This window comes from Reticulibacter mediterranei (assembly GCF_016587455.1).
In genome coordinates, this window is the sequence record NZ_BNJK01000001.1 from 803,418 (window position 1) to 861,088 (window position 57,671).

49 protein-coding genes (1 of these 49 only partly in view) are annotated in these 57,671 nt (G+C 50.7%); 18 read left to right on the forward strand and 31 right to left on the reverse strand.

What is annotated here, in order from left to right; all coding sequences use genetic code 11:
• Positions 1–1,327 carry the 5' portion of a carboxylesterase/lipase family protein gene (locus K3T83_RS03655; protein ID WP_220201620.1) on the reverse strand. It extends 146 nt beyond the left edge of the window, so only the first 1,327 of its 1,473 coding nucleotides appear in the window; its start codon is at positions 1,325–1,327; the stop codon falls past the left edge of the window.
• Between the two features lie 112 nt (positions 1,328–1,439).
• Between K3T83_RS03655 and K3T83_RS03660 the strand changes: the two genes are divergently transcribed.
• Complete coding sequence (locus K3T83_RS03660) at positions 1,440–2,081, forward strand: CGNR zinc finger domain-containing protein (protein ID WP_220201621.1); 642 nt, start codon at positions 1,440–1,442, stop codon at positions 2,079–2,081.
• Between the two features lie 72 nt (positions 2,082–2,153).
• Here K3T83_RS03660 and K3T83_RS03665 read toward each other — a convergent pair whose 3' ends face one another.
• From K3T83_RS03665 to K3T83_RS03685, 5 genes are all read right to left on the reverse strand, one after another.
• Positions 2,154–2,720 carry a P-loop nucleotide/nucleoside kinase family protein gene (locus K3T83_RS03665; protein ID WP_220201622.1) on the reverse strand — a complete coding sequence of 189 codons (567 nt, stop codon included), beginning with the start codon at positions 2,718–2,720 and terminating at the stop codon, positions 2,154–2,156.
• 308 nt (positions 2,721–3,028) lie between these two features.
• Positions 3,029–5,461: an aerobic carbon-monoxide dehydrogenase large subunit gene (cutA, locus tag K3T83_RS03670; protein WP_220201623.1), complete on the reverse strand. Its 2,433-nt coding sequence runs from the start codon at positions 5,459–5,461 to the stop codon at positions 3,029–3,031.
• Positions 5,461–5,970, reverse strand: coding sequence for a (2Fe-2S)-binding protein (locus K3T83_RS03675; RefSeq protein ID WP_220201624.1), 510 nt, complete (start codon positions 5,968–5,970; stop codon positions 5,461–5,463). The genes cutA and K3T83_RS03675 overlap by 1 nt, the downstream gene beginning before the upstream one ends.
• A gap of 13 nt (positions 5,971–5,983) precedes the next feature.
• Positions 5,984–6,859 carry an FAD binding domain-containing protein gene (locus K3T83_RS03680; protein ID WP_220201625.1) on the reverse strand — a complete coding sequence of 292 codons (876 nt, stop codon included), beginning with the start codon at positions 6,857–6,859 and terminating at the stop codon, positions 5,984–5,986.
• A gap of 14 nt (positions 6,860–6,873) precedes the next feature.
• A complete protein-coding gene (locus tag K3T83_RS03685; RefSeq protein ID WP_236064808.1) occupies positions 6,874–8,184 on the reverse strand; it encodes an amidase in 1,311 nt (436 codons plus the stop codon).
• Between the two features lie 237 nt (positions 8,185–8,421).
• Between K3T83_RS03685 and K3T83_RS03690 the strand changes: the two genes are divergently transcribed.
• Complete coding sequence (locus tag K3T83_RS03690) at positions 8,422–9,228, forward strand: cyclase family protein (protein WP_220201626.1); 807 nt, start codon at positions 8,422–8,424, stop codon at positions 9,226–9,228.
• Between the two features lie 14 nt (positions 9,229–9,242).
• Here K3T83_RS03690 and K3T83_RS03695 read toward each other — a convergent pair whose 3' ends face one another.
• Positions 9,243–11,405 (reverse strand): protein kinase domain-containing protein, encoded by a 2,163-nt coding sequence (locus K3T83_RS03695; RefSeq protein WP_220201627.1) that lies wholly within the window; start codon positions 11,403–11,405, stop codon positions 9,243–9,245.
• A gap of 276 nt (positions 11,406–11,681) precedes the next feature.
• Entirely contained in the window at positions 11,682–12,185 is a 504-nt protein-coding gene (locus K3T83_RS03700; RefSeq protein WP_220201628.1) for a GNAT family N-acetyltransferase, read from the reverse strand.
• 97 nt (positions 12,186–12,282) lie between these two features.
• On the opposite strand from K3T83_RS03700, the gene K3T83_RS03705 reads away from it, so the two are divergent.
• Both K3T83_RS03705 and K3T83_RS03710 read left to right on the forward strand, forming a co-directional pair.
• Entirely contained in the window at positions 12,283–12,702 is a 420-nt protein-coding gene (locus K3T83_RS03705) for a winged helix-turn-helix transcriptional regulator (protein WP_220201629.1), read from the forward strand.
• Between the two features lie 109 nt (positions 12,703–12,811).
• The gene (locus tag K3T83_RS03710; RefSeq protein WP_220201630.1) at positions 12,812–13,576 is read left to right on the forward strand and encodes an HAD-IIA family hydrolase; all 765 of its coding nucleotides are present in this window, start codon (positions 12,812–12,814) and stop codon (positions 13,574–13,576) included.
• A 54-nt stretch (positions 13,577–13,630) separates the two neighbouring features.
• Here K3T83_RS03710 and pcaB read toward each other — a convergent pair whose 3' ends face one another.
• The 6 genes from pcaB to K3T83_RS03740 all read right to left on the reverse strand — a co-directional run bounded on the left by pcaB (position 13,631) and on the right by K3T83_RS03740 (position 19,514).
• Positions 13,631–14,947, reverse strand: coding sequence for a 3-carboxy-cis,cis-muconate cycloisomerase (gene pcaB / locus K3T83_RS03715; RefSeq protein WP_373324451.1), 1,317 nt, complete (start codon positions 14,945–14,947; stop codon positions 13,631–13,633).
• Positions 14,948–14,984: 37 nt separating this feature from the next.
• Positions 14,985–16,184, reverse strand: a complete 1,200-nt coding sequence (locus K3T83_RS03720) for an RNA-guided endonuclease InsQ/TnpB family protein (RefSeq protein ID WP_220201632.1) — start codon at positions 16,182–16,184, stop codon at positions 14,985–14,987.
• A gap of 247 nt (positions 16,185–16,431) precedes the next feature.
• The gene (gene pcaG, locus K3T83_RS03725) at positions 16,432–17,013 is read right to left on the reverse strand and encodes a protocatechuate 3,4-dioxygenase subunit alpha (protein WP_220201633.1); all 582 of its coding nucleotides are present in this window, start codon (positions 17,011–17,013) and stop codon (positions 16,432–16,434) included.
• A complete protein-coding gene (gene pcaH / locus K3T83_RS03730; protein WP_220201634.1) occupies positions 17,013–17,738 on the reverse strand; it encodes a protocatechuate 3,4-dioxygenase subunit beta in 726 nt (241 codons plus the stop codon). Before pcaH ends, pcaG begins: the two co-directional genes overlap by 1 nt.
• Positions 17,735–18,157, reverse strand: coding sequence for a 4-carboxymuconolactone decarboxylase (gene pcaC / locus K3T83_RS03735; RefSeq protein ID WP_220201635.1), 423 nt, complete (start codon positions 18,155–18,157; stop codon positions 17,735–17,737). The genes pcaH and pcaC overlap by 4 nt, the downstream gene beginning before the upstream one ends.
• Before the next feature lie 397 nt (positions 18,158–18,554).
• The gene (locus K3T83_RS03740; protein ID WP_220201636.1) at positions 18,555–19,514 is read right to left on the reverse strand and encodes a ketopantoate reductase family protein; all 960 of its coding nucleotides are present in this window, start codon (positions 19,512–19,514) and stop codon (positions 18,555–18,557) included.
• 160 nt (positions 19,515–19,674) lie between these two features.
• Here K3T83_RS03740 and K3T83_RS03745 point away from each other — a divergent pair, with 160 nt between their 5' ends.
• Both K3T83_RS03745 and K3T83_RS03750 read left to right on the forward strand, forming a co-directional pair.
• Complete coding sequence (locus K3T83_RS03745; RefSeq protein ID WP_220201637.1) at positions 19,675–20,262, forward strand: TetR/AcrR family transcriptional regulator; 588 nt, start codon at positions 19,675–19,677, stop codon at positions 20,260–20,262.
• The gene (locus tag K3T83_RS03750) at positions 20,225–20,590 is read left to right on the forward strand and encodes a glycoside hydrolase (protein WP_220201638.1); all 366 of its coding nucleotides are present in this window, start codon (positions 20,225–20,227) and stop codon (positions 20,588–20,590) included. The genes K3T83_RS03745 and K3T83_RS03750 overlap by 38 nt, the downstream gene beginning before the upstream one ends.
• Positions 20,591–20,677: 87 nt before the next feature.
• Here the strand turns inward: K3T83_RS03750 and K3T83_RS03755 are convergent, their stop codons facing one another.
• On the reverse strand, positions 20,678–21,667 hold the full coding sequence (locus tag K3T83_RS03755) for a LacI family DNA-binding transcriptional regulator (RefSeq protein ID WP_220201639.1): 990 nt from the start codon (positions 21,665–21,667) through the stop codon (positions 20,678–20,680).
• Positions 21,668–22,095: 428 nt separating this feature from the next.
• On the opposite strand from K3T83_RS03755, the gene K3T83_RS03760 reads away from it, so the two are divergent.
• The 6 genes from K3T83_RS03760 to K3T83_RS03785 all read left to right on the forward strand — a co-directional run bounded on the left by K3T83_RS03760 (position 22,096) and on the right by K3T83_RS03785 (position 29,713).
• A complete protein-coding gene (locus K3T83_RS03760; protein WP_220201640.1) occupies positions 22,096–23,403 on the forward strand; it encodes an ABC transporter substrate-binding protein in 1,308 nt (435 codons plus the stop codon).
• A 166-nt stretch (positions 23,404–23,569) separates the two neighbouring features.
• Positions 23,570–24,523, forward strand: a complete 954-nt coding sequence (locus K3T83_RS03765) for a carbohydrate ABC transporter permease (protein WP_236064809.1) — start codon at positions 23,570–23,572, stop codon at positions 24,521–24,523.
• The gene (locus K3T83_RS03770) at positions 24,523–25,362 is read left to right on the forward strand and encodes a carbohydrate ABC transporter permease (RefSeq protein ID WP_220201641.1); all 840 of its coding nucleotides are present in this window, start codon (positions 24,523–24,525) and stop codon (positions 25,360–25,362) included. Before K3T83_RS03765 ends, K3T83_RS03770 begins: the two co-directional genes overlap by 1 nt.
• 28 nt (positions 25,363–25,390) lie before the next feature.
• Positions 25,391–27,793 carry an alpha-xylosidase gene (gene yicI, locus K3T83_RS03775; RefSeq protein ID WP_220201642.1) on the forward strand — a complete coding sequence of 801 codons (2,403 nt, stop codon included), beginning with the start codon at positions 25,391–25,393 and terminating at the stop codon, positions 27,791–27,793.
• 121 nt (positions 27,794–27,914) lie between these two features.
• On the forward strand, positions 27,915–28,274 hold the full coding sequence (locus K3T83_RS03780; RefSeq protein ID WP_220201643.1) for a hypothetical protein: 360 nt from the start codon (positions 27,915–27,917) through the stop codon (positions 28,272–28,274).
• Positions 28,275–28,468: 194 nt separating this feature from the next.
• Positions 28,469–29,713 (forward strand): TQO small subunit DoxD, encoded by a 1,245-nt coding sequence (locus K3T83_RS03785; RefSeq protein WP_220201644.1) that lies wholly within the window; start codon positions 28,469–28,471, stop codon positions 29,711–29,713.
• A 9-nt stretch (positions 29,714–29,722) separates the two neighbouring features.
• On the opposite strand, the gene K3T83_RS03790 is transcribed toward K3T83_RS03785, so the two are convergent.
• The 5 genes from K3T83_RS03790 to K3T83_RS03810 form a co-directional block, all read right to left on the reverse strand.
• Positions 29,723–30,589, reverse strand: coding sequence for an aldo/keto reductase (locus K3T83_RS03790; protein WP_220201645.1), 867 nt, complete (start codon positions 30,587–30,589; stop codon positions 29,723–29,725).
• A 326-nt stretch (positions 30,590–30,915) separates the two neighbouring features.
• Positions 30,916–31,944, reverse strand: coding sequence for an ABC transporter permease (locus K3T83_RS03795; protein ID WP_220201646.1), 1,029 nt, complete (start codon positions 31,942–31,944; stop codon positions 30,916–30,918).
• 17 nt (positions 31,945–31,961) lie between these two features.
• Positions 31,962–33,485 (reverse strand): sugar ABC transporter ATP-binding protein, encoded by a 1,524-nt coding sequence (locus K3T83_RS03800; RefSeq protein ID WP_220201647.1) that lies wholly within the window; start codon positions 33,483–33,485, stop codon positions 31,962–31,964.
• 1 nt (position 33,486) lies between these two features.
• Positions 33,487–34,527, reverse strand: a complete 1,041-nt coding sequence (locus K3T83_RS03805; RefSeq protein WP_220201648.1) for an ABC transporter substrate-binding protein — start codon at positions 34,525–34,527, stop codon at positions 33,487–33,489.
• A gap of 175 nt (positions 34,528–34,702) precedes the next feature.
• Positions 34,703–35,737: a carbohydrate kinase family protein gene (locus tag K3T83_RS03810; RefSeq protein WP_220201649.1), complete on the reverse strand. Its 1,035-nt coding sequence runs from the start codon at positions 35,735–35,737 to the stop codon at positions 34,703–34,705.
• 618 nt (positions 35,738–36,355) lie between these two features.
• Here K3T83_RS03810 and ppsA point away from each other — a divergent pair.
• The gene (gene ppsA, locus K3T83_RS03815) at positions 36,356–38,971 is read left to right on the forward strand and encodes a phosphoenolpyruvate synthase (protein WP_220201650.1); all 2,616 of its coding nucleotides are present in this window, start codon (positions 36,356–36,358) and stop codon (positions 38,969–38,971) included.
• A gap of 225 nt (positions 38,972–39,196) precedes the next feature.
• Here the strand turns inward: ppsA and K3T83_RS03820 are convergent, their stop codons facing one another.
• The 4 genes from K3T83_RS03820 to K3T83_RS03835 all read right to left on the reverse strand — a co-directional run bounded on the left by K3T83_RS03820 (position 39,197) and on the right by K3T83_RS03835 (position 42,690).
• Positions 39,197–39,526: a protease inhibitor I42 family protein gene (locus K3T83_RS03820; protein WP_220201651.1), complete on the reverse strand. Its 330-nt coding sequence runs from the start codon at positions 39,524–39,526 to the stop codon at positions 39,197–39,199.
• A complete protein-coding gene (locus K3T83_RS03825) occupies positions 39,508–40,269 on the reverse strand; it encodes a C1 family peptidase (RefSeq protein ID WP_220201652.1) in 762 nt (253 codons plus the stop codon). Before K3T83_RS03825 ends, K3T83_RS03820 begins: the two co-directional genes overlap by 19 nt.
• A gap of 205 nt (positions 40,270–40,474) precedes the next feature.
• Positions 40,475–41,008 carry a hypothetical protein gene (locus K3T83_RS03830; RefSeq protein ID WP_220201653.1) on the reverse strand — a complete coding sequence of 178 codons (534 nt, stop codon included), beginning with the start codon at positions 41,006–41,008 and terminating at the stop codon, positions 40,475–40,477.
• Positions 41,009–41,889: 881 nt separating this feature from the next.
• Complete coding sequence (locus tag K3T83_RS03835) at positions 41,890–42,690, reverse strand: DUF899 family protein (protein WP_220201654.1); 801 nt, start codon at positions 42,688–42,690, stop codon at positions 41,890–41,892.
• A gap of 429 nt (positions 42,691–43,119) precedes the next feature.
• Here K3T83_RS03835 and K3T83_RS03840 point away from each other — a divergent pair, with 429 nt between their 5' ends.
• A complete protein-coding gene (locus tag K3T83_RS03840; protein ID WP_220201655.1) occupies positions 43,120–44,208 on the forward strand; it encodes a DUF4419 domain-containing protein in 1,089 nt (362 codons plus the stop codon).
• A gap of 965 nt (positions 44,209–45,173) precedes the next feature.
• On the opposite strand, the gene K3T83_RS03845 is transcribed toward K3T83_RS03840, so the two are convergent.
• Positions 45,174–46,589, reverse strand: a complete 1,416-nt coding sequence (locus tag K3T83_RS03845; protein ID WP_220201656.1) for a hypothetical protein — start codon at positions 46,587–46,589, stop codon at positions 45,174–45,176.
• A gap of 66 nt (positions 46,590–46,655) precedes the next feature.
• Here K3T83_RS03845 and K3T83_RS03850 point away from each other — a divergent pair, with 66 nt between their 5' ends.
• Positions 46,656–47,687 carry a hypothetical protein gene (locus tag K3T83_RS03850; RefSeq protein WP_220201657.1) on the forward strand — a complete coding sequence of 344 codons (1,032 nt, stop codon included), beginning with the start codon at positions 46,656–46,658 and terminating at the stop codon, positions 47,685–47,687.
• Between the two features lie 217 nt (positions 47,688–47,904).
• On the opposite strand, the gene K3T83_RS03855 is transcribed toward K3T83_RS03850, so the two are convergent.
• From K3T83_RS03855 to K3T83_RS58615, 3 genes are all read right to left on the reverse strand, one after another.
• On the reverse strand, positions 47,905–48,255 hold the full coding sequence (locus K3T83_RS03855; RefSeq protein WP_220201658.1) for a site-specific integrase: 351 nt from the start codon (positions 48,253–48,255) through the stop codon (positions 47,905–47,907).
• Between the two features lie 349 nt (positions 48,256–48,604).
• The gene (locus tag K3T83_RS03860) at positions 48,605–49,624 is read right to left on the reverse strand and encodes an IS701 family transposase (protein WP_444544560.1); all 1,020 of its coding nucleotides are present in this window, start codon (positions 49,622–49,624) and stop codon (positions 48,605–48,607) included.
• Positions 49,557–49,835: a hypothetical protein gene (locus K3T83_RS58615; protein ID WP_444544561.1), complete on the reverse strand. Its 279-nt coding sequence runs from the start codon at positions 49,833–49,835 to the stop codon at positions 49,557–49,559. The genes K3T83_RS03860 and K3T83_RS58615 overlap by 68 nt, the downstream gene beginning before the upstream one ends.
• A gap of 916 nt (positions 49,836–50,751) precedes the next feature.
• Between K3T83_RS58615 and K3T83_RS03865 the strand changes: the two genes are divergently transcribed.
• A complete protein-coding gene (locus K3T83_RS03865) occupies positions 50,752–51,453 on the forward strand; it encodes a glycine/sarcosine/betaine reductase selenoprotein B family protein (RefSeq protein WP_220201660.1) in 702 nt (233 codons plus the stop codon).
• Between the two features lie 63 nt (positions 51,454–51,516).
• Here the strand turns inward: K3T83_RS03865 and K3T83_RS03870 are convergent, their stop codons facing one another.
• Positions 51,517–52,002: a peroxiredoxin gene (locus K3T83_RS03870; protein ID WP_220201661.1), complete on the reverse strand. Its 486-nt coding sequence runs from the start codon at positions 52,000–52,002 to the stop codon at positions 51,517–51,519.
• A 244-nt stretch (positions 52,003–52,246) separates the two neighbouring features.
• Between K3T83_RS03870 and K3T83_RS03875 the strand changes: the two genes are divergently transcribed.
• Positions 52,247–53,668: a glycosyltransferase family protein gene (locus K3T83_RS03875; RefSeq protein WP_220201662.1), complete on the forward strand. Its 1,422-nt coding sequence runs from the start codon at positions 52,247–52,249 to the stop codon at positions 53,666–53,668.
• Here K3T83_RS03875 and K3T83_RS03880 read toward each other — a convergent pair.
• Positions 53,636–54,469, reverse strand: a complete 834-nt coding sequence (locus K3T83_RS03880; protein ID WP_220201663.1) for a carbon-nitrogen hydrolase family protein — start codon at positions 54,467–54,469, stop codon at positions 53,636–53,638. The genes K3T83_RS03875 and K3T83_RS03880 overlap by 33 nt on opposite strands.
• Before the next feature lie 107 nt (positions 54,470–54,576).
• Positions 54,577–55,614 (reverse strand): NAD-dependent epimerase/dehydratase family protein, encoded by a 1,038-nt coding sequence (locus K3T83_RS03885; protein WP_220201664.1) that lies wholly within the window; start codon positions 55,612–55,614, stop codon positions 54,577–54,579.
• A 233-nt stretch (positions 55,615–55,847) separates the two neighbouring features.
• Here K3T83_RS03885 and K3T83_RS03890 point away from each other — a divergent pair, with 233 nt between their 5' ends.
• A complete protein-coding gene (locus K3T83_RS03890) occupies positions 55,848–57,608 on the forward strand; it encodes an aldehyde dehydrogenase family protein (RefSeq protein WP_220201665.1) in 1,761 nt (586 codons plus the stop codon).
• Positions 57,609–57,671: the final 63 nt, after the last annotated feature.

Sequence of the window (57,671 nt, forward strand, 5' to 3'; positions counted from 1 at the left end):
CACGAACCGCCCCCGAAAGAGCCGCGAACATGTCTGGGTCTGTTCCCTGTAACATAGGCGCGTCATGCCAGTCGTCGAGATTGCCAAAAACAAATGGCAGTTCCAGACAATGACATGCCTGAAGAGGTGATGTGGGCGGCGACCAATCGAACTGGTAGACAAAGGAGCGAGCACCGGCACCGGAGGCGGCCTCGGCGAATCGCAACGATGGGAAAAGAAAGGTTGTATCCGTTACCAGATCGCTCAACAATGCCGTTAATGAGGCACCAGGCCGCCGGTATCGATAGTGTTCCAGAGCATTGGTGCTTCCTGCAAGTGCGGCAAAGCGTTCGGCAATGAGTGTTTCATCAACTCCACTAGAGAAGAACGCATGGGCTTCCTCTCTGGTCGTGCCAATGATCAGATCGATACCAGCCACACCAGCCCCAGCCGCAGCAGCTTCGAGAAAGCGCTCTGGTGCTGAGATTTCATCGATCACAGGCATGAAAGGCGGGGCAATCTGAGCAAAGTGTGTCGTACGACGGGCAAGTTCGCCCATAGCTTCGATCAGGCGCGTGGGAGTTTCGGCTTTCAGCCGAACAGCAACCTCTTCCGTCTGTCCACGCTCAATCTGTAACAGATCCAGAAAGCGGTTCCCATACTCCAGTGCAGCCGCTTCAGAGAAAGGGGGAAGGCCAGCAGGAGCACTCTGAAGAATGGCTCGTTGGAACAGATTGCGCGTGTCGGGCCATGCGAGCAGGCACATGATCATATGCGCCCCAGCAGATTGTCCGGCAACGGTCACACGATTGGGATCTCCACCAAAGCTGCGAATGTGTTGCTGAACCCATTGGAGCGCCGCGATCACATCAAGCAGACCAGATTTCCCGTCGCTGATCTCTGGTTGATAGAGAAAACCGAGCGGGCCTAAGCGATAATTGACCCCCACAACCACCATATCGCCTTCACGGGAAAGGCGTGTGCCGTCATACCAATCCAGTGATCCTGCTCCACTGAGGTAGCCCCCGCCATGCAACCAGACAAGGACGGGGCGAGATCTGGTATCAAGGGCTGGTGTCGAAATAGTCAACATCAGACAATCTTCGCTTTGCGGACGAGTGAGATCTCCCATCACGTTGCGCAGGCGCGAAGGTGGTTGAGGGGGAATTGGTCCATGCTGGCTCGCGTCGCGCAGACCCGTCCAGGCTGAGAGGGGATACGGCGGTGCAAAACGCCGTTCCCCGAGAGGTGGTTCGGCATATGGGACTCCACGAAACTGGAGTCCCCCAGCATGATGCACACCAAGCAGATCGCCAAGTGCTGTCCTTGCTATGGGTGAAATGGTCATGTTTTCTCCGATCTCGCTCTGTGAACAAGAAGACGTGTGTTCGCCAGACTTTCACATAGCTATGTGATATGCTAAAATGATTTTACATGTAACAATCATAACGAGGAAAGAGGTGACATGTCAAGTGGATTTTACTAATTACACATCGCTTTCTGTCCGCTTTGCGGTTGATCTGGTCAATACCTTGCATCCAGTGACGAATCATGATGCCCTGACAACGAAAGAGGATCTGTTGAGCTTCCTGACAGCACACGAGGAAGTGGTTACGATGAGCGCGCAAGAAGCCCAGGTAGACACGCAAGCCGTGACAAATCTCTATCATGAAGCCGTCCACAGATGGCAGATTACAGAGGATGATGTTGCCCAAGTTCGAGCGGTGCGCGGACCTCTACGGACCGTGTTTGAGCGAGCGGCATCAGATCAACAGGGCATCGCCGCGCTGCTTAATGAACAATTGCGACTCTATGGGGCCACACCGCGCATTAGCTGGCATCATGGCCCTCTCCATCTACATTTTGAGTCGGTCGCAGACGGGGTTGCTCATTGGCTCGCTGTTACAGCCTTGATGGGGCTGGTTGTGGTGCTTTGTGATTATGGAGCGGACCGCTTTGGCATTTGTGCGAGCGAATCCTGTCGTTCCGCTTTCATTGATACCTCAAAGAACACACGCAAACGCTATTGCTCTCTGGCGTGCGCGCACCGGGAAAGCGTTGCGGCGTTTCGGGCGCGGCAGCGTTCCAGTTTAGAAACGTGAGTGGAGTTGTGACTATTCCTTCTGGGATGGTCGAAGCCTTTCACTCGCTTTGCATGGTAGCATTCCACATGCTTATGCATATTCATTGGGGAACGACGGCCAACGCGAGGCCGCCCAGGTAGACCAGGACTCATATCCAGGAGGGGCATCTTCTAGAATGGTATCATTCAGCTCGGCTTCATCCGGTTCGTTTTCGTGAAAGAACACACGCCATTTCGTCAGTTCTTCTTCGCTCATCAGCCATGTCTGGTCCGGCGTCTCTGCAAAGCGGTTTTGGACGCGCTTCCGTTGCGTTTCTGGGTCAATAGGCAAATAAATCACCTGGCTTTTCGCTCCTATTTGCTTGGCGATCCATCTCAGAGATGATCGTTCGTCTTTGCTCCAAAATCCGAAATCCAGGATGACATTGGTATGAAGCTGAAGAGCACGCAGAGCTATCCAGATCAGACGACCTTCCAGGATATCTCGTGTTGCCGGATCGTTTCTTCCAAATAACGACTTCATCCACTCATCAGGGGTCAACCGCAAGGCAGAGGCTTCCACTTCTAATTGCCTGGCTTTTGTGGTCTTGCCAGCCCCTGGAAGCCCTACTATGAGATACAATAGTGCAGGTTCTTTCATCCTTGCATTATGGCACATTGAGAGGCCGTGATGGCAAGTCTATCCGCTCGATTTAGAAATCGCTCTAAAAAAAGCAAAATCCACTCAGACTCAGAAACTGGTTGTGAACCATATGTTGCCGGTTGCCCATTTGGAAAAGACCTCTGTGATCCTGTACGTATCAATTCAATGGTGTTCTCATCGATAGAACTTCCATCCAGACTATGAGCTGCTTGAGAAACATCTACAAATCAAAACAGCCTATGAACTATAATATGCTTCATAAGTATATCAGCATATTATGGACAAAAAATGTCAGGATATGAGTAAAATTTCATGGAGTCTTGTTACTTATCATCAGGTTGAATTTGCTGAGATACTGCCCTTTCCAGTGATTGGACCTCTTGCAGCATTTCATAGAGTTTGCATGGATGCAGTGGCATCTCACGGATGCGCAGGCCAGATGGCGCAAGGGCATCCTCGACAGCCGATGCAAAAAGCGCTGCGACTGGAATAACGCCTGCCTCTCCCGCTCCCTTGACACCAAGAGGGCTGAGCGGCGAAGGAGTCTCGATGTGATCGATGGCGAGAGCCGGAATCTCCGCCGCAGTTGGGATTAGATAATCCATAAACGAGGCATTGAGTGGCTGTCCCTCTTCATCGAAAACGAGCCGCTCAAAGAAGGCTCCACCAATGCCCTGCGCTATCCCGCCGTGTATCTGCCCTTCAACCACCATCGGATTGATGAGCCGTCCACAATCATGCACCGCCGCATATTTTAGAAATGAGACCATACCCGTTGTAGGATCAACTTCAAGGATTGCTCCGTGAACTCCGCTGGCAAAGCTGCCATGTGGGGGGCTGTAAAATCCTTCCGCCTCCAGCCCCGGGCCTCCTCGCTCCGCTGGTAATGCCGGACCTGGACGTGCATCGGCGAGGTTCATCGCTGCTAGTTTACGAGCATTCTCACCATAGGCATAGCGCAGAGGATTCGCTTTGATCGCCATCTGGCCGAGCGTCAGGCTACGATGGGGAGCATCTTTGACGTAGACCTTGCCATCTGCAAGCTCAATATCAGCGGGAGCAGCCTCAAACACATCGGCGGCAAGCAGTTTGGTTTTTTCGCGCACCTTTGCCGCAGCTAAGTGCATAGCGGAACCGGCAACCGTCCCGGCACGACTGGCAAATGTTCCGGCACCCCAGTTGAACGCCTGAGAGTCGCCAGTTGTCACTATCACATCCTCTGGCTTGATACCGAGTTGATCCGCCACAATCTGTGCAAAGACTGTCTGATGAGATTGCCCCTGTGTCGTGACCCCTGTTGAGGCATAGACGCGTCCATCGGGTTCCACGCGCACATGCGCGCCCTCATAGGGTCCAATAGCGGTTCCTTCGACGTAATAGCCAACGCCGATACCAAGATAGCGACCCTGCTTTCTTGCCTCTGCCTGTTTTGTCGGAAACGTATCATAATCCAACATAACCTTGAGCTTATCAAGCCCGGCCTGATAATTGCCGCTGTCGTACGTCGTTGGGCCGCCATCCTGGTAGGTCAAACCGACGTCCCAGGGAAACTCATCGGGCTGAATAAAGTTGCGAGAACGTACCTCCAATCGATCCAGAGCAAGCTTCTGGGCAATCCGATCCATGATGCGCTCCATCACAAAAACAGCATGTGGTCGCCCCGCACCACGATAGGGGCTGACAGGCACTTTATTAGTATAGAGGACGGTGAACTCGCTGTAGTAATGCCTGAGTCGATACGGTCCCGGCAACGAGCAGGCAGTAATAATAGGAACAATAATGCCATAGGGAGTGTAAGCGCCTGTATCGTGGAGGAAGATATCGCGCACTGCGAGCAATACGCCCTGATCATCAAAAGCATATTCGACATCGTGAACCTGACCACGTTCCTGGTTTGCAGAGATAAAATTCTCACGTCTATCCTCGATCCACTTCACAGGTTTGCCCAATCGGAGCGATGCAAAAGGCGTGAGGATCTCTTCAGGATAGAACAGCATGATCTTCGTTCCAAAGCCTCCCCCAACATCAGGAGCGACCACACGCACCTTATGCTCTGGCAAATGAAAGATAGCGGCTAGCCCATTACGAATCGGAATAGGTGCCTGTGTCGAGATCCAGCAAGTCAGCATCTTCTCATATACATCCCAACGGGCCACCACGCCTCGACATTCCATCGGCATCGCAGCCGCCCGTTCCATTGTCAGCCTTTCGCGTTGAACGTGAGGAGCGCTGGCAAAGACCTCATCAGGATTTCCTACGACTTGCGCAAGATGAGCTGCGATATTGCCCTCAACATCTGCATGTACCAGACAGGTATCTGGTGCTGAGGCAACCTCCAGATTATGGACAACGGGTAGCGGCTCGTATTCAACATCGATCAATTCGAGCGCATCTTCAGCGATATAACGACTCTCCGCTACAACGAACACCACCGCCTCACCAACATAGCGCACTTCATCGCGGGCTAAGGGGAGCTGTGTGCGCGGCTGAGTCAAGGCTTGATGAGGGATCAGCAGCGGCGATGGTTCCAGAACATCACCCAGATCAGCAGCCGTGAGTACGAGGTGAACACCTGAGAGGGTAAGGGCAGCACTGACATCGATGTGCTTTATGCTCGCCCGAGCATAAGGGCTGCGTAAAACAGCCGCGTGGAGCATGCCGGGCAGATCGATATCATCGACATACATTCCCTGCCCTCGCAGAAGACGAGGATCTTCGTTGCGCTGCACGGGAGCGCCAAACCAGCGTGTTGTCATTATCCACCTGCCTCCTGTTCGTGTAAATACGAGGCTGCGAGTTTGACCGCCTCTACGATATTCTGGTAGCCAGTGCAGCGGCAAAGATTACCAGAGAGACCATGACGAATCTCTTCTTCCGTCAGTTCAGGGGTTTCTCGCAAGAGTGCATGGACGGACAGAATGATACCAGGAGTGCAAAACCCGCATTGCAGACCGTGTTTTTCTTGAAATGCGCGTTGAATGGGATGCAATGGCTCATCATCTCCAGCCAGTCCTTCAATTGTCGTTACCGCTTTTCCATCAACCTGGACTGCCAACATGAGACAGGAGCGCACAGCTTCACCATCTAACAGGACAGTACAACATCCACAAACGCCATGCTCACAACCAACATGCGTTCCCGTGAGATGCAGTTCGTGGCGGAGAAAATCTGAAAGCAACAAACGTACTGGCACTTCTCGTTTGTACTGTTGACCATTAACAGTTATTGCTATCGTACGAACCTCATAAAAGACCTGCTCACTCATACCTATCCACCTTTTATTGCTGATTGCGTCTTTGCCATGCTGTTTGTAGAATACGCTTTGTTAGCTCAACAGTCAGCGCTCGACGATATGCTGGTGTTGCATGCACATCCGCAAGTTCGTCGCTGACCAGATATGCAGCCGTATCAGCGGCAGCGTCGAGCGTTTCATGGTCAAACCAGGCATTAATGAGAATGTTCTCGACAGCGGATGCGCGTACAGGAGCGCCAGAGATGCCAAGATAGCCAATATGCGCTGTTGCACAACGATCATCCTCTGAGGACGTAAGTATGGCTGCGGCCCCGGCGAGGGCATAGTCACCGGAGCGACGTGCAAACTCCAGAAAGGCCCAACCAGCTTGAGGAGGGAGCCAGGGCAAACGAACTTCTGTGAGCAGTTCATGAGGCTCCAGGACTGTGGAAAGATAACCAGTAAAAAACTCTTCGGCTTTGATGATACGCTCACCCATATTGCTACGAGCAACAACCTCACCACCAAGACAGATCAGCAAGGCAGGTAGTTCCGCCGCAGGATCAGCGTGAGCGATACTCCCACCAATCGTGCCACGATTACGAATCTGCATATGGCCGATATGCCGCACCGCCTCCACAAGCAGCGGATACCTCAGTTGTATCAGACTAGAACGCTCTACCTGGCGCTGACGCGTCATAGCTCCAATAGCCAGGTAGTCATCCCTTGCTTCTATATAATCCAGCGACCCGATAGCGTTAATATCAAGTAAATATGTTGGCCCGGCCAGACGCATATTCAACAGTGGCAGCAGGCTTTGACCACCCGCCAATATCTTTGTGTCAGGACCATACTCTTCCAGCAGAGAGAGTACCTCATCCAGTGTGCGCGGCGCACTATAGAGAAAACGTGGCGGTTTCATCGTCCTCTCTCCTTTTATCCTGCTCTTTTGAATTGACTTGCGAGCAGATCAGCTATCGGTGCAACCCATTGCAACAAATATTCATCGGTCATAGTTGCGCTCACACACTGCAAACCAAGAGGCAGACCATTGGCAGCATGCCCGGCAGGAAGCGTAATGGCAGGCATGCCCGTATAGGTCCAGGGCAGATTCATGATCGGACTCCCGGTAGAATGCAATCCTTCAGGAGCGGGTTCTGTCGTCGCAGGACTGACCCACATATCAATACCAGTCTGAGCCATCTGCTCTTCTAATGAGCTTCGTAGCGTGATGCGCCCCTCACGTGCCTGTGCCCACTCTTCATCACCCACGCTCTGTCCTTCGCGTAGCGCAGCTGCCGTTCGTGGACGATAGAGGCTCTCATATTGGGCAAACCAGGCTGCGTGTACCTGCGCCATCTCAGCAAAGACCATACGCGTGTGACGGCGGTTGATCTCCTCGATATCCTGCAACGCCGCTATCCTCTTGATGCTGTAGCCACCCTGTTGTAAAAGGGAAAGTTGACGCTCAAAGGCAACCAGAGCCTCCTCCGATGCCTGTGCGAGATATGGACCATCGGGTACTCCCAGTATTGGTTGTCTGTCAGATGGAGCCGACCGCCAGTTGCTACACAGCAATGACGCAACAAGCTCAATGCCTGGAAGATCCTGTGTAAAATAGCCAACATGTTCGACTGAATCCGCACAGCGTATCAGGCCAGAGGTGGGGATACGCCCATAGGTTGGTTTGAAGCCAAAAATGCCACAATAGGCGGCTGGACGAATAGTTGATCCAATCACCTGTGTACCAAGCGAGAGAGGACAGAGGCCCGCAGCCACAGCCGCCACCGATCCACTGCTTGATCCGCCAGGGGTGTGCTCAAGATGATGTGGATTGCGCGTCGGCCCTGGTTCAAAATACGCAAATTCGGTCGTGGCGGTTTTCCCAAGAATGAGCGCGCCTGCGGCACGCAGCAGAGAAACACACTCAGCCTCGGTGCCTGCAAACAAATTTGGAGGAAGTTGCGATCCCGCCTGAGTAGAAAAGCCATCAACGCGAAAGGTATCTTTGACGCCTATAGGGATGCCATAGAGAGGCGGACGGCTCACAGGATCAGGATAACGAGCCTGCAATGCCTGTGCATCATTTTGCAAACGGGCGCGTCGATCCTCTTCAGGTAAGAGAGCCTCTAGCAGCGGATTCATCTGATCAATACGATCGCATAGTTCATCAATGTAACTGCTCATATTGAGCGTACCGTTGTGCAACGCGGCTGCTGTTGTTGCAAGTGGCGCTGGATAAAGCAAAGGATGACCTTCCTTCCATAGCTGTGTTTATCCTGCACTATACATAACGAGACGTGCATTTTACCATCAACTGAAAATATTGTATAGAGTTTTTCACAAAATTTTCCCAGCTATATATCTATCTCAACAATAAAATGTGTTATCGCTTAACTGCGTCTTTTCCAAAAAAAGATATAATAGAAACAGCATCTTCATCGTGCTTGCAATAACTAGATCGGCGTAAGGAGAGGAAACTTGATGGAAATGATGGATCTCAGTAGCATGCGTGTGATCGACCTGTCGCAAAATTGGGATATGCATACCCCGGGTTTCGCAACCTATGAGGGACCGACGATCAAGTGGATTAAGCGTGTCGCCTTCGACAAAGTGGGTGGACAACATATCGCCTCAACGCTTCATGTGGGTACACATCTTGATGCACCTTTGCATTTCATTACCAATGGTCAGGATATCGGCAGCATCCCTCTGGATAAACTGGTTGGCCCTGGAGTAGTTGTGGACCTTGAGGCTCTGGGCATTGGAGATTACGATATTTATACCTCGGCACATTTTGAGGAGTGGGAACGCAAGACAGGTCTACATATCCAGCCCGGCGATATCGTGGTCGTACATACTGGCTATCACAAATATTATCCAAGTAACTGGTATGGGGAATCGCAACCGGATGAAACACGCTACTTTATCAAACATCCTGGTCCGACTCGTGAGTTTGTCAACTGGGTACTGGAGCGCAAGATCTCCTGGTTTGCCATAGACGCTGGTTCAATGGATCATCCGATGAATACAGTCATTCGTAAAGTGCGCCCTGATCTTGCCGCGAAATGCGCTCAGAAGTTGGGGAAGCCTCTTGAGGAGATCTGGCCCGAAGAGGATTTACAACTTATGCACTATGATATGTTCCCTCACGGCGTCTTCCACGTCGAAAATGCAGGTGGCATGATCGATGATGTGCTGGATCAGCGCGTATGGATTGGTTGCTTCCCCTGGAAATTCAGTGGAGGTGAAGCTGCTTTTTGTCGTCTTGTCGCCTTCGTCAAGCAATAGCAAAATTATATAGTTTAGCCAACAGTTACTGTACCATCGCCATTAACCTTTACAGCCACTGATACAAGCGGTCTTTTTGGTGGTCCTTGCAACACGGCTGCACCGTTATTTGGATCAAAGAGCGCATTATGCCTGGGGCAAACAATCTTTTGCGAACTGGAATCATAATTACAGGTTGCGCCCTCGTGTGTGCAGGCCGACTCAAACGCAACAAAATTGCCATTGGACAGGTGTATCAGCAAACTCTTCTTTCCATCTGTAGGATTTGTGAACGTTTGGGATGTGTTATTTCCCTGATTCGTTGAACCGACTGCTGTGCCAGTATGCCCTGGAGTCGGCGTTGGGCTAGGTTGCATCGTTGGCGTCGGACTAGGTTGCACCGTTGGTGTCGGTGTTGGGCTAGGTTGTACGGTTGGACTTGGCGTCGGGCTGGGTTGTGCCGTCGGACTTGGCTGGGCCGTCGGCGTTGGCACCTGGCTGGGTGGCTCTGTCGGTGCCGGGAGTGGGCCGGACTGTTCCATTGACGCAGGCGTCGGGCTGGGCGGCTCTGTCGGTGCTGGAGTGGGTTGCTCTACTGGTGTCGGGCTGGGCTGAGACGTTGGCGTTGGTGTCGGACTGGGCGGCTCTGTCGGCGTCGGGCTAGGATGAGGCATTGCTACATTAACCTGGCTATTAGTGCTGGTCCCTATCTGTGCTTTCACATCTTGTAGCCTCTGTGCCAGCATCATACCATCTACGCCAAGCACACCAAAAAACGCAACTCCGGTAGTTGCTAGCAATGCCATAGTACGCCGCCGCCCCTTATCAGTCGGCGGTCTGCCCTTGTTACGCTGTGGCCATTCTCGCAGAGGCGACGACTCCAACGTGGGAGAGGCTGCATCGCCTGGTATATGGGTATTGTTCAGAGAAGGCATGACAGGGTTCTGCCGATTAGTGGCAGGAGGCTGGATCTCCGTCAGCGAAGCTGTAGACCACCAGATAAAAGGATCAACACTCATCTCTTCGAGTGAATCCAACTGCTCCAGGTCGGAACGCCCCTCCATTCGTTCTTGAGACTGTAATAAAGGCTGGGACGTAGTCAACGTCTCATGGACAGGCATCAAATCAGCGACATCGAACTGTTCCATTTGCCAGTCGCTAATCGTCTTCCTATCAGCATCAGTCGCCACTTCCTCCAATCGTTGAGCGCTGAATACCTCTTCATCAAACCAATCGTACCCGGGCGGCAAAGTAGGGAACGGTACAGATGGCTTGGAACCTCCACGCGATACTGTCTGGAAGACGGACGCCTGAGCAACATCGATCATAGTGAGTACACGCTCAAAGGCTTTGACCAGTTCTTCAGCAGACTGATAGCGCTGAGTTGGATCACGCTGGAGCGCCCGTTGCACTACAAGATCCAGGGTAAAAGGCAAATCAGGACATGTAGTCAGCAGCGAAGGCACAGGGCGATCTACATGTTGCAACGCAGTAGTCAACGAACCTATGCCAGAAAAAGGAGGCTTGCCAGTGAGCATTTCAAAGAGCAGCGCACCCAGAGCATAAATATCAGCCCGAGCATCAAAAAGCATCCCTTGCACAACTTCAGGAGCAATATATTCGGGAGCGCCGAGAAACGTCCGGGCTATACTCAACAAATGCATATACGGATGTTGAATCTCGTCAACACCGCGCAATTCCAGAATATTTGCCTGCCCGAAGCCTGCAATCAGAACTCTCTGTTCATCGTCCAATAAAATATTCGCACTCTTCAATGATCTATGCAAGACGTTATGGCTATGTGCATAGTCAAATCCCGCCGCTACTTGCCGTAGAATTTTCAAGGTGTGAGCGGGTGTCAAACGTGACTGTTGCTTGAGTAGTCCAGCAAGTGAACCTGTAGTGGTGATCAGAGGGGTAACAATGTAGGGATAGTCCCCTTGCTCACCAAAGTCGTACACTGGAAGAATGCATGGGTGATTCAGTTTTTTTAATGTTGAAGCCACTTGAACAAAACGCTCTCTGAAGCGTTTACAAGCTTGTAGCGAATATTCATCTGGTAGAAGAAAGACAGTGAGCATCACCATATGTTGCTGACGTGAGTGACGGGCCAAATACACAGCATTCATTTTGCTATGCCCCATCAATCGCTCAATCCGATAGGTATCGAGCGATTGACCGACAAGTTGTTCTATCATTAGTGAATTCATCTTAATATAGAAACAGCTTCTCATATTTGCAAATGGTGAAACGCAGACCGATTGAGCTGTTCTCCCCCGTAAATTATACATAGCTAAAATGAATCCTCAATTAAACAGAACCGGAAAAACCAACCCAAGCTATGAGAATGTGGGCAGTAAAAAGGTGAGGAAATGAAGAGTTAGCGACACAAGTAATCACTTATCAATAAAAAGTTGAGATTGTCTGTATCGAGGAGGAGAAAGCAATGAGAACATGCGAAAGTCCAGCAAAAGTTATAATACTTCATCCTCTTTGGTTTCACTTGCTAAATGTCGCCGAAACAACACGCGAGCGCCGCCTCGTCCATCATAATTAGAGGTGACAGCGATCCCATCTATTTCCGCATCTCCAGGAAGGATCTCAAAACCCATCTGCGTATGGAATGCAATCGATCCCTTGTTGACTGGAGAGGTGATGGAGAAGACCTCACTGCATCCCAACCGACTGACCACCGTAAAAAAATGCTCATACAAATGACGGCCCATTCCCTGCCCTCGGTTACGAGGATCAATCCCGACAGCATGAATGTAGGCGTGGACAGGATTGGTTTGAGAACGAAATCCAATCAGAAAGCCCTGTATAGCTCCGTCTTGCTCTATAACAAAGCTGGTTGAGCGAAAATGCTCAAAAAAGACTCTCAGTAGGATTCCTGCCACCGGGCGTCCTCCCCACCACTCATTGACGACATGAAGAACGGGGTAATAATCGTTTGTTTCGAGATGACGCAATGTGCTCATTCTGCTTCCTTTCCTTTCCATTCTATCACATCTTCCTGCTTTAAAATTAAGACCTGATATCTTGTAAGAAGGCACGAAAAAGTGATAGAGTTTCCATATGGAAACTACACAGCAAACATCACCTGATATTTTTCAGGCGAACTGCCTGTCACGACAGGTGCTACGCTTGATCGCTGATCAATGGACGCCTCTGGTCATCTATGCATTGGAGGAAGATACGATGCGTTTTGGGCAATTGCTCAAGCGGATCGATGGTATCTCGAAGAAAATGCTGACGCAGACGTTGCGGGCGCTGGAACGCAATGGCCTGGTACAGCGCGTCGTCTATCCTGTTGTGCCTCCAGTCGTTGAGTATTCTCTCACCCCACTGGGACAAACGCTGGTCGAACCAATCCATGTGCTCACTGACTGGGCCTATGCACATCTGCCAGAAGTCGCACACGCACAAACAACTTATGATCAACACGATCATACACAGATCCAGGAAGAAACAGCATTCCTTGTTCAACAGCGCTAACGCTAACAAGCTCTGGTCCACAACCTACGCAATAAGCATACTTGTCAGTCCACCCTATCAGTGATACCATTTTGGCATACTGTAATTTCTATCTACTTAGAGGAAAAGAATGGACGGCATCAAGAATTATTTGACGGATATGGATGGGGTAATTGTCCGAGGACCGGCCCTCATTCCCGGTGCTGCCGAGTTTATCCAGCGCTTGAGAGAGCAGGAGATCCCCTTTCTCATTCTCACAAATAATTCAGAATATACACCGCGCGACTTACAGGTACGTTTATCTTTCCTGGGCCTGGAAGTCCCCGACAATGCTATTTTCACCTCTGCTCTGGCAACCGCACAATTTCTCCACTCACAACGTCCAGGAGGACGAGCGTTTGTCATTGGAGAATCCGGGCTGACAACTGCTTTGCATGACATCGGCTATGTATTGACTGATCGAGACCCGGAATATGTGGTTCTTGGTGAAACCACAACCTATAGTTTCCAACGCATTACACGCGCTATTCGCTTGATTACAAACGGCGCGCGTTTTATTGCTACCAACCCCGATGTGATGGGGCCAGGAGAAGGCGGTATCGTCCCCGCGACCGGTTCCGTTGCCGCGTTGATCAGTGCGGCAACCGGCGTCAAACCCTACTACATCGGCAAACCCAATCCACTCATGATGCGTACTGCCCTGCGCACCCTCAACGCTCATTCAGAAAGCTCCGTCATGATCGGGGATCGGATGGATACAGATATCGTTGCAGGCATAGAAAGCGGGCTGCGTACTATTCTCGTCCTCAGTGGCGTCACCTCACGGGAGCAGGTGGAGCGCTTCCCCTATCGGCCCACCTGGATACGAGACTCCATCGCAGACATAGAAGTTTGACACTACAAGCGTGTGGCAGAGGGTTTCTCTTTTACAGAGATACCACACGCTTCCTTAAAGGATTTTCTGATATGCAGCGAGCGAGCGATCAATCAATGCATCGGTGCTACCAAGATAGTTCTCAGGGTCAAGAGCCAGGTCAATCTCCTCTGACGAAAGATGTTCCTGTATACGACGTTCTCCCTGAACCACCTGGTGTAGCGTCTCTCCTGATGCCACCACCTGTTGACACGCCTCCTGCACAATACGATACGCCTCCTCCCTACCCAGTTTCCCTGCCAGAGCAAGCGTCAACGATTCAGCCATGACGAGTCCACTCGTCAGATCCAGGTTCGCTCTCATGCGCGCCGGATCAATCTCCAGATCAACTACTGCCGCTCGCACACCCTCAACAGCTCCAGAGGTAAAACAAAACAGCTCAGGGAGAGCTGCCCACTCAGACTGCCATCCCCCAACGTCTCGCTCGTGTTCCTGCACCATCCCCGACAATAGCACCGGCACCATTCCTACAGCCAATCGCGCAGAGGCAATCGCTCTGGTCGTATCCACAGGATTGCGTTTCTGTGGCATCGCTGACGATCCTCCCTTGCCCGCCGCCCTCCCTTCCGACACTTCTCCTACCTCGCTTTGCGACAACAATACTATATCATTCGCAATCTTCGCCATCGTGCCAGCCATCACTCCTACACTCATCGCAATTTTAACGATCCGATCTCGCTCCGTATGCCAGGGCAGATCCGGCCCTGGCAGATGTAACTCCTCAGCCAGATATACTCCGACCAGCAGACCTTTCTCTCCAAGAGAGGCCAGCGTTCCGGCGGCACCTCCCAGTTGTATCGCAATCTCTTGCGCTCGCCGCTCCCGCAACTCACCCATCAGCCGCGTCGTCACTGCCAGCCAGCGTGCCGCCTTGAGTCCAAAGGTAATCGGCAACGCGTGCTGAAGCAGCGTGCGCCCAACCATCAAGGTATGCCGATGCTGCTCACTCCACTTCGCGCACACCGCCGCTATCTCTAACAATCCAGCAACAAGCAGATCTATTCCTTCTCGCATCTGGAGCATCATCGCCGTATCAATCACATCCTGACTCGTCGCACCCCAATGCACATATCTGCTCGCCTCACCCTCAACACGCCCTGTCAGCTCCTTCACCAGCGGAATCGCCAGCGTTCCAGCCTTTCGAGCCTCACGATACAACGCGGGGATATCAAATAACTCTACCTTGCAAGTGGCCTCGATACTCAACGCTGCTTCATGCGGGATGATTCCTGCACGCGCCTCCGCATGGGCAAGCGCCGCCTCAAAGCGCAACATAGATCGTATATGCGCCTCGCTCGAAAACGTGGCACTCATTTCCTCAGTGCTAAACAAGTTGACACTTCTCCGCTTGAAAGTGGGAATTCTTCTTTCACTCAGCCACCTTGCCCGTCGTCGGCTTGCGCCGAGAACTGGTAGAGGGTGGCTGTCCAGAAGCGTTGTCTCCACCGGCTGATGGAGCCGTTTCTGTCTGCCCGACAGTACGGGATTTGGCTAAAATGTTGATGGCGGCATTGTGGTCGCGGTCAAGCACGAGGCCACAGGAACGACAGATATGCGTCCTGATGGAGAGCGATTTCTTGACCCGTGCGCCACATGCGCTACAGTCGGCTGTGGTATAGGCTGGCTCGACGCCGATCACCGGAATATCATGGATCGCTCCATAATACCGCAACCAGAGGAGGAAGCGGCCCCAGGAGGCATCACTGATCGACTTGGCCAGTTTTCTGTTTTTGACAAGGTTGGCTATGCTCAATTTCTCGAAAGCAATGAAATCGTGAGATGACACGAGCGCGTTCGCCGTTTTGCGGGCGAAATCTTCGCGCTGCCGACTGACTTTGAGATAGCCTTTCGCGAGCTTCTTCCGGGCCTTTTTGCGGCCTGATGAACGTTTCTGCGTGCGAGAAAGGCGACGGTGCAGCCGTTTGAGCTTCTTTTCTGCCTTCCTCAAATGACGTGGATTGGCAACCGTATTGCCTTGTGCATCCGTCAGAAATTCCTTGAGGCCCAGATCAATGCCGGTCTCTTTGCCGGTGGGAACATGGTGGACGCGCCGCTGTGCCTGCACGAGAAATTGACAGAAGAAGCCATCTGCGCGGCGAATGAGGCGCACCCGTTTGAGTCTCGTGATCGGGAAGGTTTCGATGTCGCGGGTGCCAACAAGACGAAGCTGTCCGATCTGGCAGCCATCAGTGAAGGTGATATGCCTGCCATCTGGCTCTAACCGCCATCCCGTTCGTTTATACTCCACCGACCGGCAATCATGTTGAAATTGTGGGTATCCTTTTTTCCCAGGTTTCTTGTTACGGCAGTTGACATAAAAGCGGGAGATAGCGGCCCATGCTCGATCAGCGGCAGCTTGCCGGGCTTGAGAGTTCAGCGCGCAGGCCCAATCGTACTCTTTGGCAAGCTGTGCGCAATAGCATTGCAGATCATTTCTGTTGGTGCCACGAGTATCCATCCAGAGGCGAAGGCATTTATTACGGACAAATTGTGTGGTTCTGATCGCCTCCTCGATGGCGCTATATTGGGCGTTGGTCCCATCGAGCTTATACTCGTAGATGAGAGACATCGTTCCTTCTGTTCCCCTTCCTTGCTTCTGATGCACATATTCTACCCTCTCTATCCTCTGCCGTCAATCGATCTTTCTCAATCTTATGACTGATGAGCCTCTTTGAGCGGTTTGAGACGTGTTTCTGTGGGCATGAGCGCCTCCCCTCCCTTCATCCAAATAAGGAGGGCCAATTCATCCCCGTCTTCAAAAGAGCGGGGCTTTCTTGGCTCGCATTCTGTAATGTCGATCCTCTGGTGATGCTCTGTCATAGATTGAAAAACGCGGTCTCACCCGCTCCTTGCAATATAATATCAAAGCAATACACCGCTGCCCCACTCTCAGCCTTCCGTTTTGCCAACAACGTTCCTCGCCGCTCTTCAGGCACGCAATTGAGAACAGGATCATCGGCGTTAGTTGTCTCATCTGCAAAGTACAGGCGCGTCACCAGATGATTGAGCAGCCCACGCGCGAAGACCGTCACACAAATATGGGGAGCTTGCAAGCGTGAGGCGTCAAAGTGTACAGCACCCGGCTTGACCGTCTCAAACCAGTAGTGTCCTTGCTCATCGGTTCCCGAACGTCCAAAGCCCGTAAACGTTGGATCAAGCGCGGCAGATCCTTGATCCGCGCTGTGGTTGTAGCGTCCATCAGCATTCGCCTGCCAGATTTCGACCATTGAGTCAGGCACCGGCAATCCATCGCCATCAATGACCCGTCCCTCTATACGAATGCGTTCGCCCCTCGTTTCTGGTTGGGTCAACTCGTTGCGACATGCCCCCTCACGCAATAAACAGGAGGAAAAGAACGGCCCCACCGTCTGAGAAGGCGTCAGCCCTGGCTTACTCATCACTTCACCTCCGACTCAAACAGCGTAGCCTCCGGCCCTCGCACCACAATATCCCATCGATACCCCAGCGCCCACTCCGGTTCGGTCACGCTATGGTCATACGCCGCGATGAGACGCTTGCGGGCCTCCTCGCTCGGAACCGATTGAAAGATCGGATCATATTGATGGAGCGGATCATCAGGAAAGTACATCTGCGTTACCAGACGCGATAATGCAAACGGGCCAAACACCGAGAAATGAATGTGCGCCGGACGCCAGGCATTCGGGTGATTTTTCCAGGGATAGGCTCCAGGGCGAATCGTCAGAAAACGATAGACGCCCTCTTCATTGGCCAAACAGCGTCCAATGCCCAGAAAGTTTGGATCAAGCGGCCCCTGCCATTGATCGCTGCGATGCAGATAACGACCTGCCGCATTGGTCTGCCAGACCTCCAACAACGTATTCGGTACGGGCTTCCCATGCTCATCAAGGACACGGCCCGTCACGATAATACGCTGCCCAATCGCCTCACCGCCAGTGCCAGCATTGCGCGTCAGATCAGCATCTTCGGAGGTAACGGCGCTAATAACCGGACCCGGACCCGTCAATTCCGAAATCGTAAGCGGTACATCAATCAGTGCTAGCGTTGGCGCGCGGCGGCGTGTCGATTGATAGGCGGCATATAAATAGGGGGGGAAAATCTCTCGGTCTCCGCGCACAATGGCACCAATAGTGGTCTGATTCATACATCCTCCTGGCTGGTCTTCGTCGCGCCAGCCTCTTCCGATGCAGGGACATGTTGATCTAATACTTTTTTGGCGACTGCAAACGCTGAATTAGCGGCAGGGACACCTGCATAGACGGCAACGTGAAGCAATACTTCCGCAATCTCATGAGGGTCAATGCTGAGATTATGGATGGCTGCTCGTAAATGTAAGGCCAGTTCTTCACGCCCTAGCGCTGCTAGAATAGCAATCGTAACCAGACTTCTTGTGCGTCTATCTAAGTCTGGTCTGGACCAGACAGATCCCCAGGCCGTCTCTGTAATGAAGCGCTGAAAATCTGCATCAAAATCTGTAATGCGTGCCTGCGCTTGCTCAACATGCTCGCTGCCAAGTACCTCTTTGCGGACCTTCATCCCGCTATCATAGCGTGATTCTGCCATATCAGTGTGATCCTTTTACAAATAGAACCTGTTCGGGAACGTAAATACACCGCACATGTCTTCTATCGCAATATTAGACACTATCCACATTGTATCATAATCGCGTCTACCAGACCCCTCACCATCTATCAAACGCAACGCAGAGCAATTAGGCCTCTGAGATCCAATAGAACGGGAAACAACGATAAAGATCTTTACTACTCTCAAAGGTGGGATAGTGTTGGCAAAACGACATTTACCGACACTATTCTTCATAAGAAAGACAGTGCTCTGCGGGGAGCACTGCAAAAACGCAACAAATTGATCTCTTTTGTTTTCTCCCAAAAGGTCACTCAATTGAACAGGGCAAACAGACGATAAGCCAGAAAATGAGTTTATGATTGTTGCTTTTCCGCGCTCATTGAGGCAATTCGGAGGTTGTCTGTTCTAAGGCTAGCACCAGGCGATTCAGAGTTGGCGTGGCGAGCGGTGAGGAACGCAGTTGCCCCTTGATCTCCCGTGCCATCTGACGTATCTCTTCAATGTTATCAATGTCATCACCGAAATGAGCGTCGATCCCCAATGTGGAAAGACGCGTGCGCAGCAGAGATTGTAGGAGGATGACGGTGAGGAAGCGAGGAAGCCAGAGAAAGAGCAGGGTCAGATAGAAGGGCGTCAAGGGCGTGCCCAGCGCTCGCAAGGCCAGCAGCCCTTCACGCATGGCCTGAACGAGCATCACCACATTGCGGCGCGTCCGCGCGAGCAGTGCGCTCTTTCTCCCCGCCATCAGAACGGCTGCGATGATGCCTATATCCATGATCGCGTGGGTTTTCAGCCACGTTTGCATGTCGGAACTCAGCTTAACAGTGAAGCCTGCCTGTTTGAAAATAGCCTCGAGTTGGCGAAGGCGCGGCGTCACACGGCCATCCACTTCGCCCAGCATTGTCGGCACCTGACGAGGGGTGATATAACGCACGACATCTCCTTTCCGTACGCCGCCAACGGCTGGAAAGCCAGAAACGATGCGTTGCAGGTCAAGCTGCTCAAATTGCCGCATGCCAGCCGGATTGCTGAGCAGAAACAGCAATGTGGGAATCTGACGATTGGCGGCAAGGATCGGCAAGATGGAAGAAAGCTGGTAGAGTCGTACAGTCACGAGAACGACATCATAGTTATCGACTGGAGCCAGCTGTTCAACGACGGAAACGCGGGTGGTTGTTCTTCGTCCGGTCGATGCATCCTCAAGTTGAATTCCATGTGTGCGTAACGAGACCGCCCGTTGCCCTCGTGCCAGCAGCGAGACGTTGTGTCCCGCCGCCTTTAGTCTGGCAGCATAGACGCTGCCAACCACACCTGCTCCATAGACCAGAATATCCATAGTTCTTTCTCTCTCCTTTTCTTTTTCTGCTTGAGATATGTCCTCAAAAGCGGCGCAGAGCCAACGCGCCGTTGCAAAAACAGCGTAGCAGATGGTACAATGAGCTTCAATCAGCAATGAAACGGAACGTGTTGCCTATGCAACATAGGAGAAGAAAGTGATGCAAAAGTTCGATGACGCCCCAGATCTCAGGGTTCGTCGCACGCGCAAACTGCTCACGCAAGCGTTGATCGAGGGGGCTATAGAGAAAGGATTCGCGGCCCTCACTGTGCGCGATATTACTGAGCGCGCCATGGTGAACCGCTCGACGTTTTATCGCCACTATCTTGATAAATACGATCTGCTCGAACAGCATCTCAATGAGATATATGAAATGTTAGAAGAGGGAGGAGTCATAGGGGAGGGGCGAAACGCCGGACTCGTCGAGCTACTTAAGCAGATTCAACAGTTTCCCGACTTTTATCGCGTCGTGCTGGGTCCACAGGCAGACGCCTTTTTGAGCCAGCGCTTTCGCCAGCAGACGCAGCAGCGTTATCTTGCGTACTTCCATCAGACGTTCCCCGAAGCCGCATCTGATCCCGATAGACCGCCACTCGACCTGAAGTTCACTACGGTTGCCTCGGCTGCATGTAGCGCGCTCGCCTGGTGGCTGGAGCAGGAGCGACCCTCTACGCCCGAACAGTTTGCCTACTGGCTACAACAGCTCATCTATGATATCCTGGTCCCCGTGCTCAAGCCGAAGAAATGAGACCCCCTGTAGTGCCAACGGAGCCGAAAATATCAGTTCAACCCACTACAGCAACTTCACTTCCTACATCGCCACCATCACCAAACATTTTCACGACAGCTTTGGCATCACCCTCAAAACCGTTGATCCCTTCAACGAGCCGGGCGGAACCTGGTGGACCTCAACAAACACCCAAGAGGGCATGTACGTCTCTACCAACACGCAAAACGCCATCATCCCCCTTGTTGCCTCGGCCCTCTCCCAGAATCGTAATAGCAGCAAGGTGCTGGAGGTTTCTGCTTTCTCCACTGTCGATGGCGGCACCAATCAGCAATGGAGCTTGATCTAAGCTTCCAAAGATTATTCAGGTTTCTTAACACACAAAGATGAAGGAGGTTCCTCCATCTCCCCAAACAATTGTTCCCTGAACAACAAATTATCTCAGACAAGGACCGGAGCTTTGCCTGATGGTTAAAGGAGGTTGTAGCAACAGTTGCGTCGATACTTCTTCTCCCTCTAACTGCCTGATAAGCATATCCGTCGCCATATGCCCCATCTGATTATAAGGGAAGTCGATAGCCGTGATTGGCGGCGTGTGCATTTCGGCAATGCGTGGCGAAAGCACACCCACAAGCGACACATCCTCTGGTATCTTCAATCCTCTATCGTAAATAGCCCGCGTTATCCCACCACTCACCCAGGCATTTGAGGTAATAATAGCCGTTAAAGCCGGATCTTGCTCTAATAATAGACTTGTTGCATCATAGCCCGCCTGAGCATCCGCTTCACACGGGCAGGACATCCCTTCCAATTCCCATTGCGTAATGGCATGATGAAATGCTTCCTCGGAGCGTACAACATATCCAGCACCAATATCAATTAACCTGGAAGAGTGATTGATAAATGCGATATGTTTATGCCCTAACTCCGCCAGATATGCGACGCATTTATGCAGAGCATAATCAAAGTCCAGATCGACAAAATTGATGTCATTGTTCTCTAAACAGTGACCGATCATCGTAAATGGATACTTGCGCTCCTTGAGCATCGCCACACGTGAGTCTTCCAACCGCACCTCCATCAACACGACACCATCAATAAAACCCTGCTGCGTCATGCGCAATATTTCCTGATCTTCATCCAATGCCGTCCATAGCAATAATCCGTATTTCCTCTGATTTGTCACCTCTAACACGCTCGACACAAACTCAAAGTGCGGCTCTGAGGGATAAAGAAGGGCGATTGTTCGGGTTCGTTTCGTTGCCAGGGCACGCGCCAACGCATGGGGCTGATATTCTAAATCAGCGATGGCCTGCATCACACGCTGTCGCACTTCAGGAGAAACCGGACGCTTGCCACTCAAAGTATGCGACACTGTGCTTAATGCAACACCAGCTCGCCTCGCAATATCGGCCATTGTCGCCATTGCAATCCTCTTGATTTTTTCTTGATAAGCAAGTCTGTAAAAACTGCATAGATAGAGTGTCAAAGCGCTTTGACTGAATTATAATGAAGGAACTATACCTTGTCAATGTTCTCATTCGCCCTGAAAATTCTCTGATTTGCCTATTGACAATTCGTTTCTTAATACCCTACAATACTGTCAAAGCGCTTTGACTAAACTGATTGTTGACTTTATATTGCGTTCTGAAACGAACTTTTCAGGTAAAATCATGCTGTAACAGTTGACAGACAGTTGATAACGGTGTATCCGTCCACATAGATGTGGTGTATTCATTCTGGTCTACAGCAGTATTCATCAGTTCATCTATGATCGAACGTAGATGAGGTATCTTTGTAGCGTGTTTGATTGCCGCTCACAATATTTAGTTATTAATCCAATGGAGGATTCATATGGTCTCCGAACACCGACGCAACCTGGACGAAATCGTCGATGCCGTACAAACAGGACGTATGAAACGCCGCGTATTTCTTGAGCGAGCGCTCGCTCTTGGCCTCTCCAGTAGTGCTGCCGCCGGTATCCTTGCCGCGTGCGGTGGTGGCTCGTCATCCTCATCAGGCAGCAGCGGTGGTCCCGTCACCCTAAAACTCTGGGATTATTTCAACCCAGCTGGCAAAGGCTATCTCGCCCTCATCGACGATTACATGAAGGCCAATCCTTCGATCAAAATTCAGCGTACAACCATTCCTTTCGCTGATTTGAAGCAAAAGCTGCTCCAGGGTGCTGCCTCCCAGCAACTCCCTGATATCGTCGTCATCGACAACCCGGACCATTCCTCTTTTGCAGCAATGGGCGCGCTAGCTGATCTCACCGAGCAAGTCAAAGCTTGGGGCAAAGAAAACGATTATTTCTCTGGACCCTGGAAATCAACCGTCTGGAAAGATAAAAACTACGGCGTTCCCAATAATAGTAACTGTCTGGCCCTCTACTACAATAAAGACCTGTTCCAGAAAGCTGGCGTTACTCCTCCTACGACCTGGGATGAGTTGCATAGCACCGCCAAAAAACTTACTAAAAGCGGTGTCTATGGCTTCTCCATGTCTCTAGTGAAAAGCGAAGAAGGAACCTTCCAGTTCTTGCCCTTCCTCTGGGAAGCTGGTGCCGACCTCGACACGATTGATAGCCCTGCCGCCGTGAGTGCTCTTCAGTACCTCGTCACGTTTGTCAAAGAGGGGCTGCTCTCATCTGAGAGCCTGAACTGGGCACAGCAAGATGCGATCACGCAGTTTATCGCGCAAAAGGCTGCAATGTGCGTCAACGGTCCCTGGCAAATCCCCGGACTCAAAGAAAGCGCCAAGTTCAATTGGGGCGTTGTACCACTGCCAAAGGGTCAGCAAGCAGCCTCCATTCTCGGTGGTGAGAACTGGGCTATCCCGAAAACCAGCCAGCATGTGAAAGAGGCCTGGGACTTCATTCAATGGACGCAGCTCCCCGCGCAGCTCAAGAGCTATATCGTGACCGACGTGCGCCTACCCAGCACCAAAGCTCTTGCTCAGGACGATGCATTCCAGAAAGATCCAAACATTTCTGTCTTTGCAAACGCTCTGGGAACAGCCAAGCCTCGCGCATATGGTCCGAATTATCCCAAGATCTCGAATGCTGTTCAGCAAGCCTTCCAATCGGCCATTGCAGGACAGACTTCTGCCGAAAACGCTCTTAAACAGGCAGCAGAGACAATCAAACCATTACTGGCATCGTAATAAAACCTTCTAGGGCATAGGGCTAACCGCATTTACCTATCTCGATAGACAAACCACTCTTCGCTTGTCCACAGATCAAGCGATGTACAGGTGAGATGTAACGAGATCTGTAAATGCGGTTGGTGCTTCGTACCTGTGCTTTTCCTGGAAAGGAGATCATGCACTCTTGTCTACCACTGCTACAACTTCACGACACATACCAAAAACATCTGCAAGTCAGGGACCGAATCAGCAACGCAAGCTGATAAAAACGGTCGGGCCATACCTCTTTGCCTTGCCTGCAACCCTGTTTCTCTTGCTCTTCCTGCTCTATCCCATCTGCACCATGATCCTCTATAGTTTTCAACAGGTCAACGTTGGTGGCTTGCTTACTGGCGACCTTCCCTTTGTTGGCCTTGATAACTATCGCACCGTGTTAAATGATCAGATATTCCGCTCCTCTCTCGGCATATCCCTGCTCTTCACGCTGGGATCTCTGGCCTTTCAATTTGGCATCGGTTTTTTGCTTGCCCTGCTGTTCAACCGTCCCTTCCCATTCGCTGGAACCATGCGCGGCTCCGTCATGATCGCGTGGATGCTGCCAATTGTCGTCAGTGGCACCATCTTCAAGTGGATGTTTCAGGCTGATTCCGGCATCATCAACTATGCCTTACTCAGCATTGGTCTGATCCATGCTCCCATCCGTTGGCTCTCTGATCCCGGCGTCGCTCTCTGGGGCATCATCATCGCCAATATCTGGATTGGCATTCCTTTTAATATGTCCCTCTTACTAGCCGGCCTCCAGAGCATCTCGGCCTCGCTTTATGAAGCGGCCCTGGTTGATGGAGCCAATGCATTCAACCGCTTCTGGTATATCACGCTGCCATTAATGCGCTCCACAAGCCTGACCGTACTCATGTTGGGTTTCATCTATACGCTCAACGTCTTCGATCTGATCTATGTGATGACTGGCGGCGGTCCCGTGAACGCCACCGAAGCAATGCCGCTCTATGCCTATCGCACCGCCTTCGAGCAGTTCGATCTGGGTGCAGGTTCCGCCGTAGCTGTATTGATGTTCTTGCTTCTCCTGGTGGTCAGTGCCATCTATCTATTCCTCATTCGACGAGAGGAGGCCAGCTAATGCCTGCTACGCAAAAAACCTTACGCACCGCGCTGCTGACAGCGGTAGGACTGTTTTGCACGGTGATCATGATCTTCCCCCTCTACTGGGTGATTGCGAGTTCGCTCAAAAATACGGTCGAGCTCTTTCGTACACCGCCCACGCTTTTCCCGATGCAAATTGACTGGACACCTTACATCGCCAATTTCATCCAGAACCAGGATATGTTGCACTACATGGGAAATAGCCTGCAAATTGCTTTAGGCACCATGCTCCTGAGCCTCGTGCTGGCGGCTCCCATCGCCTATGCGCTAGCACGACTCCCGATTCGTGGCAAAAACGTTTTCCTGTTCATTTTCCTGGTAGCGCAGATGTTCCCTAGCATCATGCTTGCCCTCCCTCTCTTCGTTATGTTCACACGCATCGGCTTGGTGAACTCGCAACTGGCGGTCATCCTGGCGGTCACAACCCGTACGTTGCCGTTCGCCGCCTTGATCCTGCGCCCATTCTTCCTCACGCTCCCAAGAGAGCTGGAAGATGCCGCCTTCATCGATGGTTGCACTCTCTGGAGCGCTTTTTACCGCATCATCTTGCCGCTCTCTCGTCCTGGTATGCTCACGGTTGCCGCTCTGACATTTCTTATGGGTTGGAGCGACTTTCTCTTCCCGCTCACATTGATCTCTGACGATACCAAGCGCCCTCTCACGCTCGGTCTCTACAAGTTCATCAGTGAGTATGGATCACGCTGGAACGATCTGATGGCGGTCTCGGTAGTCGCCGCTATTCCTATTATCCTGGTCTTCATCTTCGCCCAGAAATATATCACTTCTGGCTTAGTTGCTGGTGCTGTCAAAGAATAGAACCTAGAAATAAGGAGAACGAACTGCGATGGCTTATCGCCCTCTATTGCTGCCCTACGTGACCTGGCCCGGTGATGCCCCCGATCTTCCAGTACGCAAAGGAGATGGCTCAGGCGACCTCCAATACATCGTGAAGGCCTCTGTATTGGAGGAACAGCAGAACTCCTTGCTGCTACAGGGGGTCACGCAAACAGGTGTGACTATGCATGTGACTGTCAAGGTTATTGCTGCGGGCATCGTTCGCGTCTTATTGGAAGAGACAACGCCTAATACGAAACGTGTTACGCTCGCAAAAGATCTTTCTCATCAGGAAGTGCCGGTCTCCAAAGTGGCAACAGATCAGCAGGTCAAACTCCTCTCCGATTCAGTGCAAGTTCATATCGATCTTGATCCCTTCCGCATCTCCTTCTACGATCCTGATGGCAAACTGCTGCTCGATCAAAACCCCAATGAAAGCGATGTGCAAGATCGGCTCTCAACCCTCCCCTTCGGCTTTAGCGTGTTTGATGGGCAACGCGTTGCCTTTCACGATTCCTTTACCGCCGAACCAGACGAACATTTCTATGGCTTTGGCGAAAAATTCACCGATTTCGATAAGCGCGGCCAGATCTTGAAGATGTGGCAATACGATGCTTACGGTGCGCACCGTGAGCAGGCATACAAAAATGTGCCATTCTTCATCAGCACCCGCAACTATGGCGTCTTTGTGGATAGCCTAACCCAGATTCACTTTGATATGGCCGCCAGCAATCACGCCCTCAGCACAATCATCGTTCCAGACACCGCTCTCGACTACTATGTGATTGTTGGCTCAGATCCAAAAACCATCATCACCCGCTATGCCAGCCTGGTTAGCTTCCCCATCCTCCCTCCTAAATGGTCATTAGGGCTATGGATGTCATCAGGCTTTCAAAACGATGGAGCCGACAAAGTGCTGGAACGCGCTCGCCTGTTGCGCAAACACGATATCCCATGTGATGTTCTCCATCTGGATTGCTACTGGCAACGTCACGGGCGCTGGTCAGAGATGCTCTGGGACCGCGAGACGTTTCCCGACCCCGAAGGTCTCATCGCACAGGTGAAAGCCCTGGACTTCAAGGTCTGTCTCTGGATGAACTCATATATCGGTATCGAAAGCGAACTCTTCCAGGAAGCAAAAGAGCAAGGGTATTTCCTTAAAAACGCGCAGGGTGAAGCCTATGTTGCCGATCTCTGGGGAGGCTATCATCCCCCTGTCGGTATTCTTGACGTAACCAGTCCGGCTGCGGTGGCATGGTTCAAAGACTTATTGCGCCCACATTTGCGTATGGGTGTAGATGTCTATAAGACAGATTTTGGCGAGGGAGTACCGGTTGATGCACATGCATATAACGGCATGACCGGCGAGCATCTGCATAACCTCTATCCTCTGCTATTCAACGATCTTGTTGCAGAAGTCACGGAAGAGATCACAGGGCATAGTGGACTGGTCTGGGGCCGCTCAACTTATGCGGGAGGACAACGACATGCTGCCCAATGGGGAGGCGATCCCAACAGCACATTTTCAGCAATGGCCTCAACGTTGCGCGGCGGATTAAGCATGGCGATGTGCGGACATGCCTTCTGGAGCCACGATATCGGCGGCTTCCATCGTCAGCCAACTCCCGAACTTTATGTTCGCTGGGCACAATTTGGCCTCTTCTCGCCTCTCGCGCGCGCTCATGGCATGACGACGCGCCTTCCCTGGGAATATGGAGACGAAGCGTTGCACATATTCCGTGATTACGTCCGTCTGCGCTATCATCTGCTTCCCTACACCTATACCTACGCCGTCATCGCCTCAGAAACCAGCTTGCCTATCATTCGACCGATGGAACTGGAATTCCCGGACGATCCCAATACCTATACAATGGACCTGCAATATCTGTTTGGAGAGGATCTCCTGGTTGCTCCTATCTACAACAATAGCGGACAAAGGCCCGTCTATCTTCCTGAAGGGCGCTGGATCGACTTCTGGACACATGAAATTCTGGAGGGGCCACGCACCTACAAGATCGCGGCTCCGTTAGAAAGGCTACCATTGTATGTACGCGCAAACGCGCTCATTCCTACCATCGAACCAGCCACAAACATCAAAGAGGCACCCTTTGAGCAAATAACCGTTGACGCCTATCTCTTAGAACAAGGCAGCTTCACACTCCGCGATACCGATGGTACGACGCATGTGACGGCTCAATTGACAGATACTCAATTGTCCATTCAAATAGAAGGCGCAAAGCGTGAGCTTACTTTCCGTCTGCTGCCACTTCCAGGAACACCTGTCATCGAGCATGTCTATGTAAACGGAAATGAGGTATCCAGGCAAGAAGCAGCAGACCATCTCGAAACCCAGCCAAATACATGGAGTCGCGTTCACAATAGTCCGGCTACTGTATTTATCGATCTTGCATGATAATAATAATGCCTTTGCGCTTCTCGCATAGGGCATCTTGCTCAAAAAAACGCGTCCCAGTTCAGCTATGATCGAAGCGACCAAATCATAGCAGAGCAGGGACGTTAATATATCAGGGAAGTTGCCAGACAAGAATACGACCTGTCCCAATCATGACAACACGCCGATCATCATTGGACCAGGCAATAGCTCTCATACTGCTGATATTACCATCTCGCGATTGCTCTCGGCCATCACAATACAACAAGAGCACACCATTGCTGACTCTGTGAAGGCCATTGCTGTGACGGTCCAGGAGAATATGGTTGATGTGGACCATATGGTCCCGGATATTGTGGATTTTGTCCAGAAAAGCGAGGATCTCCACTGGCAAAACCCAACACGCGCATTCGATATGATGTACCCTCAAACTTCATGCGATGGCCTTCCTCTCTCCAAATTGAACAAACAGGGACTACTAGATGAACGCTTGCTCGCATGAATATTTGAACCAATAGGCATGCCTCTCGCAACAATATACTAACGCTAATATTACATCTATTTTCTAAACATATATTCAAGCATTTCTTTAGAAAAGATACAGCTTTGTACTGTCAAATTCTAACGAGATTCTCACAAAACCATCGTATACTTCCACAGATGTAAATTTCTTGCTTAGTATGTTCAGGATAGAAGATGAAACAAAAAACAACTCAAACCACTACGCAAAAGAAAATACCTCTGGACAAGAGTATATCTTTTCGTCGAGACCTCATACCACTTCGTCTTTTTCTAGGTATAACCTTTGTCTATGCTGGTATCCAGAAATTAACCGACCCACAATTCTTCAACTCCTCGGCTCCAGGCTATATTGGCAAACAAATTATTGGTTTTGCTCACGACTCACCTTTACATGATCTTTTTATAGGGCTGCTTGCCTCTCATGCTTTAGCCGCCGGTTTACTCGTGATCAATGGCGAGATTGCTATTGGCCTCGGCGCACTTTTTGGGCTGCTGTTGCGTCCTGCTGCCTTTTTCGGCCTGTTACTGAGCCTTGTCTTCTTCTTCTCTGCAAGCTGGCACGTCTTTCCCTACTTTTATGGCGCGGATATTGTTTTTGTCTTCTGCTGGTTAACACTTTTGCTGGCAGGACCAATCAATTGCGGGTATCCCACTATTGATTCGGCACTAACCGCCTCGGTGATGAAAACAGCTCCCATCAAACGACATAGAAGATTAGCAACGCTCTTATCCATCATATTAGGTATCCCACGCCCTCTCGTTCGCACTCACAAATCCATGCTCAAAGAAGGCTCAACGCAACAACAAATAAACAATGCGGGAGAACTCTCGCTATCCAGAAGACGCACACTGCGCAATTTGACCTCCCTGCCTCTAACATTATTCGGCCTCGCAGCAGTCTGGAGCGTCTTCTCCGCCTTCCGCGATCATACGCCAGATGAAGTACAGGTTCTGCCCGCCTCTACGCCGCAACAAACTCAGGAAACGGGAGAAGGAACAACACGCCGCCATCGCGATGATAATGAACAGGAGAGAACTGCGACCACGGCTTCTGGCGGGCAAAGCACTCCCCAAACGGGATCGCCAACAACATCAGGGCAACCAGCCGTTATTGCTCATATCAGCAAGGTTCCGCTCAACAGCGCTGTTCCATTCACGCTCCCCACAAATAGCGATGATGGTATCCTGATCCATTTGAGCGACGGCAAATTTGTCGCCTTTGATGCGCTTTGCACGCACGCAGGCTGCACGGTTGATTATGATCAAGGAACTCAACATTTGATCTGCCCCTGTCATGGAGCAGAATTTGATCCAGCGCATGCAGCCGCTGTCCTAAGCGGACCAACCGATACCCCTTTGCCACCAGTTGCTATCCAGATAGATAGTGCTGGAACCATTACTGTTAAGCCGTCCACATAACTCAAACCTCTATACAAACAGCGGCTCCATCCCTACTCGTTCAACCATCTGCTGCATCGCTTCATCCGTTGGAACCTGACTGACATTGAAGCGGTCGGCAGCATCGAGCATCTTTGCAGCTAGAACCACGTCACTTGCCGTAATCACAAAGATTTCTGGCCGACTTAATGCCCAGTGGACAGCCAGATCTACATCTGCCTGCGTCTCTAATGCTTGATACCATGTCGTTGTCGTCTTCTCACGCCCCATCCAATGACGCTGTGCCACAGACTTGATCGTCTGAACAGCGATGTTGCGCTGCTGGCAGGTCGCAACCAGCGCATTGAAGTTTTCGCGGTAATAGGAACGCTGCATCGTGAGATAATTATAAGGCAGCAACACCGAATCGAAATCGAAGCGCTCAAGGCTGCGCCGGTGTGTGGCGGCAATCTGTGTCCCGTGCCCGGTAATACCAATAGCCTTCACTAGCCCCTGTGCCTTTGCCTCAACTGCTGCCTCAATTGCTCCACCAGGACTTAACGCAATATCCCACTCAATCGGATCAACCAGACCATGAAACTGCCAGAGATCCACATAGTCCACCTGCATCCGTTCCAATGAACGGTGTAACTCCTCCTTCGCCGCCTGCGCCGTTCGCTGACCCGTTTTCGTCGCCAGAAAAAATTGCGTGCGATAGTGTGCCATCCAGGGAGCCAGGCGCAGTTCCGCATCACCATAACCCGCTGCGACATCAATATGATTGATATCATAACGCAACAGCATCTCTAATGTTTGATCTGCCTCAGCTTGCGTCTGCGGAGCAAGAGCAGCTGCCCCAAAGATCACGCGTGAACTTAGATGGCCTGTGCGCCCAAATAGCTTTCTCGCAATGGTCATATTCTATCCTCCATCTTTTAGACTGGCCTCGCATATGCTTCCACTCTACATCTTTCTCTCCTTCCCGACATCCATCCAAAGAAGCACATTTCTCTCAAAAAATCCTGTTCTCATCTTCCCAAACTTACCCAACACATCTCTGAAGGCTACTGCATATGGTAATGCTGAGCAAAACAAGTAATCAAACGGTTAGCATCAGCATAAGAGATGAACGTTCGCGACTTGATCGGTTGCTCGATCAAGTCGCGAACGTTCACTAGCATACCAGCCAGACTCTGCTTTATTTCATCGCAATGGACTATGATCAGGGAAATAACACTCTCCGACTACGATGGACGGCGCACAAAGCTAATGGTACGTCCTTGCAAGTGATCAAAGTACACTGCCAGGATAATGAGTAAGCCGATAGCAATTTGCAGGTAGAATGGATCGATGGCAAGCAAGTTGCCTCCATTTGCCAACATCGCCATAATAAGGGCACCTATTACGGCCCCACTCACCCGGCCTTTTGCTCCTGAGAGACTCGCACCACCGATGACTGCACCGGCAATCGCCTGCAATTCATATCCCGTTCCGGCGGTCGGAATACCCGCACCGAGACGAGATGTGGTCAGGACACCAGCCAATCCTGCTAGTAAACCGCTAATACAATACACCGCGATAAGCACAATATTTACCGGTACACCGGAGAGGCGTGCAGACTCAGCATTAGAGCCAACAGCGTAGACATAGCGCCCAAAAACTGTTCTTTCGAGTACGAAAGCGGCTACGACGGCAACCAGGAGCAGTATCCAGAACAGACTGGGCAATCCCAAGAAAAAGCCATTCGCAATAGCATTGAAGCTGTCAGCAAGGGGTGCAATGGTTTTGGCTCCGGTTAAAAGGAGAACCAATCCTCGGGCAACGCCAAGCATGCCCAGGGTAGCAATAAAAGGAGGGAGTTTAAGATATGCCACGAGCATACCATTGAGCAAACCTGTAAACACTCCAATAGCTAATCCTGCCAGAATAGCCAGCGGAATAGGTACTTTGGCTATGAGCAGTAGTGCCGTCACGCCTCCGCTTAAACCAAGAACAGAACCCACTGACAGATCAATACCGCCAGTCAGGATAACAAAAAGCTGACCGATTGAAAGAATCGCAAATACAGCTACTTGTCGAACAAGGTTATCGAGATTCGTCCAGGTGAGAAAACTGCTTGTTGCCAGCATAAGCACAGCAATGAAGATCAGCAGCACCAGGATACCACCACTTTCCCTTCCCAGACTGATTGGGATTCGCTGTTCTTCCACTTGCCCCTGTTGTTTTGTCTTTATAGGCTCTTGCGAGGTAGGAGGAATGCTAGAAGATGCCATGACATGTCTCCTCTCTGCTATGCAGGGGTAGAAATAGGAGCGCTACTTGCCAGATGGAGTACAGCTTCTTCCGTCGCCTTTTCAATCGGAAGTTCGCCGGTAACTCCAAAATCATGAAGAATGATCACACGATCACAGATGCCGAGCAATTCGGGCAAATACGATGAGACGACGACGATTCCCAAACCTTGCGAGGCCAGATCACCGATAATCTGATAGATATCTGCTTTGGCCCCAACATCAACGCCCTTCGTTGGCTCGTCCAGTAGCAGGACCTTTGCCTTCGTTGCCAGCCAACGACTTAACAATACCTTCTGCTGATTTCCACCGGAGAGCGATGAGATAGTCTGCTCACTTGAGTGATACCGTAAACGTAAGCGAGGCACCAGTTGTCGAAACAAAGAGACCTCTTTTTTGCGTGAGATGACGCCAAGCTTAGAAACAGCGGCCAGATCCGCAATGGTCACGTTTTCCCGCAGTGAGAGGTCTGCCAGGATGCCTAGCTCTTTACGATCTTCCGTCAGTAATCCAAGACCAGCATCCACCGCCTGAGCAGGGGACCGCGAATGAAGGAGGGTGCCATCAACGTACACCTTTCCAGCGTCAATAGGATCGGCACCAAAAATGGCACGTACTGTTTCGGTACGACCCGCACCCACCAGCCCACCCAATCCAACGATCTCTCCAGCATGAACATCAAAGCTAATGGGATAAGGGCTACCCTGCAAACGAAGACCCTGAACCGATAATAATATTTTCCCAAGTTGCTTTTGCTCTCTTTGCGGGTAAAGCGCCTCTATCTGGCGTCCTACCATCGAACGAATCAACGTATCATGCGTAAATTCGCTCGTCAAACCCGTAGTAACAAATTGTCCATCACGTAATACGGTGATACGATCCCCGATTTCAAAGATCTCTTCGAGACGATGCGTGACGTAAAGAATGGCAACACCTTCTTCCCTCTTGAGGTGTTGAATGAGTCGCAAAAGGTACTGTGCATCGTCATCAGAAAGCGCTGTCGTTGGCTCGTCAAAAATGACGATACGCGCGTCGGCCCCCAGTACCTTGGCGATCTCTACCATCTGACGAGTAGCCAGAGACAGATCGGAGACGTGAGTAGCAGGATCAACCCTGTTTAAGCCAACTCGCTCAAGCATGCTAACCGCACGAGTACGCAGTTCCTTCCTGTTGATGACCCCTCTGAGAGCTGGTAGATGCCCCATAAGCAGATTTTCCTCAACGGAAACTTCGGGCAGTAAACTCAATTCTTGATAGACAACACCAACGCCAAGCTCCCTGGCCTGGGCAGGTGTTGGCGAGCCAACATTCTGCCCATCAATGAGGTACTCACCACCATCGCGAGAGATAGCCCCTGTCAGGATTTTAATCAGTGTAGATTTGCCCGCCCCATTTTCTCCTGCCAGACAAAGAACCTCTCCTCGATACATTTCAAGGGAAACATCCTTGAGTACCTGAACTGGACCAAACGACTTAGAGACATGCTTCATCTGAACGAGTGGTGGTAACGTTGAAGCCGCCATATTACGATCCTCCCTTCGTAGTAGGAGGATTCAACAACTTCTGAATCGCGGGAGTATTCATATTGCTTGAATCCACTAGAATTGCCCCCGGGTCCAGACTAGGTGGAGCGTACTTTCCTTGAGCTGCCATAGCAGCAGATAAAACTCCTTGATACCCAAAGTAATAGGGATTCTGAACCAGAATAGCCTTCAACGTGCCATCCTTTAATGCCGCGACCTCTTGAGGATCAGAATCAAAACCAACAGCAACGACACGATCCTGGGCTTTATTCTCCCGTATGGACTGCGCCACACCATCAGCAGAAACATTGTTATCGGCATAGATTCCAACGAGGCTAGAATTAGCGGAAAGCACATCATTTGTCTGAGAAAGCGCTGTAGCCGTATCATTGTTATTGTAACGATGAGCAGTAACCTGTAAACCTGGAAAACGGGCTTTCAACTGGTTCTGGAATCCATTATCGCGATCCACCAATGACTGGACACCCGCGACTGACGATTCGATGAGTATTTGACCAGAGGTGACACCTTTGCTTTGGAGCAACGCCCCAAGTCTATCTGCTGCCTGAGCACCCGCTTTTACATTATCCGTCCCGATAAAACCATCGCTGGGAACGGTGGCACGCGTATCAACTGTAATGAGTTTAATGTTCTGGCTGCGCGCCCGTGAGATGACCCCATCGAGTGCTTGTGAGGAGGATGGCGCAAGCACGATGGCATCTACATTACGCGAAATCGAGTTTTCAACCAGGCGTGTCTGATCAGAAACATCAGCTTCAGATGTAGCCCCGAAGAGGCCAACCTGAAGCCCCCAGTCCTTACCTGCCGCCTGGGAACCTGCTAACATAGCTTGCCAGAACTGAGAGTCAGTCGCCTTCACGATGACATCTACGCGCTTGTTCGAAGCAACAGAATTCGCAGCACTCGCATGTAATGTGGGCGCACCGAACAGACGAGAGGCCAGAATACCAATAATGAAGGCCACGAGAGAAAATGCAACTACAGTAGAAAGAGTGAAAGGTGTCTTGAAAATTCTGGACATACGCTGCTCCTTTGCAGTAGGCAAGGCTTATGCATTCACTACGTGTATGCCAAATTCAAAGCTATATACAAAGTGAATCGTTACGAAGAGTCACTACTACAAAAGAGCGCCACAAGTACCTGGCATTGAGAGTAAACAATCCACATCAGTCGCATTTGCGATCAATTGATGTACTTCATCCCTGGTCAGCTGACGATATCGATGCTTTCTTTTGTGCATCCATCACGCTACAAATTTCATGCATGTAAGGAAATGACGAACAACCGCCGTACCGGGTACAGCTCAATCCAGCTACAAGACTTGCAAGTTTCCCCAAATTACTTATTTCGTACTCTGAAAGTGTGAGCAGATCCTCCGGTGTATTTATACCTTGTTGGACGAGTTGGTACAAAATTGCCCCCATAAACGCATCACCCGCTCCAGTGGTATCTATCGGAGCAACCTGCATCGCTGGTACTTCTATCTGATGTTTGTGAGTGAATAACAAGGCACCACGAGAACCGAGGGTGATAATGACAAAGTCTGGCCCCTTCTCTAAAAATGCTTCTCCTAATTTTTTGAGCTTGCTTAACTCTAAAGCGTTTGATGCAAACTCCTCTTTATTGGCTATGAGAAATTCAGCCTCTTCTATACTCAGTTTGAGGATATCGACCTGTTCAGTAACATTCATTATAATGTTGCGTATAGCAGAGGATGAATCCCAAAGAGTCGGACGGATATTGACATCAAATGACACAAGAGATCCAACCTGATGGGTATGTTCAATCGCAGCAAGAGTCGCGGATCGCCCTGGTTCAGTGGAAAGTAAAACACCGCCCACATGACAAACAGCAACATCATTCCAGGCATCCCAATTCAAGCCTTCGGCTCGTAACTGACTATCGGCAGTCTGCTCTCGAAAGAAGGTAAAATGTCTTTGCCCGTCAGGGTATAAAGTCACCAACGCGACTGTAGTCGGCACCTCTCTGACCAAATGACTATAACCAACATCAACATTGTTATCGACGAGTTTCTGTATCAATAGTTGACCAAACTGATCTTCAGAGAACGCCCCTATAAATCGTACCAACCCACCTAGACGTGCGATCGCGACTGCAACGTTTGCTGCTGCTCCCCCAGCATGAGGAACATAACAGGCCTCTTCCAGTTGTACTTGTTTCATCGGAATGAAATCGATGAGGAGTTCACCCAAACTAATGATATGTTTCATATCTACACCTCATCAATTGAGAGAGAGATATATCAGAAATAGTCTAATAAAATGGATCTAACAGATAATCACACGTACATACTTGCTAAAAAGCTTCAATTTTGTTATTTGGCACGTGCCCTCCTTTGACCACTTGTTGTCAACAGGATTGGCTTTTTCCCAATGGCATGGCCGAAGATGCGGTATACTATCGCCCGCTGCGTTCCTCAGCAGAGATATCTGAGAGCATCAGCGGGCTGCACTCATCCAAACACAGACCGATCTGGAGAAGAAACTGCACAATGACATAATTGCGCTTCCTATCATGGCTACGGCTTCGCCAGGCGCAAGAGGACATTCTCATCTATTCAAGGGAAAGGTGTGCGCTACTCTAAAGAGGGCACATAGAGGGGGAGAAGTGGGTGTTCTCTGATCTCAAAAACAAGCTCGCTTATTTCCACTTTAATTGTACCACCTCTTGTCTACCCGCACATTGACTTTTTGGACGATTTTTTTTGGCGTTCCTTCCCCTATACTCAGACGGAAGCGATGCACGTCTTGCGCCCTCCGGTAAATCGTGTTAGTTCGAAGGATGTCGTCAAAATTATCAAAGAAGGAATTGCCAAAGGAGGCAAACATATGAGTTCCTATGTGCTTGGTTTTCAGGATATTGACAAAACAAACCTCATGGTTGTCGGGGGAAAAGGCGCGAACCTGGGGGAACTCTCCAAGATTGAAGGAATACACGTACCAGATGGCTTTTGTATTTCTACTGAGGCCTTTAAAAGATTTATTGGGGAAACGTCGTCGATAAACGAACTACTTGATCAGTTAGCGCTTTTAAAGGTGGAAGACCGAGATAAAATCGGTGAACTGAGCAGTGAGATTCGCAGGGTTATCGAAGAGATAGCCATCCCTCAAGACATTCATGAAGAGATCATCCACCATCTCTCCAGGCTTAGTGAAAAAAATGCCTATGCAATACGATCCAGCGCAACTGCCGAGGATTTACCGGCGGCTTCCTTTGCAGGCCAGCAGGATACATATTTGAATATTATCGGAAAGGAATCAATCCTCAAGCATATCAGCAAGTGCTGGGCATCGCTATTTACCGAGAGGGCAGTAACTTACCGCCTTCAAAACGGCTTCGACCACCGTAAAATCTATCTATCTGTGGTTGTTCAGAAGATGGTTTTCCCACAGGCGGCAGGCATTTTGTTTACTGCCGATCCCGTCACTTCTAACAGGAAGGTGTTATCCATCGATGCCAGTTTCGGACTTGGAGAAGCATTGGTCTCCGGTCTGATGAATACTGATATCTATAAAGTGCGTAACGGCAAGATTATCGATAAGAAGATATCTCCCAAGAAGCTGGCTATGTATGCTTTAAAAGATGGCGGTACGAAAGAACAGGAGATTGAGCCTGAGAAGCAGAATAAGCAAGCGCTGACGGATGAGCAGATATTACGGCTTGAACACCTGGGCAGCAAGATCGAAGAACATTTCGGCTATCCCCAGGACATCGAATGGTGTTTGGTTGATGATACATTTTACATTGTCCAGAGTCGGCCAATCACCACTTTATACCCCATCCCTGAAGCGAATGATCAAGAAAATCACGTTTATGTATCTGTCGGTCATCAACAAATGATGACTGACCCTATGAAACCATTAGGATTGTCTTTATGGCAGCTAACAGCTGCCCGACCCATGTACAAAGCAGGTGGAAGGTTGTTTGTTGATATCACACATGATCTGGCTTCACCTGTTAGCAGAGAAGTTATAGTAGATGTCCTGGGAAAATCCGATCCGCTCATAAAAGACGCACTTATGACCATCATAGAGCGAGGAGATTTCATACAATCGTTACCACATGATAAAAAAGAACTGAGTCCCGGTAAAAGCAATAAAGGTATATCGCCCAAAGATTTTCAAACACTAAACGAATACGATCCGACAATTGTTTCTGATTTGATTAAGAGGAGTCAAACATCAATAGAAGAGTTAAAACAGAACATCCAAACGAAATCAGGATCGGATCTGATTGATTTTATTCTGGAAGATATCCGGCAATTAAAGATGATTTTATCTGATCCACAAAGTTTTGGCGTGTTTATGACTGCTATGAATGCTTCATCATGGATCAATGAAAAAATGAACAAGTGGTTAGGTGAAAAAAACGTAGCAGATACGCTTTCTCAATCTGTACCAAACAATATTACTTCGGAAATGGGCCTGGCGCTATTGGATGTCGCAGATGTGATTCGCCCTTATCCAAAAGTAATTGAGTATTTACAACAGGTAAAAGATGATAACTTTCTAGGTGAACTAGTTAAGTTTGATGGTGGACAGAAAACCCAGAACGCTATCTCTGCTTTTCTTAACAAATACGGAATGCGATGTGTCGGAGAAATCGATATTACGAGAACTCGTTGGAGCGAGAAGCCAATGACACTTGTCCCCATGATTCTCAGTAACATCAAAAACTTTGAGCCAAATGCCAGCAATCGGAAATTTGAGCAAGGGCGACAGGAAGCATTGAAAAAAGAACAAGAGTTATTAGATCGATTGAAGCAATTACCGGATGGTGAACAAAAAGCCAAAGAAACAAAACGAATGATCAGCCTCGTTCGGAATTTCATCGGGTATCGTGAATATCCAAAATACAGCATGATTCATCGCTACTCCGTTTATAAGCAAGCTTTACTGAAAGAAGCCGAACAACTCGTACAAGCCAACGTTATTCATAAAAAAGAAGATATCTACTATCTCACTTTTCAAGAACTTCGCGAAGTCGTACACACAAATAAACTGGATTACCAGATCATCGGCCAACGAAAAGACGAGTACAAACGCTATGAAAAACTCACCCCTCCACGTGTTCTCACATCTGATGGTGAAATCATTGCCGGTGAGTACAAACGGGAAAATCTCCCAGCCAAAGCAATTGTAGGTCTGCCTGTTTCTTCTGGAGTTATAGAGGGACGCGCACGTGTCATCTTAAGCATGGAAGATGCTGATCTAGAAGATGGAGATATATTAGTCACCACGTTTACTGACCCTAGCTGGACCCCGTTGTTTGTATCCATAAAAGGCCTGGTCACCGAAGTTGGTGGACTGATGACTCATGGAGCAGTTATCGCACGTGAATATGGCTTACCAGCAGTTATCGGAGTGGAAAGTGCTACCAAATTGATAAAAGATGGGGAACGAATTCGCGTGAATGGAACAGAAGGCTATATAGAAATCTTATAATCCTGAAGAAGCCTCTCCAAAGGCTTGCTACTCGCTGTTGCTGAGACTGAACTTCCCCTGAATTCGTGGAGTATGGCAGTCCGCGTGTCCATGCTGAGGGGAGATGGTCAGGGCATCACGAACCGGTCGGTCAGACGCCTGTCGCATAGGCAAGCGGACTGCCAGGCAAGCAGAGAAGGCTAGAACACTAATGCATTACAAATTACGGATAAAGCTAGAGAATTGTCACGTGGCAGAAATATGCAACGAGAAACTTTTCGTGGGTATGGTTGCTCCCCAGCGCCGACGATAAGCCAATTGAAGTAAACATTGGCCGGGGGCACGGACGACAAACTCCCACACATGTTCGCCACCCGTGCCAGGACTTAGTGTGCCGGGTGTTTGAAACTCATCGCGCATTCGCTGCAAGATTGAGTGGTCCCAGTTGATAAGGTGCCACCGATAGCCCGTCGTGGGATTCCCGGTCAGGCGGATCTGGAACACATCACCGGTGGCGAGCAAGGCGATGGTATTATCGTCCTGCTCGCGGTACGTCCTTACAAGCTTGCCATCCATATGTCACTCATCAATCGTGGCCTCACGTAGGCATAGGGCAGGTAGATGTAGCCTTTATCGCCGAAGTCTGTTCCCCAACTGTTCTTCACGATCAGATAACCGCCACCATCATACTGTCCATCATCGTGGTATCCACAACAGAACAAAGCGTGTCCACCCAGGAGTTGTTCGCCTGGCTGAGGCATGGGGATATGCCCGTTCAGGGGAGACTCGAAGCTTTCGTAGACCGCAATACCCAATACGCAACCACTTCCTCCCGCTAATGCCTGTTTCAACCCACCCAGCGTCGCGATTCGGTGGAAAGTGCGGATCTTGAATTGGGTAGCGTCAATGTCGGCCTGCTCCGATGGCTCCGAGCAGGTTTTGTCGCTGTAAGGAGCATCTTCATCTGAGCAGACACCAAGGTTCTTCAGCACTTTCAGACCATCGCGGATCATCGCACCTGCTTGGCAGTTACTAGTAGTTCCTTCCAACTGGCGTTCTTGATAGTACTCAAAGGCTGGGGAGAGTAGAATCCACGGATTGGGTATGCCGCTCTTGATCTCCAAGAATTCGCGAAGAGCGGTGATGGCGAAGCCGGTGCATGAACCCTGCTGACCCTGGTCACGTACAGGACTACACCAATTACGCATGTCGATCTGAGGGGGGATCGCGCCGATAGCGAAGAAGCGCGGCTCAGCCTCGAAGATATAATCGCGCGGGTCATAGTGATCGGGAATCGCTCCTAGAGCACGGTAAGCCATGACATTCCTCCTCGTATCTTTTTGACCTAGCCAGGCATTTTACCTGGCGCTACTTAGGTCTGTGACAATACATCAAGTGTAAAACTGACTGTGGGTATTCTCGTAACACCTGGACTGGTTTACTGTGACAGAATCATCTCGATTTGGGCACCACTCAACATCGCGAGCACAGAAGAATACATTTGAGCAAGCTGGATGGAAAGTATCAGTCTCCGTGGACAGCTTCTGGTAGCTGGACAGGAATCGGCTTCTTCTGGTCGGCTTGATACGCAAGCTGAGCGGCGATCACGGCCAAGATGACCGCACCAATCACTGCAATGGCATCCCTGCTTGCTTGCCCCAAGTCTGGTGCGATTGCGTCGAATGCCGTTGCCTTCTGCAACATTGTCCAGCCCACGAAGGCAAGTGGTGGGATGAGCATGCGCATGAAATCCCACCGATCCCAGCTACTGCGGTGGCCTACGAAGTATAATGAGATGCTTAAGAGGAGAAGGGCAACAAACACCCATTTGAGAGTCCCCGGCTGTGTAATTGTCGTTACCAACTCCCCAGCCTGGTTCTTCTCTGTCATCGTTGTGAAAGAAAGTACTACCGTATGTACGGTCAGCACCTCCGCAGGCACTAATGCTGCCAGGACGTCCATATAGCTCTGGACGCCAGGAGGTGATGTGGAAGTGCTCGTATTGGGTATCGCCTCCTCGCGTTTGCCCGTTAGTTGAGCATAGATCAGAGTGCTCATCGATCGAGTCCCCTCATTAAGAATGATATACTATAAGACGATTACAGAACTTTGTTTTATCACACGACTTTTCTTAATTTTTACTCGTCAGCTATGTTTAGCTGATAATGTTCGTAGATCAAGACTTCTTAACTATATTGCTATATTATAAGACGATTACAGAATGTCGTTTTATCACACGACTTTTCTTATTGGAACACAAACAGGTGATTGCCGTTAAATTTTGCCGAAACTAATAGAAGACTTCATAGCAGACACAAACGGGAGGTTTCTCGCTCAAGGCAGGTAAGATTTGAGAAGTTTCTGCGATAGGAATTCCAGGACATAGCAACTATCTGTTTTATGCTAAACGCAAAAGATGTTTCATTTATGAGATAACATCGCTTGTAAGGCGTATTCACGACACTTCAATTTCTCCGCGTACCTGTGAATGACACCACAATTGACACCAAATAACCTCAAAAATAGGTCTTTTCGCACAAAAAATACGTCTCTAGCCTGCACGAATTGTTGACGTATACAGTAATGACCCAGGTGAATCATAAAAGTTGTAAATACCTATCTGGCTCACTCTTGGTGAAGCTCGTATGGTAAATGGCATGAACGTTCGACCGTTTCCAGCGCGAACGGTCGAAAATCGGCACAGGCGCGACTCCTCGAACTGCTGTTCACCAATCCGCTGATTTTCCACCGTTCGCGCGTAATGCGCAGTCGCGCGTTTCATCCGCATCGCATCCCTCTCGCCTTTCCACCACCCACACCGGTCGGGAATACCCCGCAATATAGACTTCCAACACGCGACCTCCACCAAATGCATGTCCCCACTGTAAGTTGGACACCGCGCGGCGTGTCACCACCACATCGGTAGTGCGCGTAGAGGCTCATGGCTGGTTTGGGTTGCCATTTGGGGCAGTGACGGTAGCCTCCAAGCCCAGGTCGTCGGAGCGTCCAGCTGCCAGCCGGGACCATTGGGAGATGGGACGTCCATGTACACGGAAGGAGTTGGGTTCGCTGGTGTTTTTTCCCCATAGTTGCGGCCAGCCAGCAGGTGAGTCCTCCCACGTCTCCTGTCGCCCATAGACGGTCAGATCCAGGAGTCCGAACGACGGTGCCATCACTTCATTGCCGCGCCCGGTGGTCCAGTACGTCTCGAACACGCGGTCCCCGTGCCGCAGGTAGCATACTAGCCTACCGAACTCGGCAAGCAGAGCGGAGGCTGCGTCTTGCGCCGAGTACCACGGGATGTTCCACCCCATGAAGTCACGGTAACGTACGCTCTCCTCGTACGGACCTTCGCAGAACGTGGCATAGGTTACGTCGCGGGAATGCAGATAGGACAACTCGTTGATGTGGGTGGTGGAGAAGGTGCAGCCCTCGCACTGGGCGCTGGCAGGTTGACCTGTATGCCACATGTGATAGTAGACGATCAGAAGCCTGCGGCCCTCGAAGACCGAGAGCAAGGTGATCGGTCCGTGCGGGCCGATCACCTTGACAGAGGAGTCTACCTCCACCATCGGTAGTCGTCGGCGAGCTGCCGCGATCGCATCCCCTTCGCGGGTGTGCGCCTTTTCCCGTACGCGCAGCGTGTCCAGTTCCGCCTGCCAGGTGGCCCGGTCAACTATTGCAGGCAGCGTGGTGGTGTCGCTGATGGTGGGGAAATGGTGCTGATCAGGTGTGTTCATAGATGTTTCCTTCCTCCCCCTCTAGCGTTGGAAAGAGCACAGAGGGAGAGTAGATTTTCTCATTTGTCAGTACCTCTATTCTACTGGCTTCGATGTAAAAAAACTTCTTGGATCTTGCTCACATCCTCGACCCGACTCTTGCCTCTTAAAGATCAGCCGACGCGCCTGATCTTCTCTTGACGAAAGCCTGGTTGAAAAGCCAAAGGAGCACAGGGCTGAACGCCTGACCTGCGAGTGGCCGGCATGCCTCGGCCAGGTATCGGAAGGTTGGGTCGTGTGGGACATAACGCGAAAAGTGGTCTGGCACCAATGCGGCTCGCCGATTAGGAGGCAGAACACATGACGGTCTGTGGCCCATTTCACAGACAAAAGATCCACCATGCTCTATGCTGGCAACATCTTGATGAATACAGATAGAAAGGTGTATGTATGCGCACTATTGTGGTTCCAGAGGTTGCCGCCCTCCAGCAAACAATGGACTCTATCTCCAACGAGCCATTTATCGTCAACACCATCTCGAAGACGAATGGCACCAACGTCAAGCTTCGCTACTTGAGCCGCACTCAGTTAACTTACTCGGAAAAAGGGGCGCAGTCTGCCCGATCTGAGCAGACACCACCGCCATTCAGCCAGTTGATACTTACGGTCCATAAGGCATTCAGCCTGCATCTGCCCCTCTCCCTCAGCCCTGAATTGCTCTGGTACGTTATCTGTTATGAAGTTGCCATCCATATCAAAGAGAATCCGGCTGCCTATGCTCACCAGTTTGGTGCCAACCCCCAGGAGAAGACGACCATCGAGGTGCGCGATGACGAACTGTGCCCGGATATGGACAACAATGATTGGGGGCAAACACTCCAGCGTTTTAATTATGCCTTGCGGCAGACGCTCCCATCCTCGACCCACCGTCTATTTTTACCCCCTTTCAGCACACTGACGCCTGAAGGTGAGGCCGTCCTGCTGGTCTCCCTCATGGACCAGGCATCCGCCTACTACCGCTACTCGGTTATATCTCTGTGCGGTATTCCATCTGTCCGCCTGGAGGGTGAGGCTCACGACTGGGAAATGCTATACAAGCAGGCACAGGCTCTCTCCCAGGTCTTCACCGGACTACGCACTTACTTCCAGGATCTGTTGCCTGTACTCTCCAATTTGAGACAAGCAACTCAAGGTGAAGCAGTGCCAGAGGAACAGTTCTTCTGGAAGTCTCTCTACAAGCTCAATAACAAATCAGGTGGCCCGTATATCACCGGTTGGATCACGGCCTTCTTTGCTCATACAGCGACGAAAAACGGTTTTGCCCGCAAAGAGCAATGCAACTGGCGCGCCCTGTATGACCGGCCGATGGGCGGGTTCAACATGAATCAGTTTCCTTCCCATCTCTCGCTCGTACCGTTCCAGTGGCACTATCTGGAGAGACGCTTCTCGATGGGCTTCATCGCTGGCATCCTGGGCAGCGAGTATAGTGATGGTTTTCTTGTCCCACAGCTCGGTTACGGCGTCGCGGAGTTGGGGTGAGTACTCCCGATATAGCAATGCTTTGCTCCACCTCTCTCCCTATGACAAGATCGGCTTTCAATGAGCCCACAGGGAGAAGGCTGGACTTTGTTTAATATTGGTATGCTTAATCGTAGCTGGGGAAATTATGATCTTGCGCTAGCCTGTTTTCTTTATGCTAAAGACATATTCAATACTATTAACGATCTAGATAATACTGAAATACAAAGTGATTACTCTACAAATTATTGAGAACGCTCTAGATAAAAACCGTGAATAACATCTTTCTATTCGAGAGCTAATGACCTCATTAGAGCCTTTTACGCTATGACAAAACGTGTTTCCCCGCTTTCAGCTGATGAATCACCGGAAACAAGAGTGGCTTTCTTCTCGCTTCACCAAATCGAATGCCAGGAAAACAAATGCTCTTGCAACAGATGTAAGAGCTATGTAACAATATCCCTGTTTTTTGTCAGAGGGATCTCATGAGGTATACTGTCAGCAACCCAATGTGGCTCCCATATGCGCTTTCCTAATACATCCCAGAGCGCATGGAGAGCCGCCGGGAACACGAAATTTTGACACCATAGACGGTAGGTAATAGCAGTCAACTACTTACTATAGTGGACAAACACAACAACGTTCATTCGGCGTGAAAAGCCGTTTGAGGAAGGATAGAAGCGTATGGCAATGTCGAAGCGGTGTATTCCCTATACATCTTTTTCCTCAGAGGTTTGCCCACTTAACCTCCCTTGCCACCTTGCCTCGCGAGTTCTACGCCCCACCTTTGTTGGAGCGTGACAGTTTATTTGACAATTAACGACCGCAAAATCGCTGCAAATTGAGGTAGAGTGAACATCATCAGGGACAGTATTCAGTCTGTTGTTGCGCAAGAAGAATGCAACATCTACTCTGAATACTGAATTCCCTGATAAGACAACGGCCGCTGTTACTGGGTCACCTGCTCCTGGTCTACTCACGTCATACTAGCGCTGGTATCTTAGTTTCAACCAGGGCGGCAAGCCCTGATCGGGGATCTTCTGCCGCCACACCAGCTTGCCTTGCCGATCGTAGAGTTCCGCTTGCATGGGCAATTGCACCTGCTCCTCCAGCTTACAGGCAAAGAACACATAGCCATCTTCCACGACATCTTCAAGCACCTGTCCCGCGTCATTGACCAAGCGCACACGCTCCACTTGAAAACCATTGTCAATGACATCACCGTGAGCGATGTGCAAATACTGCCGATTATCCATGATGAATCCCTGCGTCCCGAGGAACAGCAGCGGGTGATCGTGCACAGGTGCAACGACCTTCGACCACTGATTCTGCATGTCTGAACTGGTGCCACCGCCATGATAGCGCCAGGAACCGTCGTCGTTTTGTTGGAGCATGAAAATGAGACGATGCTGTTCGCCATCAAACTCCTGAAATGTGACCTCATACAGCCTCCACCCTGGTCTCTGCTTCTCTCGCAAAAAGCGAATCGTTTCTGGATCAACTGGTCCGTGGTGCCTGCGGTCATCCCACAACTCCTCGATAATCATCTGCCGGAACGGATCATCGAGCCTTGGCATCTCTAGCTTGGCGAGAGGTGGGGGGACCGATGTGCGTTGATACCTCCGATACGCGATCAATTGATCGATACGTCCTCCTATCCTGGTATATGCAGATGGCCTCCGTCGTCGATCTGCTTGAGCGGCGAGTTCGGCCACCGCGTCCAAAACACGCTTGCGAAACTCCTGCCATCCTGGTTGCCCTTCCTGGATCGTGACGAGGAGGGTCGCTGGAGCAATGAGATAATCAAGCGGAGACTCATAGGTGGCAAAGCAGATGGAGAGCGGCGGAATACGCTTGTGATAGGGCTTCAAATCATCATACAACCATGTGGCAGCTTTGTGTTCCTCCCGGCTGAGAGACCTTTCCACGTCTTCTCTCCACCTATCGCGCTGATGTATGATTTGTCTATAATACTTCTCAAGCTCTATAAGCTTATTTCTAATGGCAATGCTCCCCTTCCAGGAAGCCTGATACCGGGAAAACTCCAGGGGTGGGGGCAAAGGTGGATCTGTCGAGATCTTGAGCCGCTCGGCCCGGTAGCGCCGCTCCAGATGTTCCAGATCCGGTTCCCCTGAGATCTTGAGGTACTCTGCCAGCTGAAGCTGCCGGAGCTGCTCCACATCCTGGTTGCTTTGTGTAGGGTCAAGCGTCCGCAGAAACCAGGTCTGCCAGTCATCTACGGTCAGCCCGAGGGCGCGTAACGAGCCATCACCGTTTGGATGCTGGTCGAATGGTGGCACACGTAGCCCATCACGCTGCAACACCCAGAGGCAAAAATCGACTGCTGGATCGCCTCCTCCCTGGCGGTAGTGCCAGGAATCACGCGAATGAAGCAAGTGCATAAGCAGATGCCCTCCTTGACTTAGCTTTTGCCCTCAGTGTAGCATATACCTACTGGCACTTCTCGCATGCGTTCGCGTCAGGCTGATTACCGCGAAAGCTTCTGGTATACTCTCTGCATGAACAACGATGCATCTTTTGAGAAAAGCACAGATCTCTTGACCCTGGCCCAGCAGCAGGGATACGTCCTCAGTGCGACCCAACTGGTTCGTTGGCATCGCGCTGGTTTGCTGCCACGTCCGAAGCAGCATCCGCTCAAAGGCACCAGAGGCACTTGCTCGCTCTATCCGCCCGGAACAGGCGAGCAAGTGCTCCTGCTCTGCTCGTTGCGCACACGCGAACGCCGCCTCGCTCACCTGGCCTGGCAGTTGTGGTTGGCAGGCTATCGTGTGGAATATGGGATCATTTGCACACAGTTGCAGCAGGCAACCAGGCGTATCTCTCGTTGGATGCGCTGGTTCGCTGATCTGAAGCAGGCCGCCTCTCAGCACGATCCTATGCTGGCACTGAACCTGATCGAGCGCTATGCCGAAGGCCCTCTGCACTCACAGCCCTTGCGCCGTATCCGTAAACGGATTGGACGTGAGCATTTCTCCACCTTTCTTTCCCGTCTGCTTGAACTGGCGGAAGTCGGCAGCAAACAAACCAGCGTTGATGACGAACATGAGCGGCTGCTTGATTTGCGTATTCTCGCTCGTGGCCTGGGGTTGGAGAAACGCTTCGTGAACAAGCAAGATGCCCTCGAACCGTATCTGGTCCAGTTTCTGCTTCCCCGACTGCATTGGTTTCTTCGTTACCTGCAAGCGGTCCGTTGGGGAGAACTGCTGAAACAGGCGGACGATTTTGCGGTCCTACAGACGCGTGACGATCTAAGAACCTGGCTGATGCGCCTGGGAAATGCCAGGCACTCGCGGGACCGGCTCCCCAATGATTACCCGCTCTGGGAGATTGATCTCCAGGAAATCTTTCGCGCTTTGTCCACGACTGACCAAGCGCTCGTCATTGTCATTTGGCTCGCGTTGCGTACCCTCCCATCTTCCTGGCACGACGAGATGCCAGCCATCACCATTGGACCTGACGGTCCGTCCTACACAGACTAAGAGAAACGGGGAGGAAAGGCAAGTCAGATGCTTTGAGAGGCTTTCTGTGCAACTGAACAGGGACAAGAGAGGGGAGCAGAACTGAGAAGGAGAAGGTGTTGTATCAGGAGCCATGACCGTATCAAGGCACCCTGGAAGAGCAAGAGATGGCCGATCACTTCGTTTAACCTGTTGCATACGCAGAAAGTGGGCAAAATACTGTAACCTCCTAATCATGCTATCCTAATTGATCATCCCAATGATCCATCGCCTCCTTTTGCATAGACGGTAGAACATGCGAGTAAACGTTCATAGTCACCCCAATATCACTATGCCCCAGAATCTCTTGCACAATTTTTGGATGCACACCCATACTGAGCAAAATGCTGGCCGCACTATGTCTAAGATCGTGAAAGCGCATATTTGGAAGACCTGCTGCTTTAAGAAGCTTACGGAACTGGCTACGCAAGTTATTCGCATTTTTGTAATATCCATAAGCATTACAAAAGACCAGATCAAGTTCCTGCCATCGTGAACCTGCTTTCAACTTTGCTGCAATTTGGCGTTTTTTTATGAGTGCGAAGGGCATCCACAACAATCTGTGGGATACTAATACTACGCTGCCCCCTTCTTTGTCTTCGGCTCGTGTTCCCTATAACCTACACTTGAGAGAAACACAACCGTTCGACGCACCTGCAAACTTCTTTGTTCCAAATCAATATCTTGCCACTTCAGCCCTAGTAGTACAACCGTAGTTAGTTAAGGGGACCGGTTCCTCGGTCTCCTGGAGCGGAGCTGAAGGGCACAGCGTCGGACATGGCTCAGATATGCCCACCGCCGTTTGCGTCGTCGCCAGAAGGACCAGGACAGCTGAAGTTCAACCGAACCGGGAGGCAGGGGCAGCGCGACCTCCAATAAACGCCGCACTTCTGGAACCGTCAGTTCGGCGAGTTCCTCGCTTCCTGCCCCTTTTTTTCTCGGCTTGCCGCCCGAATACTTGCCAAAAAGGCGTGAGCCATCATCGAGAGCGTGATATGACGGTACCAACTGTGCCAAAAACGCACTGCGTACTCATTGAGTCCCGTCTCCCCTTTGGCCTCCTTGATACATTGCTCCACCATGTAGCGGCTGGAGGCCACCCAGATGAGCGTCTCAAGTGGCGTCTCGGGGGGAACGGAGCACAAATAATAGGCCAGTTCACTGGCTTTGCTGATCGAGCGACGAGAAAGCCTCCAGGCATCGGGTCCGGGAAGCTGGTCTCGGCTCTCGACGACTGGCCAGCAGGCCCAGTCATAGGTGATCGGGCCCTTTTCCCCTTCCATCACTGCTAGACGTTGGAAGCTCTGGCGAGGCCAGGACGCCACTACTTCGGAGACCATTTGAGGTTTGGGCGAGCCTTCTGCCAGGCGCCACCCTCGTCTAGGGCGACCTCCCGTCTGTTCCTCTGGTGCCTGCAGGGCTGGCCGCTCTTGCCAGACCCGGGTGTTGGCGGCCACTGCCAGCACATAAAACCGCCCGCAAGCCTGAATCGTTTCCCGCAAACGGGGCGAGTCGGAATACGCCTCATCTCCGGTCACCCATTTCATGGGCACCCCCGCTTCCCAGGCGTGCAAGAGCATGGCGATAGCTTGCTGCGGCTTGGTTTCAAACTGCACCTCCTCTGGCACCATCGCCTCAGCTCGGCGATCTTGATCCCAGATCCACTCGACCTCCGGCAGATAGAGACACCGATCCAGAAAGACATGACTGTCCCGGCCCACATACGAGAGCACAGTCGCCACCTGACAATTCTCTATTTTGCCCAGAGTTCCACAATACTGCTTCGCCACTCCCACCGACTTATCCCCCGCCTTTGGAAAGCTAGTCTCGTCCACGACCCCGATGCCTTTTTCATCCCCAAAGGTCTCGATGACAAACTGCTCTAAGCGATCCCGCGCGGCTTCTGCATCCCAGGGCACGCGGTACAAAAGCCATGGCATCCGAGTCTTCGATGCCATCTCCAACGACCTCTGCCAGGTGCCAGCTATTCTTCCGTGGGACGGTTGCCAGCAACCCACGCAGGTATTTCTTGGCTTGTTCGCGCGACTCGGAGCGTTCAAACAGGTCGGAAAAACGGGCGTGAAATTGCTCAAACGCTTCCTGCCATTGCTCCAATTCCGAGAGCGTCATCTTCAGCCTCCAATCGTCTCCTTGCTCAGTCGGTTTTTTCTCCTCTCTCTTTTCTACTAATGAAGGCTAACTACGGTTGTACTACTAGGAAGACTAAGACAGTGCTCACCAGAAGTCCTGACAGAACTCTTTAATGCCTTGCGTAAAGGATACAATTTACAAATACGTCGAGAGGCTGCACATCTCCTAGTACTCATCAGTCCAGAGAATAGCAAGGTATCAGACGCACTCCTAAAAGGGTTGTTGGATAAAGATCATAACATACGTACTGCTTGTATTCGGGCGCTAGTATCTTGGGGGAAGCACTTTCCTGGTACTCTTCCAAAGATTGAATCAAATTTAGTTCAAGCTGTTCAGGATCCGAAGTTTGACAAACCAGCTAATATTCTTGAGCGTCATGCCTGGGACTATGCTTACGACACTCTGTGGCAACTAGTCGTTGGCGATGAGGTGCAAATAATATCAGGATTAAACCTTCTTTAAGTACGACATTGTTATCTTACAAATAAAAAATCGCGTATTAACCGCGAGTCTAAATTAAGAGGTAGAAGTAATTTTTACGGTAGCCATACATCAGTATGCGAAAGAGATACTACAAGGCATGCAGCACCCCTTGGCGAAACAAGCCGAATCCAGATTTGTCATGCATACTTATCTGACAAATCCCAGCCGCGCTGTTTGGGGGCACCTGTATCGATCCGTTTAACCCACCTATTTGATCTTAAGTTTGCTATACTGTGTCTGGAACGCCAAATCTGTACCAACGTAATGTGCGCCAGTGCTGGCTTGAAGAGAGTCAAAAATGACAGTCAAATTGACAGTTTACCTCTCGAACAGCGGCGACAAAGACGAACGAACACAAACACTATTTTTGACGGCACGCGCTCCCCAAGCGCCGAGAGAAGGATAGAACAACATGGTAATGTCGAAGCGGTGTATTCCCTATACGCCACGTTCTCGTGAATTGAAACAAAGCGTCTTTGCACTTGTAACGACAACAGGTGTCCATCTACGGACTCAAGAACCATATATAGAAGATGACAACACCTGGCGGCTCATCCCTGGTGATGTGCAAACAGCAGATTTAATGATTACCCACGATCACTACGATCACCACGATGCTGATCAGGACGTCAATTGCGTTTTCCCCATCGACCGCCTGCGTGACCTCGCAGCAGAAGGGATTATCGGCGGGATCAATAATAAGCACCTGGGCTTTGGCTTCACGCAAAACTTGCGCGATCTCTATGAGCGTGCAGCACCAGAAATGGCAAAAGAGATAGCACGCTCAAAAGCTGATGGCGTCATCCTCACCGCTGGTTGCCCTCTCTGCCACAGAGTAGCATGTGCTATCGCCCGCGAAATTGAAATGACTGGTCTCTCCACTGTTCTCATTTCCGTCGTTCCCGATGCCACCCAGCAGGCAGGACCGCCACGCGCCATCAATCCCAATCATTTCAAACAGGGGAATAGTCTTGGTGGACCGCATCAGAAACACCTGCAACGTCAGATCTTGTTGGATGCCTTAAAGCGTTGGGAAGCGCGAGAAGAGCCAGGGCGCATCTGGATCATGGACTACCCTGAATATAATCAACAACAGGAAACAATCGAAGAATAAAGCGGTAGGATAATGGGTTCTGATATTTTTCAATATTCAGAACCCGTCACTGCAACAAACAGGTTAGAGTTTGCGCAGCGCCTCAAACAAATCCTCATTATCTGGCAGCACGCCTGGCACGTGCGTTACCTCGATATAACGAATAACGCCCTCTTTATCGATCACAAACAGCGCACGCTCCGCCATGCCAGCAGGATGTCGCACGCCATAGGCATCCACCACCTGCCCCTGTGGATAAAAGTCAGAAAGCAGCGGAAATGTTGTGTGCATGGATTTTTCCCAGGCATCGAGAGCAAACGTACTATCCATGCTAATCGACACGACCTCAGTGTCAAAGTCATTAAAACGGCTTAATTCTGCCTCGTATGAGGGCAACTGGGCCGAGCAGGTGCCGCTAAACGCGTAGGGGACGAACGCAAGGACAACATTCTTCTTTCCCCGAAAATCGCTAAGATGCCAGTCTTTCTTCTCTGCCGTCTTCAGGGTAAAATCTGGTGCCACATCGCCGACCTTCAAAGTCTTTGTCTCTGTGCGATTTTTACTGTCCATCAGCCTGCATATCCTTCTTTATAAGTTGTATTTCTGGAACGTTCATGAGCAGATCTCAACAGGCAACAAGTGACCACGTTCACGCATCACTCGTCTTGTAAATTGCGCCAAATAGAAGTATCAAATAGCAGTGTCGCTCCTCAATAAATACTCTCTATCTGGCAAATAGAGATGCTCACTGTTCGGGATTGTAGCACTGACAATGAGCGCATGTCAAACGGGGAAGAGAGGAGACTGAAATCTTTTGTGGCAAGAACATGCTCAGACACCTTCTATTCAAAAAACCAGACGTCCCTTTGAGTTCATCGATAACATACTGGAAGCGCGTTCTGGATTGCTCGCCTACATTCCTATCACCTTTGTTACTATCTGTCTACTCTGCGGTGCTTCCTGGCAAATCTTCTTATCAAAGAACGATCCTGCCCGCTATCAATGTTATGCCCTCACTTTCTGGTTCGGTAGCGATGCAAGCAATCTCCTTTCACCCGATCAATGCTCATTCTTGTTGCCGTTAGCAACTCCACAACCCGCTTTTCATATGCTGCCAATTGAATACCCTCCCCTGACTTTGCTCACTTTTTCCTTACCACTACTCGCTCCTCTTCCATATTATCAGTTAGCCTTTGCGTTCTCCATGTCGCTCATCTGCTTCCTTATCTACTGGCTTCTGCTGAAATATGGCCCACGTGGAGCGGCCCCCGTCTTCGCACTCTACATCCTCATCGGTGGCGTGGCAACCGCAGCAGAACGATACGATCTTGTGCCAGCTGCACTCACACTGCTTGCTATCATTGCAGCTGAACGCAAACATTGGACCTGGGCCTATATCGCTCTGGCATTGGGTACATTGATGAAAATATATCCTATCTTATTGTTGCCAACATTCTTCATTGCTGAACAACAATCCCAGGGACGCATGCACCTTCCATCAAAAAACTTAACACCCGCCACAACAATCCATCATCTCTGGTATACAGTGCAAGGCTTACGGCAATGGGTGTGGAAAAATGCGCTGATCTTTTTCAGCCTCATTATAAGCATTACCGCCGTGTTCGCCTCGCTCAATTTCGAGGGAGGTGTCGTCAGCCAGCTCAGCTACTTCCTTCACCGTCCTATACAGGTTGAGGCAACAAGCAGCACCTTTTTATGGGTCGCTCAAAGCGCTGGCATCCCTCTACACATCGATAACAGCTACGGCTCCCTGAACATCATCAGCCCGCTAAATAGCATACTCTCTCCCACCTGCACACTGCTCTTAGCACTCGGTTGTCTCTTCATCATTGGAATGCAGTGGCGCGGCAAACTGGACATCACGCAAACCTGCATTGCATTGTTGCTCGTTTTTATCGCAACAGGCAAAGTCTTCAGTCCTCAATACATCATCTGGCTGATGCCCTTGCTCGCTTATGCTGGCGCTTTCGATACCTTCTGGCTGCTGATCTGGGTATCGCTTTCCGCTCTGACTACACTTATCCTGACCTACCTCTATACACGCCCGATCGATCCGTTGCTGATCCCATATACGCCCGGCTTCTTTGAAACCGTGACCTTACGCAACGCGCTCTTCGTGCTGATTACATTGACCTATCTTTTTAACTGGTTCCAGGCACGACAGCGCAGACCGCTGCCACCGCTACGCTCTGAAAAGGAAACCAGGCCGCTCTAGCACATCTTTCCTGATCTCATAGGCAGTTTCCGCGTCTTTGAGCAGAGTTGTTTCAACCTTTTGCAGGAACATCTCTTCTCGCGCATGCCCCAATCGCTGCAATGCGCCTCGAAATGGCGCAGCGATTTGCGAGCGACCAATCAATGTTTCATGCTGAGCACTGCTGTTATTAGCGGCATTTGCATACACCAGCACAACCTCATTTTCAAATGCGCGAGCCACGCAAAGCGCATCGACCAGTTTCACTTCCGAATTGGGATCATGTGTCAACCCGACGCCTGCATCCTCAACGCACCAGTAGCTTGGGCAGAGCACCAGCTCAACTCCACGCCGCATCATCTCACGAAATATTTCAGGAAAGATCAGATCCCAACAGATAATCAGGCCAACCCTGCCATAATCAGTATCAAACGCCACAACTTCATTGCCTGGAGTAAGGTAGCTTCTTTCGGACAACCAGAGATTTACTTTTCTATATCTTCCTCTGACATTTCCAGCTTTATCTATATAATAAGCAGTATTGTACAGCAGACCATCCTGATCACCCTCAATAATCGATCCTGCGACAATATCTATCGTATATTCACTGGCTAGTTGCTGAAAATACGCTCGATAGCACCCATCATAATCCGCTAATGTCGCGTCGCCACAAAGCGGCCCGGTCACAAAATCCTCTGGGAACACAACCATATCTGCCCGCGATGCTGCCGCAGTTGCAACAAATCGGCGCATCTTTTCGAGATTCTCCTCTGGCCTCGCCTGAGCAACGGCAAATTGTACAACCGCGATCATGACATCCATAGCGACAGTTTACTCCCAAACACAAGTAACGATGAGCCATAATTCACTCATCGCTACTTGTGTTATGCTCAAACCACAACGAGAACTATTCCTCACGACAATCGGGATCAAGCCTGAACAGCCTCTCGCTCGCTGCTCCCTTGTTTGCCTTTTTTCGCTTCCAAGTACCAGCGTACGCCCTCGGCCACGCCGCGCTCCACATCATACTCAGGCGTATACCCAAGCTCACGCTTTGCCCGCTCGATGGAAAAGGGTTGCTCTCCTCCCTGAAGTGTCACGCCATAGGTGGTAAAAGGTGGAGGTGCGGCATTGCGCCTGCCAGCCGCCTGCCAGACCAGCTCAGCAGTACGACCGGCCAGATATAAAGCTGAGAATGGCACCTGCAACTTCAAGTGTGGAACACCCAACGCGTCCGCAATGGTGTTCAAATATTCAGCCTGCGTCACGCGCTGCTCACCTGCAAGCGTATATGCGCGGCCAATCACCTCATTACCCGCATCCCCGGCTTTAATCATCCCCTGAGCCACATCTCGCACATAGACAACTGGCACAATATTCTTCCCGGACCCCATCAAAAAGAACTTGCCCGATTCTACGCGCGCGACATATTTCCCGAAACTGGCATTATCTCTTGGACCGTAAATCCAACCCGGACGCACGATGACAACAGGGGCGCCCCGATCTTTTACCAGATTCGCAAGCAGTTTCTCGCCCGCAATCTTCGTCCGACTGTAGGGATTATCCTCAGCATGGAAAGGATGATCCTCTGTAACCAGATCGTGCAGATGATGCCCATAGACGGTAATGGAACTGGCATGCACAATCCGCTCCACACCAGCCTCCATTGAGACATTCACCAGGCTCGCCAATCCTTGCACATTGATCGCTCGATAGACCTCTTCCAACCCCCAGGGACCGGTCTTCGCACCGACGTTGTACACGCGCTGCACACCTTGCACTGCTCGCTTTAATGATTCCTCATCGGTTAGATCACCATAGACAACTTCTACATCTCTCAGTGAACGTACATAGCTTGCATCTTCGACAGGGCGCACCATCGCGCGAACCTCATCGCCCCGCTCTCTCAACATATCAATAAGATGGCCGCCTAGAAAGCCTGCGGCCCCCGTTACTAAAACTTTCATATTCTCTTTACTCCTCGCTTGCCTTGATCCCCCCTACGCACCTCATCCATCTTACGTGAGTATAGCAACCGCGTTCAACATTGGCAACTGCGTAGGAGAGATTTCAGAGCAAGATTTCCACACGCCTTATGTAAAATATAATAAGATACTAAAGCGTGCTACTAAGGCGTGCTACTAAGGCGTAAATGTCTGTATAGTAACGAACCCATTCATTTCCAACGGAGGCATGAATCATGTCGATTACGACTCCACACGGTTCTCCACAATTTCCACGAACCGCTAGCGACATCCAGCCATCGACTCAGGAAGCAATAGATAATGCTGTACAGGCATTACAAGCAAATAAACAAAACTGGGTGACGCGCTCAATACAGAACCGTATCTCCATTATTGACACCATCATCAACAACTTTGTCGCCATCGCGCCCCAATGGGTCGCCAGTGCATATCAGGCAAAGGGCATTGCAGAAGATTCTCCACTGGTTGGCGAAGAATGGATGATCGGGACATGGCCGATACTCAAATATTTACGCCAACTGCGACAATCATTGCTAGATATTGAAACATACGGTCGCCCACACATCCCTGGTCCCGTTACCACACAACCAAACGGCCAGGTCTCCGCTCAGGTATTCCCTCAAACCCTCTATGATCGCCTGTTCTTTCGTGGCGTGACAGCCGAAATCTGGATGGAACCCGGTGTCAGTGCAGAGACGCTGCCGCAGACCCAGGCGCTTATCTACCAGAACAAAAACCATACGGGCAAAGTCGCTTTAGTACTGGGTGCAGGCAACGTATCAAGCATTGCTCCGACAGACCTCCTCTATAAACTCTTCGTCGAAGATCAGGTCGTGCTGCTCAAAATGAATCCCGTCAATGCTTATCTTGGTCCATTGATCGAAGAGAGTTTTCAGCCCCTGATAGAGCAACACTTTTTACGCGTGGTTTATGGCGGCATACAGGAAGGCGAATATCTCTGCAAACACCCGGGCATCGAAGAGATCCACATCACAGGCTCAGACAAAACCTTCGACGCCATCGTCTTTGGCACCGGCCAGGAAGAAGCCATCCGCAAAGCAGAGGGCAGGCCACTGCTGACAAAACCTATTACCGGGGAGTTGGGCAATGTCAGCCCCATCATCATTGTTCCTGGCCCCTGGACACCCGTTGAACTTGCATATCAGGCCGAACAGATCGTCTCCACGCTCACCACCAACGCTGGTTTCAACTGTAATGCAACACGCGTCATTATTCAACATGCCGACTGGAATCAACGTGGGCAACTCCTCCAACAACTACGCACACTCATGAGCAACACCCCTCCACGCAATGCCTATTATCCAGGAGCCAGAGAGCGCCAGCAGAGCTTCTTACAGGCCCACCCAGAGGCTGAGCAACTCGGAACTCCTGGCCCACAACAGCTGCCCTGGACACTGATCGCTGGCGTTGATCCTGCCAATACAGACGAAATTTGTTTTACAACCGAAGCGTTCTGTGGACTTTTCGCCGAAACCAGTCTGGAGGCTGCCAGCGTCGCAGAGTACGTTGACCAGGCCGTGACTTTCGCGAATGAACAACTATGGGGAACACTCAATGTGACGCTCATTGTTCACCCAGAATCGATGAAAGTTCCGGCAATAGCCATCGCCGTTGAACGGGCCATTACCAATCTGCGTTATGGCACTATCGGACTCAACTACTGGGCAGGCGGCAGCTTTGCAATTGGCGTGACCACCTGGGGGGCTTTCCCTGGACACTCTCTCCAAAACATTCAATCGGGCAACGGCGTTGTCCATAACGCTTTAATGTTTTCACAAGCACAAAAATGCATTCTACGAGCGCCCTTCACAGTGACGCCTACCCCTCCCTGGTTCGTCACTCGTAGCACTGCAATGAACAAGCTCTTCCCCAGGCTGACCGACTTTGAAGCTTCTCCTTCCGTCTGGAAGGTGCCAGGCATTATCGGAGCAGCCCTAACAAACAATAAAAGCTAAACAATATGTATGGCTGCGTTTGTGCTATTTTTTTATACAAACGCAGCCATAGCGTGAATTTTT

Coding starts and splice junctions, on each gene's coding strand:
- K3T83_RS03700 (WP_220201628.1), bottom strand. CDS start 12,185: ATGAGCACATTGCGTCATCTCGAAACAAACGATTATTACCCCGTTCTT.
- K3T83_RS03705 (WP_220201629.1), top strand. CDS start 12,283: ATGGAAACTACACAGCAAACATCACCTGATATTTTTCAGGCGAACTGC.
- K3T83_RS03720 (WP_220201632.1), bottom strand. CDS start 16,184: ATGTCTCTCATCTACGAGTATAAGCTCGATGGGACCAACGCCCAATAT.
- K3T83_RS03745 (WP_220201637.1), top strand. CDS start 19,675: ATGCAAAAGTTCGATGACGCCCCAGATCTCAGGGTTCGTCGCACGCGC.
- K3T83_RS03795 (WP_220201646.1), bottom strand. CDS start 31,944: ATGGCATCTTCTAGCATTCCTCCTACCTCGCAAGAGCCTATAAAGACA.
- K3T83_RS03850 (WP_220201657.1), top strand. CDS start 46,656: ATGCGTTCGCGTCAGGCTGATTACCGCGAAAGCTTCTGGTATACTCTC.
- ppsA (WP_220201650.1), top strand. CDS start 36,356: ATGAGTTCCTATGTGCTTGGTTTTCAGGATATTGACAAAACAAACCTC.
- K3T83_RS03825 (WP_220201652.1), bottom strand. CDS start 40,269: ATGGCTTACCGTGCTCTAGGAGCGATTCCCGATCACTATGACCCGCGC.
- K3T83_RS03885 (WP_220201664.1), bottom strand. CDS start 55,614: ATGAAAGTTTTAGTAACGGGGGCCGCAGGCTTTCTAGGCGGCCATCTT.
- K3T83_RS03755 (WP_220201639.1), bottom strand. CDS start 21,667: ATGGCGACAATGGCCGATATTGCGAGGCGAGCTGGTGTTGCATTAAGC.
- K3T83_RS03870 (WP_220201661.1), bottom strand. CDS start 52,002: ATGGACAGTAAAAATCGCACAGAGACAAAGACTTTGAAGGTCGGCGAT.
- pcaC (WP_220201635.1), bottom strand. CDS start 18,157: ATGGCAGAATCACGCTATGATAGCGGGATGAAGGTCCGCAAAGAGGTA.
- K3T83_RS03840 (WP_220201655.1), top strand. CDS start 43,120: ATGCGCACTATTGTGGTTCCAGAGGTTGCCGCCCTCCAGCAAACAATG.
- K3T83_RS03690 (WP_220201626.1), top strand. CDS start 8,422: ATGGAAATGATGGATCTCAGTAGCATGCGTGTGATCGACCTGTCGCAA.
- pcaH (WP_220201634.1), bottom strand. CDS start 17,738: ATGAATCAGACCACTATTGGTGCCATTGTGCGCGGAGACCGAGAGATT.
- cutA (WP_220201623.1), bottom strand. CDS start 5,461: ATGACAACACGCTGGTTTGGCGCTCCCGTGCAGCGCAACGAAGATCCT.
- K3T83_RS03785 (WP_220201644.1), top strand. CDS start 28,469: ATGAAACAAAAAACAACTCAAACCACTACGCAAAAGAAAATACCTCTG.
- K3T83_RS03865 (WP_220201660.1), top strand. CDS start 50,752: ATGGTAATGTCGAAGCGGTGTATTCCCTATACGCCACGTTCTCGTGAA.
- K3T83_RS03810 (WP_220201649.1), bottom strand. CDS start 35,737: ATGAAACATATCATTAGTTTGGGTGAACTCCTCATCGATTTCATTCCG.
- K3T83_RS03830 (WP_220201653.1), bottom strand. CDS start 41,008: ATGAGCACTCTGATCTATGCTCAACTAACGGGCAAACGCGAGGAGGCG.
- K3T83_RS03855 (WP_220201658.1), bottom strand. CDS start 48,255: ATGCCCTTCGCACTCATAAAAAAACGCCAAATTGCAGCAAAGTTGAAA.
- pcaG (WP_220201633.1), bottom strand. CDS start 17,013: ATGAGTAAGCCAGGGCTGACGCCTTCTCAGACGGTGGGGCCGTTCTTT.
- K3T83_RS03740 (WP_220201636.1), bottom strand. CDS start 19,514: ATGGATATTCTGGTCTATGGAGCAGGTGTGGTTGGCAGCGTCTATGCT.
- K3T83_RS03805 (WP_220201648.1), bottom strand. CDS start 34,527: ATGTCCAGAATTTTCAAGACACCTTTCACTCTTTCTACTGTAGTTGCA.
- K3T83_RS03665 (WP_220201622.1), bottom strand. CDS start 2,720: ATGTGCCATAATGCAAGGATGAAAGAACCTGCACTATTGTATCTCATA.
- K3T83_RS03880 (WP_220201663.1), bottom strand. CDS start 54,469: ATGGATGTCATGATCGCGGTTGTACAATTTGCCGTTGCTCAGGCGAGG.
- K3T83_RS03790 (WP_220201645.1), bottom strand. CDS start 30,589: ATGACCATTGCGAGAAAGCTATTTGGGCGCACAGGCCATCTAAGTTCA.
- K3T83_RS03695 (WP_220201627.1), bottom strand. CDS start 11,405: ATGATAGAACAACTTGTCGGTCAATCGCTCGATACCTATCGGATTGAG.
- yicI (WP_220201642.1), top strand. CDS start 25,391: ATGGCTTATCGCCCTCTATTGCTGCCCTACGTGACCTGGCCCGGTGAT.
- K3T83_RS58615 (WP_444544561.1), bottom strand. CDS start 49,835: ATGACGCTCTCGGAATTGGAGCAATGGCAGGAAGCGTTTGAGCAATTT.
- K3T83_RS03750 (WP_220201638.1), top strand. CDS start 20,225: ATGATATCCTGGTCCCCGTGCTCAAGCCGAAGAAATGAGACCCCCTGT.
- K3T83_RS03890 (WP_220201665.1), top strand. CDS start 55,848: ATGTCGATTACGACTCCACACGGTTCTCCACAATTTCCACGAACCGCT.
- K3T83_RS03835 (WP_220201654.1), bottom strand. CDS start 42,690: ATGAACACACCTGATCAGCACCATTTCCCCACCATCAGCGACACCACC.
- K3T83_RS03845 (WP_220201656.1), bottom strand. CDS start 46,589: ATGCACTTGCTTCATTCGCGTGATTCCTGGCACTACCGCCAGGGAGGA.
- K3T83_RS03770 (WP_220201641.1), top strand. CDS start 24,523: ATGCCTGCTACGCAAAAAACCTTACGCACCGCGCTGCTGACAGCGGTA.
- K3T83_RS03675 (WP_220201624.1), bottom strand. CDS start 5,970: ATGAGTGAGCAGGTCTTTTATGAGGTTCGTACGATAGCAATAACTGTT.
- K3T83_RS03800 (WP_220201647.1), bottom strand. CDS start 33,485: ATGGCGGCTTCAACGTTACCACCACTCGTTCAGATGAAGCATGTCTCT.
- K3T83_RS03710 (WP_220201630.1), top strand. CDS start 12,812: ATGGACGGCATCAAGAATTATTTGACGGATATGGATGGGGTAATTGTC.
- K3T83_RS03680 (WP_220201625.1), bottom strand. CDS start 6,859: ATGAAACCGCCACGTTTTCTCTATAGTGCGCCGCGCACACTGGATGAG.
- K3T83_RS03760 (WP_220201640.1), top strand. CDS start 22,096: ATGGTCTCCGAACACCGACGCAACCTGGACGAAATCGTCGATGCCGTA.
- K3T83_RS03820 (WP_220201651.1), bottom strand. CDS start 39,526: ATGGATGGCAAGCTTGTAAGGACGTACCGCGAGCAGGACGATAATACC.